The organism is Plantactinospora sp. DSM 117369 (assembly GCF_053764795.1).
In genome coordinates, this window is sequence record NZ_CM132446.1 from 953,989 (window position 1) to 1,011,659 (window position 57,671).

General features: G+C 72.8%; 45 protein-coding genes and 2 pseudogenes (2 of these 47 only partly in view). 27 read left to right on the forward strand and 20 right to left on the reverse strand.

What is annotated here, in order from left to right:
- Positions 1-1,017: the 5' portion of a LacI family DNA-binding transcriptional regulator gene (locus tag ACSMXO_RS04400; protein WP_455416782.1), read on the reverse strand. Its footprint begins 60 nt before the window's first position; only the first 1,017 of its 1,077 coding nucleotides appear in the window; the start codon lies at positions 1,015-1,017; its stop codon lies beyond the left edge, outside the window.
- A gap of 228 nt (positions 1,018-1,245) precedes the next feature.
- Here ACSMXO_RS04400 and ACSMXO_RS04405 point away from each other — a divergent pair, with 228 nt between their 5' ends.
- The 3 genes from ACSMXO_RS04405 (at position 1,246) to ACSMXO_RS04415 (ending at position 4,524) form a co-directional block, all read left to right on the forward strand.
- Positions 1,246-2,550 carry an extracellular solute-binding protein gene (locus ACSMXO_RS04405; RefSeq protein ID WP_455416783.1) on the forward strand — a complete coding sequence of 435 codons (1,305 nt, stop codon included), beginning with the start codon at positions 1,246-1,248 and terminating at the stop codon, positions 2,548-2,550.
- A gap of 106 nt (positions 2,551-2,656) precedes the next feature.
- Complete coding sequence (locus ACSMXO_RS04410) at positions 2,657-3,676, forward strand: carbohydrate ABC transporter permease (RefSeq protein ID WP_455416784.1); 1,020 nt, start codon at positions 2,657-2,659, stop codon at positions 3,674-3,676.
- Between the two features lie 2 nt (positions 3,677-3,678).
- On the forward strand, positions 3,679-4,524 hold the full coding sequence (locus ACSMXO_RS04415; protein WP_455416785.1) for a sugar ABC transporter permease: 846 nt from the start codon (positions 3,679-3,681) through the stop codon (positions 4,522-4,524).
- Positions 4,525-4,602: 78 nt separating this feature from the next.
- Here ACSMXO_RS04415 and ACSMXO_RS04420 read toward each other — a convergent pair whose 3' ends face one another.
- Both ACSMXO_RS04420 and ACSMXO_RS04425 read right to left on the reverse strand, forming a co-directional pair.
- Positions 4,603-5,319 carry a DUF305 domain-containing protein gene (locus ACSMXO_RS04420; RefSeq protein WP_346260310.1) on the reverse strand — a complete coding sequence of 239 codons (717 nt, stop codon included), beginning with the start codon at positions 5,317-5,319 and terminating at the stop codon, positions 4,603-4,605.
- A gap of 212 nt (positions 5,320-5,531) precedes the next feature.
- Positions 5,532-6,137, reverse strand: coding sequence for a TetR/AcrR family transcriptional regulator (locus ACSMXO_RS04425; protein WP_346260311.1), 606 nt, complete (start codon positions 6,135-6,137; stop codon positions 5,532-5,534).
- A 99-nt stretch (positions 6,138-6,236) separates the two neighbouring features.
- On the opposite strand from ACSMXO_RS04425, the gene ACSMXO_RS04430 reads away from it, so the two are divergent.
- The 9 genes from ACSMXO_RS04430 to ACSMXO_RS04470 all read left to right on the forward strand — a co-directional run bounded on the left by ACSMXO_RS04430 (position 6,237) and on the right by ACSMXO_RS04470 (position 16,906).
- Complete coding sequence (locus ACSMXO_RS04430; protein ID WP_455416786.1) at positions 6,237-7,277, forward strand: hypothetical protein; 1,041 nt, start codon at positions 6,237-6,239, stop codon at positions 7,275-7,277.
- Between the two features lie 125 nt (positions 7,278-7,402).
- Positions 7,403-7,744: a hypothetical protein gene (locus tag ACSMXO_RS04435; RefSeq protein ID WP_346260313.1), complete on the forward strand. Its 342-nt coding sequence runs from the start codon at positions 7,403-7,405 to the stop codon at positions 7,742-7,744.
- Between the two features lie 338 nt (positions 7,745-8,082).
- Positions 8,083-9,147 (forward strand): BMP family lipoprotein, encoded by a 1,065-nt coding sequence (locus ACSMXO_RS04440; protein WP_455419165.1) that lies wholly within the window; start codon positions 8,083-8,085, stop codon positions 9,145-9,147.
- Between the two features lie 312 nt (positions 9,148-9,459).
- Positions 9,460-11,028 carry an ABC transporter ATP-binding protein gene (locus tag ACSMXO_RS04445; protein ID WP_455419166.1) on the forward strand — a complete coding sequence of 523 codons (1,569 nt, stop codon included), beginning with the start codon at positions 9,460-9,462 and terminating at the stop codon, positions 11,026-11,028.
- Positions 11,025-12,464 carry an ABC transporter permease gene (locus ACSMXO_RS04450; protein WP_455416787.1) on the forward strand — a complete coding sequence of 480 codons (1,440 nt, stop codon included), beginning with the start codon at positions 11,025-11,027 and terminating at the stop codon, positions 12,462-12,464. The genes ACSMXO_RS04445 and ACSMXO_RS04450 overlap by 4 nt, the downstream gene beginning before the upstream one ends.
- Before the next feature lie 6 nt (positions 12,465-12,470).
- Complete coding sequence (locus tag ACSMXO_RS04455) at positions 12,471-13,748, forward strand: ABC transporter permease (protein ID WP_455416788.1); 1,278 nt, start codon at positions 12,471-12,473, stop codon at positions 13,746-13,748.
- A 30-nt stretch (positions 13,749-13,778) separates the two neighbouring features.
- Positions 13,779-14,483: a cytidine deaminase gene (locus ACSMXO_RS04460; RefSeq protein WP_455419167.1), complete on the forward strand. Its 705-nt coding sequence runs from the start codon at positions 13,779-13,781 to the stop codon at positions 14,481-14,483.
- Between the two features lie 242 nt (positions 14,484-14,725).
- The gene (locus ACSMXO_RS04465; RefSeq protein WP_455416789.1) at positions 14,726-16,006 is read left to right on the forward strand and encodes a thymidine phosphorylase; all 1,281 of its coding nucleotides are present in this window, start codon (positions 14,726-14,728) and stop codon (positions 16,004-16,006) included.
- 219 nt (positions 16,007-16,225) lie between these two features.
- Positions 16,226-16,906 (forward strand): DUF4272 domain-containing protein, encoded by a 681-nt coding sequence (locus tag ACSMXO_RS04470; RefSeq protein ID WP_346260317.1) that lies wholly within the window; start codon positions 16,226-16,228, stop codon positions 16,904-16,906.
- 11 nt (positions 16,907-16,917) lie between these two features.
- Here ACSMXO_RS04470 and ACSMXO_RS04475 read toward each other — a convergent pair whose 3' ends face one another.
- Positions 16,918-17,778, reverse strand: coding sequence for a putative RNA methyltransferase (locus ACSMXO_RS04475; RefSeq protein WP_346260318.1), 861 nt, complete (start codon positions 17,776-17,778; stop codon positions 16,918-16,920).
- Between the two features lie 105 nt (positions 17,779-17,883).
- On the opposite strand from ACSMXO_RS04475, the gene ACSMXO_RS04480 reads away from it, so the two are divergent.
- The 5 genes from ACSMXO_RS04480 (at position 17,884) to ACSMXO_RS04500 (ending at position 24,449) form a co-directional block, all read left to right on the forward strand.
- Positions 17,884-18,963: an adenosine deaminase gene (locus ACSMXO_RS04480; protein WP_346260319.1), complete on the forward strand. Its 1,080-nt coding sequence runs from the start codon at positions 17,884-17,886 to the stop codon at positions 18,961-18,963.
- Between the two features lie 581 nt (positions 18,964-19,544).
- The gene (locus tag ACSMXO_RS04485) at positions 19,545-22,973 is read left to right on the forward strand and encodes a sensor histidine kinase (RefSeq protein WP_455416790.1); all 3,429 of its coding nucleotides are present in this window, start codon (positions 19,545-19,547) and stop codon (positions 22,971-22,973) included.
- Positions 22,970-23,374, forward strand: coding sequence for a roadblock/LC7 domain-containing protein (locus tag ACSMXO_RS04490; RefSeq protein WP_130465005.1), 405 nt, complete (start codon positions 22,970-22,972; stop codon positions 23,372-23,374). Before ACSMXO_RS04485 ends, ACSMXO_RS04490 begins: the two co-directional genes overlap by 4 nt.
- 108 nt (positions 23,375-23,482) lie before the next feature.
- Entirely contained in the window at positions 23,483-23,860 is a 378-nt protein-coding gene (locus ACSMXO_RS04495) for a DUF742 domain-containing protein (RefSeq protein ID WP_101371820.1), read from the forward strand.
- 1 nt (position 23,861) lies between these two features.
- Positions 23,862-24,449, forward strand: coding sequence for a GTP-binding protein (locus ACSMXO_RS04500; protein ID WP_101369592.1), 588 nt, complete (start codon positions 23,862-23,864; stop codon positions 24,447-24,449).
- A gap of 511 nt (positions 24,450-24,960) precedes the next feature.
- Here the strand turns inward: ACSMXO_RS04500 and ACSMXO_RS04505 are convergent.
- The 3 genes from ACSMXO_RS04505 to ACSMXO_RS04515 form a co-directional block, all read right to left on the reverse strand.
- Entirely contained in the window at positions 24,961-26,175 is a 1,215-nt protein-coding gene (locus ACSMXO_RS04505; RefSeq protein ID WP_455416791.1) for an ABC transporter substrate-binding protein, read from the reverse strand.
- Positions 26,176-26,489: 314 nt separating this feature from the next.
- Entirely contained in the window at positions 26,490-28,832 is a 2,343-nt protein-coding gene (locus ACSMXO_RS04510; RefSeq protein WP_455416792.1) for a transposase, read from the reverse strand.
- Positions 28,833-28,870: 38 nt separating this feature from the next.
- On the reverse strand, positions 28,871-29,845 hold the full coding sequence (locus ACSMXO_RS04515) for a DNA primase (RefSeq protein ID WP_455416793.1): 975 nt from the start codon (positions 29,843-29,845) through the stop codon (positions 28,871-28,873).
- Positions 29,846-29,998: 153 nt separating this feature from the next.
- Here ACSMXO_RS04515 and ACSMXO_RS04520 point away from each other — a divergent pair, with 153 nt between their 5' ends.
- Positions 29,999-30,340, forward strand: coding sequence for a PadR family transcriptional regulator (locus ACSMXO_RS04520; RefSeq protein WP_346260324.1), 342 nt, complete (start codon positions 29,999-30,001; stop codon positions 30,338-30,340).
- Positions 30,341-30,376: 36 nt separating this feature from the next.
- Here ACSMXO_RS04520 and cydC read toward each other — a convergent pair.
- The 7 genes and pseudogenes from cydC to deoC form a co-directional block, all read right to left on the reverse strand.
- Positions 30,377-32,266 (reverse strand): annotated as a pseudogene (cydC, locus tag ACSMXO_RS04525) (thiol reductant ABC exporter subunit CydC); the annotation flags it as partial.
- Complete coding sequence (gene cydD, locus ACSMXO_RS04530; RefSeq protein ID WP_455419168.1) at positions 32,167-33,957, reverse strand: thiol reductant ABC exporter subunit CydD; 1,791 nt, start codon at positions 33,955-33,957, stop codon at positions 32,167-32,169. The pseudogene cydC and the gene cydD, both read right to left, overlap by 100 nt.
- A 316-nt stretch (positions 33,958-34,273) precedes the next feature.
- On the reverse strand, positions 34,274-35,197 hold the full coding sequence (locus ACSMXO_RS04535) for a M56 family metallopeptidase (RefSeq protein WP_455416794.1): 924 nt from the start codon (positions 35,195-35,197) through the stop codon (positions 34,274-34,276).
- 4 nt (positions 35,198-35,201) lie between these two features.
- Positions 35,202-35,600, reverse strand: a complete 399-nt coding sequence (locus ACSMXO_RS04540) for a BlaI/MecI/CopY family transcriptional regulator (protein ID WP_455416795.1) — start codon at positions 35,598-35,600, stop codon at positions 35,202-35,204.
- 133 nt (positions 35,601-35,733) lie between these two features.
- The gene (locus tag ACSMXO_RS04545; RefSeq protein WP_455416796.1) at positions 35,734-36,558 is read right to left on the reverse strand and encodes an aldehyde dehydrogenase family protein; all 825 of its coding nucleotides are present in this window, start codon (positions 36,556-36,558) and stop codon (positions 35,734-35,736) included.
- Positions 36,551-37,981, reverse strand: a complete 1,431-nt coding sequence (locus ACSMXO_RS04550) for an aldehyde dehydrogenase family protein (protein WP_455416797.1) — start codon at positions 37,979-37,981, stop codon at positions 36,551-36,553. The genes ACSMXO_RS04545 and ACSMXO_RS04550 overlap by 8 nt, the downstream gene beginning before the upstream one ends.
- Before the next feature lie 3 nt (positions 37,982-37,984).
- Positions 37,985-39,115, reverse strand: coding sequence for a deoxyribose-phosphate aldolase (gene deoC / locus ACSMXO_RS04555; RefSeq protein WP_455416798.1), 1,131 nt, complete (start codon positions 39,113-39,115; stop codon positions 37,985-37,987).
- Positions 39,116-39,249: 134 nt separating this feature from the next.
- On the opposite strand from deoC, the gene upp reads away from it, so the two are divergent.
- Both upp and ACSMXO_RS04565 read left to right on the forward strand, forming a co-directional pair.
- Positions 39,250-39,882 (forward strand): uracil phosphoribosyltransferase, encoded by a 633-nt coding sequence (gene upp, locus ACSMXO_RS04560; protein ID WP_455416799.1) that lies wholly within the window; start codon positions 39,250-39,252, stop codon positions 39,880-39,882.
- Between the two features lie 118 nt (positions 39,883-40,000).
- Positions 40,001-40,678 (forward strand): GOLPH3/VPS74 family protein, encoded by a 678-nt coding sequence (locus tag ACSMXO_RS04565; RefSeq protein WP_346260330.1) that lies wholly within the window; start codon positions 40,001-40,003, stop codon positions 40,676-40,678.
- Positions 40,679-40,721: 43 nt separating this feature from the next.
- Here the strand turns inward: ACSMXO_RS04565 and ACSMXO_RS04570 are convergent, their stop codons facing one another.
- Positions 40,722-42,428, reverse strand: coding sequence for a phospho-sugar mutase (locus ACSMXO_RS04570; RefSeq protein WP_455416800.1), 1,707 nt, complete (start codon positions 42,426-42,428; stop codon positions 40,722-40,724).
- An 89-nt stretch (positions 42,429-42,517) separates the two neighbouring features.
- Positions 42,518-44,443, reverse strand: a complete 1,926-nt coding sequence (locus tag ACSMXO_RS04575) for a protein kinase domain-containing protein (RefSeq protein WP_455416801.1) — start codon at positions 44,441-44,443, stop codon at positions 42,518-42,520.
- Between the two features lie 281 nt (positions 44,444-44,724).
- Here ACSMXO_RS04575 and ACSMXO_RS04580 point away from each other — a divergent pair, with 281 nt between their 5' ends.
- Both ACSMXO_RS04580 and ACSMXO_RS04585 read left to right on the forward strand, forming a co-directional pair.
- The gene (locus ACSMXO_RS04580; RefSeq protein ID WP_455416802.1) at positions 44,725-46,308 is read left to right on the forward strand and encodes an acyl-CoA mutase large subunit family protein; all 1,584 of its coding nucleotides are present in this window, start codon (positions 44,725-44,727) and stop codon (positions 46,306-46,308) included.
- 506 nt (positions 46,309-46,814) lie between these two features.
- On the forward strand, positions 46,815-48,068 hold the full coding sequence (locus ACSMXO_RS04585; RefSeq protein WP_346260334.1) for an amidohydrolase: 1,254 nt from the start codon (positions 46,815-46,817) through the stop codon (positions 48,066-48,068).
- 90 nt (positions 48,069-48,158) lie between these two features.
- Here the strand turns inward: ACSMXO_RS04585 and ACSMXO_RS04590 are convergent, their stop codons facing one another.
- Positions 48,159-49,178 carry a DUF4349 domain-containing protein gene (locus ACSMXO_RS04590; RefSeq protein WP_455416803.1) on the reverse strand — a complete coding sequence of 340 codons (1,020 nt, stop codon included), beginning with the start codon at positions 49,176-49,178 and terminating at the stop codon, positions 48,159-48,161.
- Between the two features lie 115 nt (positions 49,179-49,293).
- On the opposite strand from ACSMXO_RS04590, the gene ACSMXO_RS04595 reads away from it, so the two are divergent.
- From ACSMXO_RS04595 to ACSMXO_RS04605, 3 genes are all read left to right on the forward strand, one after another.
- Complete coding sequence (locus tag ACSMXO_RS04595) at positions 49,294-49,923, forward strand: MBL fold metallo-hydrolase (RefSeq protein ID WP_346260336.1); 630 nt, start codon at positions 49,294-49,296, stop codon at positions 49,921-49,923.
- A gap of 18 nt (positions 49,924-49,941) precedes the next feature.
- The gene (locus tag ACSMXO_RS04600; protein ID WP_455416804.1) at positions 49,942-51,006 is read left to right on the forward strand and encodes a hypothetical protein; all 1,065 of its coding nucleotides are present in this window, start codon (positions 49,942-49,944) and stop codon (positions 51,004-51,006) included.
- Positions 51,007-51,307: 301 nt separating this feature from the next.
- Positions 51,308-52,066: an SCO6745 family protein gene (locus tag ACSMXO_RS04605; RefSeq protein ID WP_346260338.1), complete on the forward strand. Its 759-nt coding sequence runs from the start codon at positions 51,308-51,310 to the stop codon at positions 52,064-52,066.
- A gap of 127 nt (positions 52,067-52,193) precedes the next feature.
- On the opposite strand, the gene ACSMXO_RS04610 is transcribed toward ACSMXO_RS04605, so the two are convergent.
- A complete protein-coding gene (locus ACSMXO_RS04610) occupies positions 52,194-53,009 on the reverse strand; it encodes an ABC transporter permease (protein ID WP_455416805.1) in 816 nt (271 codons plus the stop codon).
- Between the two features lie 128 nt (positions 53,010-53,137).
- Positions 53,138-53,794 (reverse strand): annotated as a pseudogene (locus ACSMXO_RS04615) (ABC transporter ATP-binding protein); the annotation flags it as partial.
- 131 nt (positions 53,795-53,925) lie between these two features.
- Between ACSMXO_RS04615 and ACSMXO_RS04620 the strand changes: the two are divergent.
- Entirely contained in the window at positions 53,926-55,881 is a 1,956-nt protein-coding gene (locus ACSMXO_RS04620) for a sensor histidine kinase (RefSeq protein ID WP_455416806.1), read from the forward strand.
- 36 nt (positions 55,882-55,917) lie between these two features.
- On the opposite strand, the gene ACSMXO_RS04625 is transcribed toward ACSMXO_RS04620, so the two are convergent.
- Positions 55,918-56,373: a gamma-glutamylcyclotransferase gene (locus ACSMXO_RS04625; protein WP_101369614.1), complete on the reverse strand. Its 456-nt coding sequence runs from the start codon at positions 56,371-56,373 to the stop codon at positions 55,918-55,920.
- Between the two features lie 106 nt (positions 56,374-56,479).
- On the opposite strand from ACSMXO_RS04625, the gene ACSMXO_RS04630 reads away from it, so the two are divergent.
- Positions 56,480-57,671: the 5' portion of an NAD(P)H-quinone dehydrogenase gene (locus ACSMXO_RS04630; RefSeq protein WP_346260341.1), read on the forward strand. It continues 212 nt past the right edge of the window; the window shows 1,192 of its 1,404 coding nt (coding positions 1-1,192); its start codon is at positions 56,480-56,482; its stop codon lies off the right edge, out of view.

The window sequence follows — 57,671 nt, forward strand, 5'->3', positions numbered from 1 at the left end:
CACCCCCGGTACGACCGCGGTCGAGCCGCGCACCACCAGCTCGGGCCGGAAGATGTACTCCGAGTGCGGCGCCGCGTGCCCGTGGATCTCGTCGACCAGTGCGCGTACCGCCGCGACCGCCATCGCGGTGACCGGCTGCCGCATCGTGGTCAGCGGCGGGTCGGTGAACGCCATCAGCGGCGAGTCGTCGTAACCGACCACGGAGAGGTCGGCCGGCACCGACAGGCCGCGCTGCCGGGCCGCCCGGATCGCGCCCAGCGCCATCAGGTCGGAGCCGCAGACCAGCCCGGTCACGCCCCGGTCGAGCAGCCGCGCGGCGGCCACCTCGCCACCCTCCACACCGAACAGCGACAGCTCGGCCAACTCGTCCAACTCGGCGTCGGGGAGCCCGACCAGCCGCTTCATCGCGGCCTTGAAGCCGGTCACCCTGCGCTGCACCGGCACGAACCGGCCGGGCCCGGTGATCAGGCCGATCCGGCGGTGCCCGAGCGCGACCAGGTGGGCCACGGCCAACTCGCCGGCCTCCCGGTCGTCGCAGGAGACGAAGGGCGCCGGCAGGCCGGGCTGGTAGCCGTTGACCAGCACGATCGGCAGCGGCCGGGCGATCAGCGTGCGGTAGCGCGCGGTGTCGGCGGCGGTGTCGGCGTGCAGGCCGGAGACGAAGACGATCCCGGAGACCTGCCGGTCCAGCAGCATCTCGACGTACTCGTCCTCGGTGACCCCGCCCGGGGTCTGGGTGCAGAGCACCGAGGTGTAGCCGGCCTGCGCCAGCCCTGACTCGACGACCTGGGCGAAGGCCGGGAAGATGGGGTTCTCCAGCTCCGGCACCACCAGCCCGACCAGCCCGGCGCTGCGTTTGCGCAGCCGGGCGGGGCGTTCGTAGCCGAGTACGTCGAGCGCGGTGAGTACAGCCTGCCGGGTCTCCGGCGCCACCCCGGGGCGGTCGTTGAGCACCCGCGACACCGTGGCCTCGCTCACCTCGGCCTGCTGGGCGATGTCGGCCAGTCGTGCACGCATGGCGGAACTGTAGCCCACGAGTCGTTTCTTGCGTAGGCCACGGCAAGTACTTGCAGAGGGGTCTGGCGTGCGGTTGAGCCGATGATAAGGCAACTTCAAGGGGGCGAGTCGGCCTGTCTGGGCGCCCACTGGCGCCGGTTGTTGCAAGGAGATTTGCAAGGGGTTTCGTAATCGGCAACTCCTTGCTACTGTCCCGCCGATACCCGGCCGGCAGACTAGGAGCGCTAGATGCGTCGCACAGCCAGAGGGATCGTCGTACTCGCCTGCACGACCCTTGCTCTGACGCTCGCCGCCTGCGGCGGCGAGGACGACCCGTCGGGGGAGTCGGGCCAGAAGACCGACCCCGCCGCCCTGAAGGCGGACCTGACCTGGTGGGACACTTCGGACCCGAAGAACGAGGGACCGGCCTTCCAGGAACTCGTCGCGAAGTTCAACCAGACGTACCCGAACGTCAAGATTAATTACCAGTCGGTGCCGTTCGGCGAGGCCCAGAACAAGTTCAAGACCGCGGCCCAGGCCAAGACCGGTGCCCCGGACATCCTGCGCGCCGAGGTGGCCTGGGTGCCGGAGTTCGCCTCGCTCGGCTATCTCTACGCCCTCGACGGTTCGGAGCTGACCAGCGACGAGTCCGACTTCCTCGCCACCCCGCTCTCGGCGGACAAGTACGACGGCAAGACGTACGGTGTGCCGCAGGTGACCGACTCGCTCGCGCTGCTCTACAACAAGGAACTGCTGACCAAGGCCGGCATCGCCACCGCACCGGCGACCTGGGCCGACCTGAAGGCCGCCGCGCTGGCGGTCAAGCAGAAGACCGGTGTGGACGGCGTCTACGTCAACCCGGCCGGCTACTTCATGCTGCCCTTCATGTACGGCGAGGGCGGCGACCTGGTCGACGCCCAGGCGAAGAAGATCGTCGTCAACTCGGCGCAGAACGTCGCCGGACTGAACGTCGCCAAGGACCTCATCGCCAGCGGTGCGGCGCCGAAGCCGGCCGCCAACGACGCGTACGGCACCATGATGACCCTCTTCAAGGAGAAGAAGGTCGCGATGATCGTCAACGGGCCGTGGGAGGTCAACAACATCAAGAACGCGCCGACCTTCGGCGGGCTGGAGAACCTCGGCATCGCCCCGGTCCCGGCCGGCTCGGCCCGGGCCGGTGCGCCGGTCGGCGGGCACAACTACGTGGTCTGGTCCGGCATGCCGCAGGAGAAGGTCGAGGCGGCGATCGCGTTCGTCAAGTTCATGAGTTCGGCGGAGTCGCAGGGCTTCCTCGCCGACCGGCTCGGCCTGCTGCCGACCCGCAAGTCGGCGTACGAGCTCGACACGGTGAAGAACAACCCGGTCATCTCGGCGTTCCGGCCGGTGGTCGAGTCGGCGGTGCCGCGGCCGTGGATCCCCGAGGGTGGCCAGTTCTTCGGCCCGCTCGACCAACTGGCCACCCAGGTACTGGTGCAGAACAAGGACCCGAAGGCGGCACTGGACGAGGTTGCCGGGAAGTACAAGTCCGAGGTCGTACCGTCGTACGGCATGTGATCCGATCATCGGCGCCGGCCCCGGCCGGCGTACCCGTCCGGCACCTGGCGGGGCCGACCGGCGCTGGCCGGCGGCCCTGCCGGGCTCCCTTCCAGGAGCGCTGCTGATGACCACCCTGACCGCCGGCCCGGCGCCGGCGCCCGCGCCGCCCGGACGCCGGCCCGCCGGCCCGTCCCGGCTGCGCCGAAGCTGGGACAAGCACTGGTACGCCTGGGCGATGGTGCTGCCGGTGGTGCTGGTGCTGGCGGTACTGATCTTCTATCCACTGGTCCGCGGCATCTGGCTCTCGCTGACCGACCTGACCGAGGCCAACCAGCTCGCCGAGGTCTGCACCAGGTCGATCACCGGCGGGGAGATCTGCAAGGAGAACCCCAACCGGTGGGAGTTCGTCGGGCTGGACAACTACGCCCGGGTACTCACCGGCGGAGTGGGCGAGTTCTGGCAGTGGACCGGAGTCACGCTGATCTGGACCTCGGTCTGCGTGACCTTCCACTACGGGCTCGGGCTGGGACTGGCCACCATGCTCAACCGGCCGATGCGGCTGCGCGGCCTCTACCGGGTACTGCTGGTGCTGCCGTGGGCGGTGCCGGCCTTCGTCAGTGCCTTCGCCTGGAAGTTCATCTTCAACGAGCGGTTCGGGCTGGCCAACTCGCTGCTCACCGCCGTCGGCGTCGACCCGGTCGACTGGTTCGCCAACCGGTGGACCTCGCTCTCCACCGCGATCGTCACCAACATCTGGCTCGGGGTGCCGTTCATGATGGTGGCGCTGCTCGGCGGCATGCAAACCATCCCCGCCGAGCTGTACGAGGCGGCCGAGATCGACGGCGCCAGCCCGTGGCAGCGGTTCGTCAACATCACCCTGCCCGGCCTGCGCCCGGTCAGCATGACGGTGCTGCTGCTCGGCACCATCTGGACCTTCAACATGTTCCCGATCATCTTCCTGGTCACCGAGGGGCAGCCGGCCGGCCAGACCGACATCCTGGTGACCGGCGCCTACCGGGCCGCCTTCGAGGGGATCCGGAACTACTCGCTCGCCTCGACCTACGGGGTGCTGATCCTGTCGATCCTGCTCGTCTTCTCGATCTTCTACCGGCGGGCACTGCGCAAGCAGGGCGAGGTGTGGTAACGATGAACCGATCCGCGCGTACCGGCCGGAGCCCGCTGCGGTCGGTGGGGCTGCACGCCACGCTGATCGTCGCCTCGCTGATCGCGGTCGGCCCGATCCTCTGGGTGCTGCTCTCCTCCTTCAAACCGGGGTACGCGGTGCAGAGCAGCGAACTCACCCTGGTCAAGGACCCGACGCTGGCCAACTACGCGTACGTGCTGGGCGAGACCAACTTCCTGCGCTGGTTCGGCAACTCGGTGCTGGTCGCCGCGTTCACCATGCTCTTCGGGATCTTCCTGGCCGCCACCACCGGCTACGCGGTCTCCCGGTTCAACTTCCCGGGCCGCCGGCCACTGATGACGGTCTTCCTGGTCACCCAGATGTTCCCGTTCGCCATCCTGATCGTGCCGATCTACATGATCATGGCCCGGCTTGGGCTGATCAACACGCCGGCCTCGCTGGTCATCGCCAACCTGACCATCGCGGTGCCGTTCTGCGCCTGGATGCTCAAGGGCTACTTCGACTCCATCCCCACCGCCCTGGACGAGGCGGCGGCGATCGACGGCTGCGGGCCGTACGGCATCTTCTGGCGGGTGGTGCTGCCGCTGGCCCGCCCGGCGCTGGCGGTCACCGGCTTCTACGCCTTCCTCACCGCCTGGGGCGAGGTGGCGTACGCCTCGGCGTTCATCCAGGAGGACCGGAACTTCACCCTGGCGTACGGGCTCCAGCAGTTCGTACCCCAGTTCAACCCGCAGTGGGAGTACCTCACCTCGGCGGCGGTGCTGGTCACCATCCCGGCCGGCCTGGTCTTCCTCTACGCCCAACGGCACCTGGTCTCCGGGCTGACCGGCGGCGGCACCAAGGGGTGACCCGTTCCGACGGTGCTGACGCCGCCCGAGGACGGCCGGACCTTCCAGGTGTGGCGGCCGTGCTGAGCCGGCGCCGGCTCACCTCGACTGCGGGTCGAGCACCTCGCGCATCCGGTTGACCTCGACGGCCTGCTCGAAGGCGATGTTCCGGGCCAGTTCCCGGATCTGCCGGTCGACGCCGTTCGCGAGTACCTCCTGGGCCATCGCGATGGCGCCCTGGTGGTGCGCGCTCATCATCTCGACGAACATCCGGTCGAAGTCGGTCCCGGTCGTCGCGGTGAGCGTGGCGATCGCCTCCGGGGTCTGCATGCCGTGCATGGTGGGGTGCTCGTGACCGGTCCCGCCGAGCAGCGAGTCGAGGCCGCGGTCCCGGAGCCAGCCCCGCAGCACCTCGACCTCGGGCTGCTGGGCGGCCCGGATCCGGTCGGCGACCGCGATCACGCCGGTGCTGCCGGCCCGGTCCGGGACCAGGGCGGCCAGCTGCAACGCCTGCTCGTGGTGCGGCACCATCATCGCGACGAACCGGATGTCGGCCGCGTTGTGCTGCGCCCCGGGCGGCGGGGTGAGCTGGTCCGGCCGGAGCACTTGGGCCGACTCGCCCGGCCGGCCGGGCTGGATCACCGGCGCCGTGCCGATGGCCGAGGTGGGCAGGGCCGACGGCACCGGAGCCGGGGTCGTGGTGGCCGGAGCGGCGACGGGGGCGGGCTGGCGTCCCTCCCGGGTGGTGGCGATCCCGGCGATGCCGAGGGCGAGCAGTACCGCCGCCGATTCCACCAGCGCGAGAAACACGATCACCGGTCGGCGACTGCCGCCGGTCGCGCTCCTGGCCAACACCACAGCGTGACTCCCGTCCGCCCTGCCGGCCGGTCGAGGCGTAGCCGGGGCTCTGCGCCGGGGCCGGGCCGTCAACCCCGGGTTGGGCCGATGGTAGCCCGACCGCCGGGACCCTGGAAGATCGAGTACGACCTGACCTCGGCCACCGTGCCGACAGTTTCCGTCGGCTCTACCTACTCTTCAACGCCCTTGCTGGCCAGCAGGGCGCGTACACCGTCGAGATAGGTCTTCGGGTCCGGGCCGGCGGCGAGGATCCGTTGCAGGGCGAAGCCGGGGATCAGGCCGAAGAGGGCGGCACCCACCGCCTCGACGTCGGCGTCGGCCGGCAGTTCACCGGCCTGTTGGGCCCGGCGGGCCAGTACGACGAAGTTGGATCGGAAGCCGGCGTACAGCCGCGCGACGAACTCGGCCAGCGCCGGATCGCGGAGCGACTCGGACCAGACCTGGATGGCGAGCGGAAAGACTCCGTCCTGGCGGGTTTGGGACTCGACGAACTGGAGTGCCCGGTCCAGTGCCTCGATCAGCGGCAGTGGCGGCTCGGTCGTGGCCAGGGCCGCGAAGAGTTGGTCCGCGCCGTCGACCACCGACTCGGCGATCGAGGTGACCAGCTCCTGCTTGCTGCCGAAGTAGCGGTAGACGGCGCCCACCGAGAGACCGGCCTCGGCGATCACATCCTGCATCGAGGTGGCGTGGAAGCCGTTGCGCAGGAAGCAGCGCCGGGCGGCGTCGAGGATCTGCTGGCGCCGGGCCGCCAGGTGTTCGTCGGATACGCGTGGCACGGCACACAGTGTAAAACGAACGCTCGTTCCTTGACTGCGGAGTGCGCCGGGAGGACGCTGAATAAAAGAACGAGCATTCGTTTTAGAAGGAGTCCTGAGATGACTCGTCCATCGGCCCCCTCCGGGCCGCCCATCCCCACGCACCCCCGCCGGCCGCTGGCGGTCGCCGTACTGCTGGCCGTGGCGGTGGTGCTGTTGCAGTCGTTGCTCGTACCCCTCTTCGCCGGCCCGGCGGCGCACCTGGAGCCGCGCGACCTGCCGGTGGTGGTCGCGGGCCCGGCGCCGGCCGCCGACCGGCTGGTCGGGCAACTCGACGCCGCCGCACCGGGTGCCTTCGAGGTGATCCGGCTGCCGGACGGTACGGCCGCCGACCGGGCGCTGCGCGACCGCGAGGCGTACGCCGCCTTCGTGCTCGGCCCGGACGGCGCGACCCTGCACACCGCGAGCGCGGCGAGCCCGACCGTGGCGGCCCTGCTCACCCAGGCGGCCGGGCAGTTCTCCGGTGGCCAGCCCGTCCGGGTGGTCGACGTGGTACCGGCCGACCCGGACGATCCCCGGGGTGCCGGCTTCGCGGCCGGGTTCCTGCCGCTCGCGCTGACCGGCATGGTGCTCGGGGCGCTGCTGGTACTGCTGCTCGGCGGCCGGCTCGCCCGGTTGGCCGGGCTGGTCAGCTTCGGGCTGCTGGTCGGCGTCGCCGGACCGCTGGTACTCCAGGGCTGGCTCGGCCTGCTGCCCGGCGACGCTGTGGCGGTCGGTGCCGCTCTCGGGCTCGTCGGGCTGGCGGTCGCGGCCACCGTCGCCGGGCTCGGCGCGGTGCTGGGCCGTCCCGGTCTCGGGCTCGGCGCGGTACTGGTCTTCTTGGTCGGCAACCCGCTCTCGGCGGTCGGCGCGGCGCCGGAACTGCTGCCCCAGCCCTGGGGCGAGGTCGGCCAGTGGCTCCCGGTCGGTGCCGGCGGCACCCTGCTCCGGTCGACCGCCTTCTTCGACGGCGCCGGAGCCGGCACCCCGCTGCTGGTCCTCGTCGGCTACGCCGCCGTCGGGCTGCTCCTGGTCACGCTGGCCCGCCCCCGCCACCCGCGGGCCGCCGCCGAACCCGCCTCCGTCGTCGGCGCGGAGGATCGTGCTGTCTCGGTGATGTAGTGCCCTCGACCTCCCCGGGAAGCCACCACTTCCCGGAAGGGGCGCGGCCTCTCCCGGTGTCGTCCCCGGTCCGTGCGGCGGGCCGGGGACGACGTGCGGGTACCCGATGAGGGAGGATGGCCGCCGTGGAACCTCTCCGGCTGATACTCCTCTACACCCACCTGATCGGTTTCGCCCTGCTGCTGGGTGGTGCCGCCGCCCAGTACGCCACCGGACGGATCCGGATCAACCCGCTGATGCTCTGGGGCGCCGTCATCCAGGTGCTGACCGGGATCGGGCTCTCCGCGCCGCTGCGCGACGGCGACGAGCCGGCCCCGGCGAAGCTCGCCACCAAGCTGGTGATCGGCTTGATGATCTTCGTGATGGTGTTCTTCTCCCGCAAGCGGGAGGAGGTCAACCGTGGTCACTTCCTGGCGATCATCGGGCTGACCCTGGTCAATGCCGCCGTCGCGGTCTTCTGGCGTTAACCCCGCGCCCGAGTTGTTAACCGGGCACCCGGGCCGCCAACTGGCCGGCCGGGGCCGCTCCGGCGGCACCTCCCGGACGGAACAGCCGAAACGGGACGTCCCATAGGTCGAGGTCACGCACCGGGCGGGCCGGGAAGTGATGTCGCGCACCCCGAAGTTACGTAAGGGTAACGGGCGTTCAACAGTCAGGCACGATTGTCGGCCGGTGGACAGGCGCGGGCGTACGCTCCCGTCCGTAACGTGGGACAGCCGGCGGCAACGCGCAGGCCGGCTTTTGGCTGCCACCGCGGTGGGCGGTGTGCAATGGGAAGGAGACCGTCTTGCGCTCTGTGCGTGGGATGCGGATCGTCTCGGTATTCGCGGTGGGCGGGCTCGCGCTGGGCGCCGCCGCGTGTGGTGAGGCACCGAGCGATAGCAACGCGGGCGGCGCCGCGGCCGACAAGTACACCGCGTGCATGGTGACGGACGTCGGAGGCATCGACGACAAGTCGTTCAACACCTCCGCCTGGGCGGGCCTGGAGGCGGCCAAGGCCGCCGACGACAAGATCGACATCAAGTACGTGGCGTCCAAGGCCGAGGCCGACTACGAGCCGAACCTGACCCAGTACGTCAACCAGGACTGCGACTTCATCCTCGCCGTCGGCGGCCTGATGGGCGAGGCGACCTCGAAGATCGCCAAGGCGAACCCGGACCAGCAGTTCGGCATCGTCGACGCGAAGCTGCCGGAGAGCAACGTCTTCCCGATGCAGTTCGACACCGCGCAGGCCGGCTTCCTCGCCGGTTACCTGGCGGCCGGGATGACCAAGACCGGCAAGGTCGGCACCTACGGCGGCATGAAGATCGGCCCGGTGACCATCTTCATGGACGGCTACGCCGACGGGGTGGCTCACTACAACAAGGCCAAGGGCAAGAACGTCCAGGTGCTGGGCTGGAACAAGCAGACCCAGAACGGGTCGTTCACCAACGACTTCGTCAAGCAGGACGAGGGCAAGAAGGTCTCCGACACCCTGGTCGCCCAGGGCGCGGACATCATCATGCCGGTGGCCGGCGGCGCCGGTCTGGGCACCACGGCGGCCGCGCAGGCCTCCGGCGGCAAGTACTCGGTGATCTGGGTCGACGTCGACGGCTGCCAGAGCACCCCGAACTGCCCGGCCCTGATGACCACCGTGGTCAAGAACATCACCGACGCGGTCAAGGACGCCGTGGTGACGGCGGCCAAGGGCGAGAAGCTGGCGCACGACCCCGGCTACCTCGGCACCCTGGCCAACAACGGCGTCTCGCTGGCGCCGTACCACGAGTTCGACAGCAAGGTGCCGGCGGAGCTGAAGGCCGAGGTCGACAAGATCAAGACCGACATCAGCTCCGGTGCGATCAAGGTCACCTCGGCCAGCCAGCCGAAGTGACCCCGGGTCGGCCGTCTGACCAGGTCGGACGGCCGACCGGTACGGCTGCGACGCCGACGATCCGGTCGCTCCGATCGTCGTGGAGACATATCTCCGCGATGATCGGGGCGGCCGGTTTTCACGCCAGCCGGTACGGGCCGACAGACCGGCCCGGGCGGGCCGAACAGCCCGCAGTGATCGACGGACCGACCCTGTCGACCCGGTCCGAACAGCAGCTAGGCTGCACCATCGCCCGCACTCCAGGAGGTTGCGCTGAGACTCGAACTGCGCGGCATCACCAAGCGGTTCGGTGAGCTGGTCGCCAACGACCACATCGACCTGACGGTGGAGCCCGGAGAGATCCACGCGCTGCTCGGTGAGAACGGCGCGGGCAAGTCCACTCTGATGAACGTGCTGTACGGCCTCCTCCAGCCCGACGAGGGCGAGGTACTGGTCGACGGCAGGCAGCTTGCGGCCAAGGGCCCCGGCGACGCCATCGCGGCCGGCATCGGCATGGTGCACCAGCACTTCATGCTGGTCCCGGTCTTCACCGTTGCCGAGAACGTGATGCTCGGCGCCGAGCAGGTCCGGGGCGGCATCGCCGGCTTCCTCGACCGGCGGCGGGCCCGCCGTCAGGTGACCGAGGTCTCCACCCGCTACAACCTGCGGGTCGACCCGGACGCGGTGGTCGAGGACCTGCCGGTCGGCGTGCAACAGCGGGTCGAGATCCTCAAGGCACTGACCCGGGACGTCGACCTGCTCATCCTGGACGAGCCGACCGCCGTGCTGACCCCGCAGGAGACCGAGGAACTGCTCGGGATCATGCGGTCGCTCAAGGAGTCCGGCAAGTCCATCGTCTTCATCACGCACAAGCTCAAAGAGGTCAAGGCGATCGCCGACCGGATCACCGTGATCCGGCGTGGCCGGACCGTCGGCACCGCCAGCCCGAGCGCGAGCGAGGACGAGTTGGCCGCGCTGATGGTCGGGCGGACCGTCAACCTGACCGTGCAGAAGGCCGCCGCCGCGCCGGGTGAGCCGGTGCTGGAGGTGGCGGGACTCGTCGTCGACGACGAGCGGTCGGTCCGGGCCGTCGACGGCGTCGACCTGACCGTACGGGCCGGCGAGGTGCTCGGCATCGCCGGTGTGCAGGGCAACGGCCAGACCGAGCTGATCGAGGCGCTGATGGGGCTGCGCCCGGTGCTGCACGGCACGGTGAGCCTGGCCGGTCAGCGCATCGACGGCTGGCCGACCAAGCGGGTGCTGCGGGCCGGCGTCGGCTACGTCCCCGAGGACCGCAGCGTCGACGGGCTGGTCAAGGAGTTCAGCGTCGCCGAGAACCTGGTGCTGGACATCTACGACCGGCCGCCGTTCGGCTCCGGCCTGGTGCTCCGGCCGGACGCGATCACCGCCTCGGCCCGGGAGCGGATCCCGGAGTTCGACGTACGCACCTCGTCGGCGGAGGCGGCCGTCGGCACGCTCTCCGGCGGCAACCAGCAGAAGGTGATCATCGCTCGGGAGATGTCCCGGCCGCTCAAGCTCTTCGTCGCCGCCCAGCCGACCCGGGGGGTGGACGTCGGCTCGATCGAGTTCATCCACCGCCGGATCATCCACGAGCGGGACATCGGCACCGCCGTACTCCTGGTCTCCAGCGAGCTGGACGAGGTGATCGGGCTGGCCGACCGGATCGCGGTGATGTACCGGGGCCGGATCCTCGGCGTCGTCGGGCCGGAGACCCCGCGCGAGGAGATCGGCCTGCTGATGGCCGGCATCACCGACGCCACACCGGACGGCACCGCAGAGACAGCCGGCACCGCCGACACCGGCGGCACCGCAGAGACCGCAACCCCCGACGGGCCGGTGACCCCGGCTCCCGACGTCGCTGGTAGCGAGGAAACCCGATGACCGACGTGAACGAGCCCGGGTCACCGTCGCCGGAGAAGTCTCCGGCCGGCCAGCGGCCCGGCGCCGAGACGGCGGCCGGGGTCGGCGCGGCCGATCCGTCCGCCGCCGCCGGCACCGCAGCCGGTCCGGCCGATTCCGGTGGTACGGCGCCGGCCGATTCCGGTGGTACGGCACCGGGCGGGCCCGGGAACGGGCTGACCGACCGGGACGGCGGCGGCCGGCAACTGCTCCAGGCGTTCGTGCACAACCTCTGGGCGGCCAACACCGTCACGGTGACCGTACTGGCGATCGTGCTGGCCACGCTGATCGGCGCCGTACTGATCGTCGTCTCCGACCCGGACGTGCTGGCCACCTGGGGCTACTTCACCGCCCAGCCCTCCGACGCGCTCAACGCGAGCTGGACGGTGGTCAGCGAGGCGTACGCGAACCTGTTCAAGGGCGCGGTCTTCGACCCGGCGGCGGTGCAGGCCTGGGCGAACGGCACTGGCGGCTGGCAGCCGGTCTTCGCGCCGATCTCGGAGACGCTGACCTACACCGCCCCGCTGGTCTTCACCGGGCTGGCGGTCTCGCTCGCCTTCCGGGGCGGCCTGTTCAACATCGGCGCCCAGGGGCAGGCGACCATCGGGGTGATCCTGGCCGCGCTGGCCGGCTTCCTGCTCCCGCTCCCCCCGGTGGTGCACCTGATCGTGGCGGTACTCGCCGGAGCGCTCGGCGGGGCGATCTGGGGTTTCGTCCCCGGCTTCCTGAAGGCGCGTACCGGTGCGCACGAGGTGATCACCACGATCATGCTCAACTACGTCGCCATCTCCTTCCTGGCCTGGATCATCGTGCAGGACGGCGTACACGATCCGGACCGGACGGACGCGATCAGCCGGCCGGTGGACGGTTCCGCGCAGCTACCCCGGCTGCTCGGCAGCGACCTGCGGGTGCACCTCGGCATCGTGCTGGCGGTCGCCGCCACCTGGGCGGTCGGCTGGCTGCTCAACCGCTCCACCTTCGGCTTCGAGCTGCGCGCGGTCGGCGCCAACCCGGACGCCGCCCGGACCGCGGGGATCAGCGTCGGCCGGACGTACGTGCTTGTCATGGTGATCGCCGGGGCGCTCTCCGGGCTGGGCGGCGCCAACATGGTGCTCGGCAGCACCGCCACCGCGCTCACCCCGCTGGTGATCGCCCAGATCGGCTTCGACGGCATCCTGGTGGCGCTGCTCGGCCGGGTGAAGCCGTGGGGCGTCGCGCTCGCCGCGCTGCTCTTCGGCGCGCTCCAGGCCGGCGGCAACCGGATGCAGTCGTACGCCAGCATCTCGCTGGAGTTGGTCACCGTGCTCCAGGCACTGATCGTCATCTTCATCGCCGCGCCGGCACTGGTGAAGGCGATCTTCGGGCTCCGGGCCGCCCGGGCCGCCAGGTTGTCCACGAGCATGGCGAAGGGCTGGTAGGCGTACATGTCGACCATGACTGTCGAGGAGCTGGCCGTCACCGTACGGCCGGGCTTCTGGACCCGGGACCGCAAGGTCGGCGCCGGTGCCGTACTGCTCGGCCTGGTCGCGGCGGTGCTCTTCGGTGCGCTGGCCACCGGCGCGGACGCGCGGTTCACGCTCAGCGAGGATGCCGGCGGCGCGGCGCTGTCCGTCGACGGCACCGTCGGGGCGATCCTGTTCGGGCTGGTCGCGGCGGCGGCCGGCGCGGCGCTGCTGGCCGGGCTGCCGAAGCGCTGGTTCGTGCCGCTGCTCGGCGTGGCGGTGGCCGGGGTGGTGCTCTCGTTCCTCTGCTGGCAGGTGTCGGCGGCGCCGGCCGGGCAGAACTTCATGCCGCTGGTCAACATCGTCCGGGGTACCTTCATCCTGGCCCTGCCGTTGATCTTCGGTGCCCTGGCCGGCGTGCTCTGCGAGCGGTCCGGCGTGGTGAACGTGGCGATCGAGGGCCAGTTGCTGATGGGGGCCTTCGCCGGCGCCCTGGTCGGCACCATCGCGGCGAGCGCCTGGGTCGGGCTGATCGCGGCGGCGCTGGGCGGCGCGCTGATCTCGCTGCTGCTGGCGATCTTCACCATCCGCTACCTGGTCGACCAGGTGGTGATGGGGATCGTGCTCAACCTCTTCGCGGTCGGGTTGACCGGCTTCCTCTACGAGCGGTTGATGCAGCCGGAGGCGGCGAAGTACAACCAGCCGCCGAGGTTCGAGGCGTGGCCGATCCCGGTGCTGTCCGACATCCCGGTGCTCGGCCCGGCGCTGTTCCGGGGCAACATCTTCCTCTACCTGGCACTGATCCTGGTGGTGGTGATCCACGTCGCGCTGTTCCGTACCCGGTGGGGGCTGCGGACCCGCTCGGTGGGTGAGCACCCGACCGCCGCCGACACCCTCGGGGTGAAGGTGCTGGCGCTGCGCTACCGGAACGTACTGCTCGCCGGCATGGTCGCCGGGCTGGGCGGCGCCTCCTACACGCTTGCGCTCTACACCTTCAGCAAGAACATGATCGGCGGCAAGGGCTTCATCGCGCTGGCGGCGCTGATCTTCGGCCGGTGGAGCCCGACGGGGGCCCTGCTGGCGGCGCTCTTCTTCGGCTTCGCGGACCAGCTCGGGACGTACCTCGGCGCGATCGACAGCAGCATTCCGAGCGAGTTCCTGGCGATGCTGCCGTACCTCGCCACCCTGCTGGCCGTCGCCGGCCTGGTCGGCAAGGTGCGGGCGCCGGCCGCGGACGGTAAGCCCTACATCAAGGGCTGACCAGCGGCGGGGCAGGATGGGGGCGTGACCATGGAGATTGACTGGGCGAAGCTGCGGGCCGCGGCGACCGACGTGATGCGGCATGCGTACGCGCCGTACTCGAACTTCCCGGTCGGGGCGGCGGCGCTGGTCGACGACGGCCGGGTGGTGGTCGGCTGCAACGTCGAGAACGCCGGGTACGGGGTGACGCTCTGCGCCGAGTGCGGGGTGGTGTCGGCGCTGCACGCCTCGGGCGGCGGGCGGCTCGTCGCGCTCTCCTGTGTCGGGGCGACCGGTGAGCCGTTGATGCCGTGCGGGCGGTGCCGGCAACTGCTCTGGGAGAACGGTGGGCCGGACTGCCTGATCGAGGCGGAGCCGGTGCCGCTGCGGATGGCGGAGCTGCTGCCGCACGCGTTCGGGGTGGAAGATCTGGAGGCGATCGCGGCGTCGGTGAAGGTGCCTCCGGTGCCGGAGGAACTGGCCGCCTGGCGGGGGCGGGGCACCGTCTTCGTGCATCCGGACGTCTCGGGCGGGCGGCAGGTCTGGACCGGGTACTGGGAGCGGGCCGCCGGGGACGCCGAAGGGGCGCAGACCGGGGTACTCGAGGAGGCGCCGACCTGGGACGACCCGGCCGAGGCGGTGAGCTGGGGCCAGGCGCGTACGCCCCGGGTGGTGGTGGTCGACGCGGACGGGGCGATGTTCTGGGCGGGTGAGGCGGAGCCGCCGGTCGAGATCCCTCGGCGTTGGGGCGACTGATCTTTCCGGGGTTCGCGGTGGCCGGGCCGCGTGGGGCTGAGTCGGCCTGGCGCGGGGTGGGCCGGGGCCTGCCGTGCCCGGCTCCGGGCGGTCAGGCTTGATCCCTCCACCGGGCACGGCAGGCCCCGGCTCGGTGGGCACTGGCCGTGGGCCGGTGACGAGTCCGTGGTCGCGATCGACAAGGGACCGTGGTCTCGAGAGGCAGGACCGTGGTCTCGACAAGCAAGTAGGAAGAGGTAGCTGTGGGTGGGTTCGCCGCGGTCGACGTGATCCGGGTCAAGCGGGACGGCGGGACGCTGTCCGACGAGCAGATCGACTGGGTGGTCGACGCGTACACCCGGGGGCGGGTGGCCGACGAGCAGATGTCGGCGCTGGCCATGGCGATCCTGCTCCGCGGCATGACGCCGGGCGAGATCGCCCGCTGGACGGCCGCGATGATCGCCAGCGGGGACCGGCTGGACCTCTCCGGGGTACGCCGGCCGACCGTGGACAAGCACTCCACGGGTGGGGTCGGTGACAAGATCACGCTGCCGCTCACCCCGCTGGTGGCGGCGTGCGGTGCCGCCGTACCGCAGCTCTCCGGGCGGGGGCTGGGGCACACCGGGGGGACCCTGGACAAGCTGGAGTCGATCCCGGGCTGGCGGGCCGCGCTGGGCAACGACGAGTTCATCGCCCAGTTGGGTGAGGTCGGCGCGGTGATCTGTGCGGCGGGCGAGCGGCTCGCGCCGGCCGACCGCAAGCTGTACGCGCTGCGCGACGTCACCGGCACGGTGGAGGCCATCCCGCTGATCGCCAGCTCGATCATGAGCAAGAAGATCGCGGAGGGTACCGGGGCCCTGGTGCTCGATGTGAAGGTCGGCTCCGGCGCGTTCATGAAGTCGGAGGCGGATGCCCGGGAGCTGGCCCGGACCATGGTGGAGCTGGGCGGCGCACACGGGGTCCGGACGGTCGCCCTGCTGACCGACATGTCGACGCCGCTGGGGCTGGCCGTCGGCAACGCGGTCGAGGTGGCCGAGTCGGTCGAGGTGCTGGCCGGCGGCGGGCCGGCAGACGTGCGGGAGCTGACCCTCCGGCTGGCCCGGGAGATGCTGGTGGCGGCCGGGCTGCCGGACGCCGATCCGGAGCGGGCGCTGCGGGACGGCCGGGCCATGGACGTCTGGCGGGCGATGATCCGGGCCCAGGGCGGGGATCCGGAGGCCCCGTTGCCGGTCGCCCCGGAGGTGGAGGTCGTCCGGGCCGACCGGGACGGGTACCTGGCCGCCGTCGATGCGTACCGGATCGGGATCGCCGCGTGGCGGCTCGGCGCGGGACGGGCCCGCAAGGAGGACCCGGTCAGCGCCGGGGCCGGGGTGCTGCTGCACCACAAGCCGGGAGATCCGGTACGGGCCGGCGAGCCGCTCTACGAGCTGCGGGCCGACGACGCGGGCCGGATTCCGGCGGCCCGGGCCGCCGCCGCCGAGGCGGTGTCGATCTCGGCCGAGCCGCCGACCCTGCCGGCCCTGGTCATCGACCGGATCGGTTAGTCGTCGGCCGGATCGGGATCCGCGGGCTGTCCCGCCGGCCTCCAGCCGCGCGGCTGCCACGCCGGGCGCCATGGTGTACGCGCTGCCGACCGGCTATCCTCCGTCGCCGGGGGGTAGCACGGGGTGCTGAGTCGGCTCGACTAGCGGGTCCACACCGCATCCGGTGCCGGGGGTGCCGCGGGCGCCCGAGGCGACTCCGACGTGACGGGAAACCAGGCTGTGACCGTATCCGCTCCCGACCCGCAGGCGGTCCGGGCCGCCAACGTTGTCGAGTTGCAGCGGTTGGGGCTGCCCGTGCCGCCGCCCCAGTTTCCGCTGGTGTGGGAGCCGGGCGACGCGGTCGAGCTGCGGCCCACCGCCGAGATCGAGGCCCGGACGGCCGTACTGCACCTGGTGCTGGCGCGGTGCTTCGGCATGCCGCCGCAGGCCGGGATGAGCTGGCTGCTCGGCTCGCACCTGGTGGAGCAGGTGACACCGCCGGAGTGGCAGTTCGTGATGGGCAGCCGGGGCGACCACCGGTCGTTCGTACTGCACCACGACGCGATCTTCGCGCTGGCCTGGGTACTCGGGCTGAGCCGGCACCTCGACCCGACGGAGCCCAGCGACGAGCGGCTGATGGAGCAGTTGCCCAACCTGGCGGCGGGGGAGACCTTCGGCCAGTGGCGCTCCCGCACCCTGGCGGCGCCCCGGGACGCGGCGGAGGTGGCCGCCGTACTCGACTTCTACTACTGCCTGGACTGGGGCTATCTGGAGGCCGAGCAGGAGGGGTTGGAGCTGCCCGGGCTGATCGACAGCAACGCGATCGGCCAGCGGCGGTGGGCGCTGGAGTGGGCGGTGGTGTTCCGGGGGCCGTTCCACGACCCGCCCGCCGGGTGGGAGGAGGTCGACCTCTCCACCTGACCGGCCGGCGGTCAGCGGGGGTGGTGGGCGGTCACCTGGACCGCGACGGTCACCTGGACGGGTTCCGGGAGGTCGTCGATCCGCGGGTCGAGCCGGTCGGGCTCGGCGTGCCAGGCGCTCGGTCCCATCCCGATCAGGGTGCGCACCCCGGTCCGGTCGAGCCGGAGGGTGGCCCGGTGCACCGCCGTCGGACCCGGCGCGAAGTGCTCGGCCAGGCTGCCGGCGACCCGGGCCTCCTTGGCCGGGTCGACCCGGAGCAGGCCGAGCCGGTCGACCAGTTCGCCGAGATGCTCGGCGGTCGGCGTGACCACCAGCAGCGCGCCGTCGCTCCGGAGTACTCGGCGGAACTCCGGTCCGTTGCGCGGGGCGAAGACGTTCAACAGCAGCCCGGCGGCGCCGTCGGCCAGCGGCAGCCCGCGCCAGGTGTCGCAGAGCGCGGCACCGGCCCGGGGATGGGCCCGGGCGGCCCGGCGCAGCGCCGGCTTGGAGACGTCCAGGGCCAGCCCGACGGCGGCGGGCAGGGCGTCGAGCACCGCGCCGAGGTGCCGGCCGGTGCCGGCTCCGGCGTCCACCACCAGTTCCGGGTACGTCTGGAGTGCCGGCCCGGCGACCGCCCTGGCGAGGTCGGCGAGCGCGGTCGAGATCAGGTCGTAGTGGCCGGCGCCGAGGAACTCCTCCCGGGCGGCCACCATCGCCGGGCTGTCCCCGGAGTGCGTGGCCCGACCGGCGGTCAGGTTGACGTACCCCTGGCGGGCCAGGTCGAAGCTGTGCCCCGCCGGGCAGCGCAGCGCGACCACCGCGGCGGGCGGTACGGCGGCCAGCGGCCGGGCGCAGACCGGGCAGCGGAGCCGGCGCAGAACCTCGGGTGGCACCCCGTCACGATAGTGCCCGACCTGGCCGGGACCGGCGGTGGTCCGCCGCTCCGGCGCCCGGTGTCCCGCCGCTGGCCGGGGCGGCCGGGCTACTAGGGTCGGTGCATGGCGGCAATCGGCTACGAAGACATCGTCCGGGTCCCCAAGGCGCTGCTGCACGACCACCTCGACGGCGGGCTGCGCCCGGCCACGGTGGTCGAACTCGCCGAGGCGGTGGGGCATCCGTTACCCACCACCGACCCGGAGGAGCTCGGCCGGTGGTTCGTGGCGGCGGCCGACTCGGGGTCGCTGGAGCGTTACCTGGAGACCTTCGCGCACACCGTGGCGGTGATGCAGACGGCCGAGGGGCTGCGCCGGGTGGCCGCCGAGTGCGCTCTCGACCTGGCCGCGGACGGCGTGGTCTACGCCGAGGTCCGGTTCGCCCCGGAGCAGCACCTGGAGCGGGGCCTCGGCCTCGACGACGTGGTGGAGGCGGTGCTGGAAGGCTTCGCCGAGGGCGCGGCCGAGGCGGCGGCGAACGGGCACCCGATCCGGGTCGGCACGTTGCTGACCGCGATGCGGCACGCCGCCCGGTCGCAGGAGATCGCCGAACTCGCCGTCCGGCACCGGGACACCGGCGTGGTGGGCTTCGACATCGCCGGTGCGGAGGCGGGCTTTCCGCCCACCCGGCACCTGGACGCCTTCGAATACCTGCAGCGGGAGAACTTCCACTTCACCATCCACGCCGGTGAGGCGTTCGGGCTGCCCTCGATCTGGCAGGCGATCCAGTGGTGCGGTGCCGACCGGCTGGGGCACGGGGTGCGGATCGTCGACGACATCACCCCGGGGGACGCCCGGCCGGTGCTCGGCCGGCTGGCCGCGTACGTCCGGGACAAGCGGATCCCGCTGGAGCTGTGCCCGTCGTCCAACGTGCAGACCGGTGCCGCCCCGTCGATCGCGGAGCATCCGATCGGGCTGCTGCGGGACCTGCGGTTCCGGGTCACCGTCAACACCGACAACCGGCTGATGAGCGGCACCTCGATGTCCCGGGAGATGGCGCTGTTGGTCGAGGCGTTCGGCTACGGCTACTCCGAGTTGCAGTGGTTCACCATCAACGCGATGAAGAGCGCCTTCATCCCGTTCGACGAGCGGCTTGCCATCATCAACGAGGTGATCAAACCGGCGTACGCCAAGCTGCTGTCCTGACCGTCGCACCGATGGGGCCGGTCCGGATCGGCCGCCGAGCGGGGGCGTTGTCGCACGATTTCCGGTCTGCTATCTCTTTTGGCCGGGAAAACTGCCGGGCCGGTCAGTCCGGTCGTCCGGGCGGCCATTCGGTGGTCCGCACGGATCGCGTAATCCGGCACTTCGACCTTGCCGTACCGGAGCGGTCGGGCAAAGGTTCTCTGCGCTGTACGGGTACCAGGCTGGCGGTGACACCGGAGCCGGACGCAGCCACCGTACGCGAGGGCGTAGGGTTTCCCCGTGCCGGTAACGTTCGATACGTTGCGGTACGGGTCCCGGGTGCGGGCCGAGCAGTGACCATCCGGTTGTGGACGGTCGATGGCAGTAGAGCACGGACAGGATGCGTGACTACCCTGGGTGACGCCAGAAAGACAGACTGCTGTCAAATCGCGGGGACATCCCGATGCGCTTCCAGTCGGTGACAACCTGGGCTTTCTTCTTGAGTTGCGGCGTGATGGAATCTCGGAGGTCCGACCCGCCCGGGTCGGTCGATCAGCGGTGCCCTGGGCCATTGGCCGGGTACTGGATGGGAAGGCGGTGACGTGAGCAAGCGGCCGAAGACAGCAAACCCGTTCCTGTCGCGTCTCCGCTGGCCGGTCGCCGGCCGGCTGCGCGACATGCCGATCTGGTCGAAGCTGGGCCTGATCATGATCGCGCCGACCATCGCGGTCGTCGTGGTCGGTACGACCAGCATCGTCGACCACATGGAGACGTTGGACGACGCGAACCGGGCGCACACCCTGGCCACGCTTGCCCAGACCTCCGGCGAACTGGTGCACGACCTGCAGGACGAGCGGGCGGGCGCCGTCCTGCTGCTCGGCTCACGCAACGAGACCGCCCGGAAGGCGGCCCGCGACACCTACAACAAGGTGCACCCCGAGGTCGACAAGGCCAAGGGGCCCTACTCGGAGCGCCGGGCGCAGCTCGACGAGCTGCCGGCCAACTTCGACGCGCTGCTGGCCCAGATCGACCAGGGCCTGGCCGACCTGCCGGGGATCCGCAGCCAGGTCATCAACTCCAAGCTCAAGCTGACCGACGCGGCGCAGTCGTACGAGGGTCTGATCAACGACCTGCTGAACATCCGGGACCTGGCCTCGCAGCTCGCCGGCGACTCCTCGCTGAGCGACCGGATGCGGGCCGCCGCCGCCAACGCGCGCGGCAAGGAGTTCCTGTCGATGCGGCGGGTCGTGGTGCACCGCGCCCTGATCGACGGCCGGCTGACCGCCGCGCTGCAGACCGACTACATCGCCACCGAGACCGGTCAGCAGCAGGCGTTGCAGACGTTCAAGGCGATCGCCACCGGCTCCGAGTCCGCCTTCTACGACGAGACGGTCACCGGCGCCGACGTGCGTGAGGTCGACAGCTACGGCGGCTGGATCCGCGGCCGGACGAACGAGAGCATGGCCGACGCTCCGTTCGACGCCGACGACTGGGACTCCGCGATGGTCGGCAACGCCCAGCTGATCCGTTCGGTCGAGGGCCGCCTCGACTCCGACGTGCTCGCCGAGGCGAGTGCGCTCCGCGACGACGTGCAGCGGCAGGTCTTCCTGGAGACCGGTCTGCTGCTCAGCATGCTGCTGCTGGCGGTGCTCTTCGCCTATCTGGTCGCCCGCTCGATGGCCCGCTCGCTGCGCGAGCTGCGGCACGGCGCGCTCTCCATCGCCCAGTACGGTCTGCCGCACGCGGTGTCCCGACTGCGCGACCCGCAGATGACCGCGCAGATGTCGCCGGTGCAGGTGGCCAACCAGATCGCCGAGCCACTACCGGTACGCAGCAAGGACGAGTTCGGCCAGGTCACCGAGGCGTTCAACGCCGTTCACCTGGAAGCCGTCCGGACCGCCGCCGAGCAGGCCGCACTGCGGGCCTCGGTCGCGACGATGTTCGTCAACCTCGCCCGCCGTTCGCAGATCCTGGTCGACCGGCTCATCGGTCACCTGGACCGGCTGGAGCGGGGCGAGGAGGACCCGGACCGGCTGGCCGAGCTCTTCCAGCTCGACCACCTGGCCACCCGGATGCGCCGCAACGACGAGAACCTGCTGGTGCTCGCGGGTGCCGACTCGACCCGGGTGCAGCGCGAGCCGGCGGCACTGATCGACGTGCTCCGGGCAGCGCAGTCCGAGGTCGAGCACTACACCCGGATCGAGTTCGGGATGGTCGACCGGGACATCGAGGTCCAGGCCGCCGCCGTCAACGACCTGGTGCACCTGGTCGCCGAGCTCTTCGACAACGCCACGGCCTTCTCCCCGCCGGACTCACAGGTGATGGTGGAGGCCCGTCGGGTGGGTGACCGGGCGACGCTCTTCGTCGAGGACCGGGGCATCGGGATCACCGCCGAGCAGCTACAGGACCTCAACGAACGGCTCGCCACGCCGCCCGCCGTCGACGTGACCGTCTCCCGGATGATGGGCCTGGTCGTGGTCGCCCGGCTGGCCTCCCGGCACGGCGTGAAGGTCGAGCTGCGGCCCGGCCCCGACCGGGGGACCGTCGCCGACGTCACACTGCCCACCGCGATGCTGATCCCCCGGGCACTCTCCGGCCGGACGCAGCCGGGCGGTCTCCCGGTCACGCCGGAACCGACCTCCCGCCCTGCCTTCGGCGCCCCGCTCGCCCTGGAGAGCGGTCCGGCCACGCCGCCGGTACCGAGCTTCGGCGGCGACCGTGGTGCGGGCTTCGGCGGTGACCGTGCCCCGAGCTTCGGCGGCGGTCGCAACCGTGACGGCGCGCCCCTCGACCGGCCGTACGAGCCGGCGATGAACGGCGGCGGGCAGACCAGCGCGCCGAGCCAGCCCAGGGACATGCCGGCCTGGTCCGACCTGACCGGCGCCCGGGCGGGCCGCAACGGAAGCGACCCGTTCACGCCGCGGATCCCCAACGGGCACGACATCGAGCCGCTGCCGCAGCGGCGGGCCACCGAGCAGGACCCGGCCGGCCTCTCGGCGAACGAGACGACGACGATGTCCGGGTTCATCCCGCGGCAGCGTCCGGCCGCGCCGGATCCGCAGCCGAACGGGCTGACCGCGCTGCCGCCGGTCTCCGCGCCGCCGATCCCACCGATCTCGGCGCCGCCGGCCGCGCAACCGCCGGTCTCCGCGCCGCCGTTCGGCCAGACCCCGGCGCCGGCCGTGCCGCCGCCCGCGCCGGCCCCGGTGCCGCCGCCGGCCGCGCAGCCGCCGACTCCGGCGGTCAACGCGCCGCCGGCCTGGCCGCCGGTCAACACGCCGGACCGGGAGGCCGCCGCGCCGCCCGTTCCGGAGCGCCTGGCCGCAGCCCTGGACATGACCGCCGAGCTGCCTCGGATGGCTCGGCCGTCGGTGGACGCCGCGGCCAACGTGGAGGCCCGGCCGAAGTTCGCCGACGAGACCATGGAACTGCCGATCTTCCGCGAGCTGGAGTCGGCCTGGTTCCGCACCCGCCGGAAGCCCGAGGAGACCGGTGGACAGCCGCAGGGAGCCGGCCCGGCTTCCCAGGCGCCCAGCCAGGCCGTCGCGGTGGACACCGCCGTTCCCGACGCGGCCCAGACCGGACCCGTACCGACAGGCAACGCGGCAACGGTGGACAGTCCGAGGCCCGGTGGCCAGCAGCCGGGGAGCGGGCCGATCACCAACGGCACCGGTCGGCCGGGTGACGGTGGCTGGCGTACGGCTGCCGACGACGGTTGGCGGGCAGCCATGGCGGCTACGGCAGCCGCCACCACGGGTGGCCAGACCACCCAGACCGGGCTGCCCAAGCGGGTGCCGATGGCCCAGTTGGTGCCCGGAGCCGTGGAGAAGCCAACCACCTCGGTGCAGCGTCGTACGCCGGAGGCGGTACGCGGGCTCTTGTCCGCGTACCACCGTGGGGTGCAGCGTGGCCGCACGCACCCGACGGACGACCAGTCGATCAACCCGGAGGCGACTCCGGGAGGGCAGCAGTCCTCGCAGGCCGAGGTGGGCCCCGCGACCGCAAGCGGCCAGAAGGAGCATGAAGGATGACATCTACGCAGGATCTCGGTTGGCTCTTGGCCAACTTCGCCGATCGTGTGCCCGGCGTCGCCCACGCGATCGCCGTCTCCGCGGACGGTCTGCTCCTGGCGTCGTCACGGGACCTTCCGCGCGACCGGGCAGATCAGCTCGCCGCGATCGCGTCCGGCCTGGTCAGCCTCACCCAGGGGGCGGCGCGCTGCTTCGAGGGTGGGGCGGTGCTGCAGACGGTGGTCGAGATGGACAATGGTTTCCTGTTCCTGATGTCCATCTCGGACGGCTCGTCCTTCGCGGTGCTCGCTGCCCGGAGCTGTGACGTCGGACAGGTGGGATATGAGATGGCGCTGCTCGTCGACCGGGTGGGCGACGCGCTGACGCCACCGACCCGGGCCGCCGCGGGGATGCTGAGCTAGGTGGTATCCGGCCGGTGTGGTTCGCTGGCCGGTGCGACGACAATGCAACAATGACGAACTCCAGGCTTTGAGTTCTCGGGTACGACGAGAAGGGGGTGAACGGCGATGATGGCCGAACGCGACGAGCCGACGGGCGCGCTGGTGAGGCCATATGCCGTTACCCGTGGTCGTACCAGGCCGAGGCTCGACATCGCCTTGGAGGCGCTCGTCGAGACGACGGTGCGCGGTCGGTCCGCCGGTAACGGCAATGGCGGCCAGGGCCGGGAGCATCAATACATCGCCGCGCTGTGTGATGGTCGGCTGCAGTCGCTCGCGGAGATCGCGGCGCGGATGCAGTTACCGCTCGGAGTGGCTCGGGTCCTGATCGCCGACATGGCCGCCGATGGCCTGGTGGCGGTGCACGAACCGACAATTCTGGACGACTCAAACGACGCGGTGGGCACTGAACTGCTGGAGAGGGTGCTGAGTGGACTTCGCAGGCTCTGACATGTCGCACCGCCCAACGGCCGGGCGCGTGACATCGGCGAAGATCGTCATCGCCGGTGGCTTTGGCGTCGGCAAGACAACACTGGTCGGTTCGGTCTCGGAGATCACGCCGCTGACCACCGAGGCGATCATGACGTCGGCTGGTGTGGGTGTCGATGACACCCGCCAGGTGCCGGGCAAGACGACCACCACGGTCGCGATGGACTTCGGTCGGATCTCGATCGACCGGGACCTCATCCTTTACCTGTTCGGCACCCCAGGCCAGACGCGGTTCTGGTTCATGTGGGACGAACTGGTGCGGGGAGCGATCGGTGCGGTTGTCCTGGTGGACACCCGCCGGCTGGCCGACTGCTTCGCGGCCATCGACTTCTTCGAGCACCGGCGACTGCCGTACCTCGTGGCGATCAATTGCTTCGACGGGATGCAGTACCACGACCCGCAGGACGTGCGGGACGCGCTGGCGATCTCGAACGAGGTGCCGGTGGTCGCGTGTGACGCCCGCAACCGGGAGTCGACCAAGCACGTGCTGATCTCGCTGGTCGAGTACGTGCTCACCATGCGGCGCTCGCGCGCCGTCGCCCCGGCCTGACCGGCGAGCACCTCGCCCGTCGGGTGGTCCGGTGATAGGCCGGCACCGCCGACGAGGTCACCTGGCCCGCGCCGGGTGACCTGCTGCCCGCGTGCCGGTGGCGACGGTGCGGATGCGCCCTCCGCCGGGCCGTCCAGCACCCTCCACTGCGGTGGCGGCGTCGTAGCGGCGGACGGCCACCTGTGCCGGGACACGACGCCTGCCAACCACGCCGCGAGCCGATCCCGCCGGAGTTCCCGCACCAGCACCCGGTGCCCGACCCCGGGCGACGGCCGGGCGACGCGAGGCGGGCCGAAGGCCGGGTCCGGCGGGAGCGCCGCCGAAGATCCGGTCGACCGGTATCCGAATCGGATGCTCACCCTCGGGGAGCGGGCCGCGCGAGGTCGCCGTCCCGCCGTTCCGGCTGCCTCCGGCCGCCCGCGGCACGGCGGTGATCGCGCCCGGCGGAGAGGTCGGCCGCGGGAAGGCGCGCTCGTAGACCTGGTTCAGGAACGTTGCGGCCTCGCGTTGGTCAGGAGACCCGGCTCCAGGCGCCGGAGACCACGGTGAAGACGCCGAGCGAGTCCGGCTCCATCCCGCCGTGCCGGATCGGCGCGAACGAGTACGCCCCGGCGATCCCCTCGATGATCTGGTTGCCCAGGTAGGCGCGCAGCCGACCCCGGTCGACGCTCTTGCCGAGCCGTGCGGCGTTGACGATCAGTCGCAGCGAGTCCGACGCGTACGGTGCGAACCCGCTGGACGAGCCGTGCAGGTGGATGTAGCGGTAGACGAAGTCCCGCCGGTCCAGCCCGGCCGTGCTGGTGTTCGTCAGCGACGAGCTGCCCAGCGAGCTGGGGTGCACGGCGTACGCGCCCTCGACCGCCGGTGCGTTCGCCTCCGACAGGGTCTCCTCGGCGACCGCCCCGGCGTCGAAGAAGATCCGGCCCTCGTAGTCGGTCTGCCGTAGCACCCGGGCCGCCTTGCCGGAGAACGGCGCGGTGCCCCAGACGACCACCGCCTCGGGATCGGGGCCGGTCACCTTGCGGACCGCCGGGCGGTAGTCGGCATTCTCGGCCCGAGGCAGCCGGGTCACCTTGACGAGGTCGACGTCCACGGACTTCAGGGCCGCTGTGAGGGCCCGTACGCCCGAATCTCCGTGCCCCCCTGGCGCGGCCAGCAGACCGACCCGTTCGAAGCCCTGCGAGCGAATCAGCCGGGCTAGCACCCGTGCCACGTCGCGGGCGTCCGGGGTGAGTTTGAAGATGTACGTCCGCTGCGCCGTCGGCACGGTGATGTTGTCGGCGGCGGCGAAGGAGATGAACGGCACCTGTTGTTGCTGCGCGATCGGGATGATCGCCAGGGAGGTCTCGGCGAGGCAACCGCCGACCAGCGCGTGCACGTTCTCCCGGGTGGCCAGCTCTGTCGCGTGCTGGGCGGCGAGCCGCGGTTCGCTGGCGTTGTCCCGGATCACCAGCCGGATGTTGCGGCGCAGGTTGCCGACGGGTACGCCCTGCTCGTTGAGCTTGTCGGCCGTGATCTTCAGCGCCCGTTCCTGGAGTACGCCGAGTGCCCGGCCGGGGCCGGTCAGTTCGAGGCTGGCGCCGATGACCAGCTCGGTCGAACCGGGCCCGCGCGGTCCAGCCCGCTCCTCGTCTTCCCGTCCGCAGGCGGCGAGCAGTGTGGTGGCGGCTGCCGCGAGGAGGCCACGCCGGCTCAGCGTCCACGCCTGCGTTGCCGGTCCGGCCATCGTCGCCACCCTCCCTGCGCTGGTCGTAGGTGTCGCCTACGGTCCCGGGGAATGGTGGCGGCCGCTCCCAGGCGTCGTCAACTCCGTGCACTGTGGTGAGAAACACCAGGTAGACATAGGTCTGAAGCTGATTGGTCGGTCAGGCGACGGGTCCTGACCGGACAGTCCGAGCGGCGGTGTCGACCGGGTGGGCAGCGCGAGCGGAGCGTGTCCGAGCAAGTACGCGCAGCCCGGTCGACGCGGAAAACCCACACCGGCTGGAAGTCGATGACGACGCCGGTGTGGGTTTTCGGTGGAGTGGCGTATCCGGTCCGTCAGGACCGGTAGCTGGCGGAGCGGTACTCGTAGTCGTGGTTGTCGGCGCGCTCGTCCGGATCACGGCTGAAGTCCCAGCCTCCGGCGGCCTCCCGACCCGGCCGGCCGCCGACGGCGTAGCCGCCGATCTCCTGGCCACGGCGCCAACCCCGGAAGTACCCGGTGGTGTGCTCGGCGATCCGGGCCGCGTCGCGGACGATGCGCAGCGGCCGCTCGTCGCGCAGCGGCGAGCCGGGCACCAGGTTGGCCTGCGGCACCCGCTTGGGCAGGCCGGCGGTGGTCGAGGCGCCGACCGAGGGCCGTGCCGCCTGCTGGGCGGCCTGCCAGCCGCTGTCGGCCGTCGACGACCACTCCACTTCGGTCTCCTCGGAGTGACCGGTGAACCAGGCGGACCTGGCCGCCGCGAAGATCAGCAGATCACCGTCACCCTCGTCGGAGACCGGCGGCGTACTCGGCTCGGCACTACGGCGGGGCAGGCCCGAACCGGTCTGGGTCGCCGGTTCTCTCCGGTCCACCAAGCGCAGCGGCGGGTTGTCGGCGGGGAGCTCATTGTGCGGGTGGTTCCGGTCGGCCAGCGGTGTCGGCTCGACGAGGCGCAGCGTGGGCGGCTCCGGGGGCAGGTCGTCCGCCTGCCACGGCGGGGTGACCCGCCCGTCGGCGGGCGCCGGGCTGACCGGCGCGTCCCGCTGGCCGGACTGCTCGCCCGAGTATCCCGGGTATCCCGACCCGCTCGCCCGGTCGTCCTGCTCCTCGCCGGAGTTCACCAGCGGCCAGTTGGCCCGGGAACCGGGCGGTGCCGGCGGCTCGGGCCGGGTCGCCGGCACCGAGACGGTCAGGCCGGCGGCGGAGATGGTGCCCGGGCGTGCCGTGCCGTCTCCGTTGGTCTTCGGCCGGGGCGTGATCGGCGTCGGCCGCCGCTCGTTGCGGGCGCTGTTGATGGCGGCGGTGGTCAGGGTGGCCCGGAACGGCTCGCCGGCCTCGGCCGGCGGGATCGAGCCACGCTGTGCCGGTGGCATCGGGGTCATCCCGGGCGGCGGGGGCGGCGGCGCGGAGACCGGCCGGTTCGCCATCGTGTCGGCGTGGTAGGCGGGCGGCGCCGAGGAAGGCGCGGCCGAGCGCGGTTCGCGGGGAGGCCCGGAGACCGGGATGACCGGCATGGAGAGCGTGGCGGCCGGCGACAGCGGCGGCGCCGAGGAGGGGGTGACCGGCGGCGGTGCCATTGGCGGCGGCGCGACCGGTGCCGGCGCCACCGGTGGTGGTCCCATCGGCTGAGGGCTGGCCGGCCCGTTGCCGGCTGCCGCCGGCTGGTGCCGGGTGCGCCGCCCCGAGCTGGGTACCGGCTCCCGGGCCGGACCGGGCAGTCCGGTGCCGGCCGGCGGCGGTGCCTCGCCAGCGCCGCGCCGCCCGGCCCGCCGACTCGGGGCCGGGGCCGTGACGACCCGGGCGGTCAGGGTGGCGACCAGCGCGTCGCAACCGGCGTCGCAGGCACGTACGGCCGCCACGGCCTGTCGTACGGTCTCCGCGGCGGCGGAGGTGAGGGCCTTGTTGGCGGCGCCCCGTCGAGGGGTCTCCGCGATGGCGACCCGGAGCGCGGTGACCGCGTCGGTGATGACGTCGGCCTCGGCGACGCCGTCCGCGGCGAGATGCGCGGCGATGGCGTCGGTGGCGACCGAGGTGTCCCGGCCGCGTGCACTGGTGCCGCCGAGCATGCCCGGCTCGGGCAGTGCGTCCAACACGGCCAGCGAGACCGGCTCGGCCGGATCCGGGTACGCCCGCAGCGCGGCCGGGTACAGCTCGCGCAGCACCTCGCGCAGGGCCACGGCGGCGGCGTGCCGGCCATTGGCGAGCGCGGCGTGCGCGGCGAGTACCGGCTTGAAGCTGGCGAGTTCGCGCGGCGGCGGCAGGGTGGCCGCGGAGAGCGCGCCGGCCTGCAACGCCCGGGCGAGCCCGACGGCGCGTCGCTCGGCCGGGGCGGACTCCCGCTCCTCGGCCGACTCGTCGTCGGCGAACCGTTCGGCGAAGTCGTCGACGGAGTCGTCGTCGGCGATGACCAGTGGACGCCCGGCCGCGCTCAGCAGCGAGGTGACCATGTGGTCGTCGCTGTCCGCCGCGACGGCGGCCCCGCTCGGCCCGCTGCTCCGTTCGACGAGCACCGCGCCGAGCTGGGCGTAGCCAGCCGGGTCATCGGTGATCTCGCAGACATGGAGCAGTCTGCCTGCGTCATCGACCACCGCGGAGGTCAGCGTCGCGCCGGCCGAAGCCGGCCGGCCCGTCGCGTCCGCAGAGGCCAGACCGCAGTACACCCGCACGAGCGCCACGGCGTCGTCCTCCTCCCGAGACACAAGTGGTGTGCCAAAGACTGATGCTCCCTGGTAAGGGGTCAGTCGCGCCAGTCCACGGCGGCAGAGATCTTGCCGATAATCGTGCGCCACCCGAGACTTGCGGTTTGTGCCCCGATTTTCTTGAGTCGCCGCCGACCCCGGAATCCGCCGAGACCGCCGGCCACGGTCGCCCGGAGCGCCTCGTCGAGGTCATCCAGGCTGGAGCCGGGGGAAAGCATATCGAGTACGGCGGGGAGCCGAAGCGCGTAGGCCAGGTCGCGGGCCACCTCACCAGCCTCGATGAGCAGCGTCGAGTCCCAGACGTCGTGCCCGCCACGGAGGTTCTCCACCACGAGGTCGAGCTCGTAGGAGTCCTCGTCGAGCGGGGCGACGTCGGCCGGCGTGATCCGCTCGACGAGCTGGTCCCAGGTGTCCAGGTCGGCCAGATCGTGCGGCGCTCCGGACTTGACGAATGTGACAAGTGCCTCAGGACTCTTGAACAGCAGCAACTTGCCCCGGTGGGTGAGGAAGGCCGGCACCTCCTCGCCCTCGTCCTCCTCGTCCTCCTCCTCGGCGGCCTTGGCGTCGGAGTCGGCGGCCTTGGCCTTGCCGTCCCGCTCCGCCTCCTCCTCGTCGGCCTCGGCGAACTGGTCGGCGAGTTCCTCGTCGAGGATCACGACCGTCTCGTCGTCCTCGTCCTCCTCGACCTCGGCCTGCCGCGACCGGCTGGCGAAGAGGTCGTCCTGCTCCCGGTCCTCGATGTCGGTCGGGGTCAGCTCGCTCGCCGGGCGGTAGGTCCGCAGGGTGAAACCAGCGCCCGAGGGGAGGGCGATCTCGACCGGGTCGATCCGGACCTCTTCCCACAGCGAGCGGTCCGGCGCGCCGGACGCCGCCGGGGCGTCGTCGGTGCCGGCGGCGTCGTCGCTGGTTTCCGAGGAGCCGTCGATCTGCCCGGGGTCGACAGCCCCGTCGCTTCCGGCGGGCTCGTTGCCGGGCTCGTCGGTTTCGGGCCGGTGGGACGACTGGCGGGCCACGCTGACCTCCGTGTGCGCTCGATATGGGCACCCGACCCGGCGAGGGTGCCGGCGGATCGGTGACTCTGCGCACACACCCTAGTAGGCCGGCGGCGGGCGTGGATGCCGGCACCCCGTTGGACTTCGTCGCATATATTAGTAGGCTTACTACTTATGAACGCCCAGGCGCTGCACGGCCATCTCGATGCGCTGCTGCTCGCGGTGCTTGAGCGGGGCGCGCTGCACGGGTACGCCATCATCGAGGCGCTCCGGGCCCGCAGCGGCGGCGTGCTCGATCTGCCCACCGGGACCATCTATCCGGCGCTGCGCCGGTTGGAGCGGGCCGGATACGTCAGCAGCACCTGGAGCACCGTCAACGGCCGCGAGCGCCGGACCTACGAGCTGACCGGTGCCGGGCAGCGCGCCCTGGCGGGCGAGCGGACCAGTTGGCAGGAGTTCAGCTCGACGGTGGGGCAGTTCCTCGGCGGAGCGCCCACCCCCGGCGCACCCGCCTGACCGGCCGCTCGGATCGGCGCGGTGTCGATGCCCGGCTCAGGCGCCGATCGCCAGATAGTCGCGTTCCGCGCCGGTCTGGCGTAGCCACTGGTCCCGGTACCAGCCGGGTCGGCCGACCAGTTCGGCGTGGCTGCCCCGGTCGGTGACCCGCCCCTGGTCGAGGACGACGACCTCGTCGTAGCGGTCCACACCGGAAAGCCGGTGTGTGACGAGTACCACCGTGCGGTCCGGGCCGGCGTGTGCGGTCGCCGAGGCGAGCACCGCGTCGGCGGCGGCGGGGTCGAGACCCTCGGTCGGCTCGTCCAGCACCAGGATCCCGGCCGGGGCCGCGAGCAGGGCCCGGGCCAGCAGCAGGCGTTGCCGTTGTCCGCCGGAGAGTTGACCGCCGTCCTCGCCGACCATCGTGTCCCAGCCGGCGGGCTGCTGCCGTACCCAGTCGAGCAGGCCGGCCGCCTCGGCCGCGCCGGCCAGGTCGTCGTCGGTCGCCCCGGCCCGGCCGAGCAGGAGGTTCTCCCGGACCGTGGCGTGGAAGACGTGTGCCTCGGCGAGCAGTCCGCCGACGATCCGGGGCAGCCGGTCGACGGGCAGGTCGGGCAGGTCGACGCCGTTGCACACGACCCGGCCCCGGTCCGGCCGGACCATCCCGGTCAGCACGGCGAGCAGGCTGCTCTTGCCGGCACCGCTCGGACCGACGACGGCGATCCGGCTTCCCGCCGCCAGGTCGAGGCTGACCCCGTCGAGGGCGGGCGGGCCCGGCCGGCGGTATCGGAGGCTCACCTCCTCGACCCGGCAGTGCCACTGGCGGGCGACCTCCTCCGTCCCGGAGCCGTCCGTCGGCTCGACGCCCGGCGAGGACGCCGGAGCGCCGGCCGGCCTCTCCGGTTCGCTCGCCGGGGCGGCCAGCAGGTCGGCCACCCGGGTCAGGCCGGTGCGCAGCCGGGCCCAGTGCCGGGCCGCGCCGACCAGCGCCAGGGCCGCCTCGACGGCGGCGAGCGTGCCGACCGCGAGGACCCCGACGAGTACGCCGTCGACGCCCGCCCGCAGCGCCACGGTCAGCACGGTGGCGCTGGTCGCACCGGCCACCAGTACCCCGAGACCGTCCACGGCCCAGCCCACCGCCGCCGTCCGGCGTTCCAGCCCGGCGAGTTCGCGGGCACGGGCGTCCGCCCGGTCCAGCGCCGCCCGGGTGGCGCCGAAGGCGGCCAGGTCAGCGGCGCCGGCGGTCAGGTCCACCGCGTCCCCGGCGAGCGCGCCGCGCAACGGCGCCACCCGGGCGGCGGTACGCCGGGTGAGCACCGCCGCCAGCGCCGGAAGCGCGACTCCGGCCAGCAGCAGTCCGCCGGCCACGGCCAGTCCGGCGAGCGGGTCGACGGCGGACGCGCCGGCCACGGCGAGCAGGCCCATGATCGTGGCCGCGGCCCCGGGGACCAGCACCCGGAGCAGCAGGTCCTGCACCGCTTCGACGTCCGAGACGAGCCGGCTGAGCAGGTCTGCGGAGCGCTGCGGAGCGGCGGTGCGCCGGCCCGCCAGCGTGGCGAAGAGCCGGGCCCGGACCTCGGTGACGACCCGCAGCGCGGCGTCGTGCCCGGCCAGCCGCTCGGTGTAGCGCAGCACGCCCCGGCCGATCGCCAGGGCCCGTACCGCGACGATCGCCACGGTGAGGGTGTCCAGTGGCGGCCGGCCGGCGGCGCTGACCAGCAGCCAGGTCGCGGTCGCCAGCAGGGCGAGCCCGGCGAGTTCGGTGCCGGCGGCGAGCAGGCCGGCGCCGAGCAGCCGACCGAGGTACGGGCGGGCCAGCCGCCAGACGGCACGTTCGGGTCGCAGCCTCACGCCACCACCTCCCGGGGCAGCGCCGTGACCGGCTCCTGTTCGGTCACCCGCCCGTCCTCGATCCGGAGCACCCGGTCCGCCTCGGCCAGCAGGGTCGGGCGGTGCGCCACGAGCAGGGCCGTACGCCCGGCCACCAGGTGCCGGGTGGCCGCGAGTACGGCCGCCTCCGAACCGGCGTCGAGCCGGGCGGTGGGCTCGTCGAGCAGCACGATCGGGGCGTCCCGGAGGAAGGCCCGGGCCAGCGCGACCCGCTGCCGCTGCCCGCTGGACAGCCCGTGGCCGCGCTCGCCGAGCCGGGTGTCGAGGCCGTCCGGTAGGTCGGCGACCAGCTCGGCCAGGTCGGCGGCCCGGACCGCGGCCCGGACCGCCGCGACGGGTGCGTCCGGCGCGCCGAGCCGGATGTTCTCGGCGAGGGAGCTGCCGAACAGGTGGGCCCGCTGCGGTACCCAGGCCAGCTGCCGGCGCCACCGCGCCAGGTCCAGCGTCGCGAGGTCGGTACCGTCGACGGTGATCCGCCCGCTGCTGGGGCTGACGAATCCGAGCAGCAGGTGCAGCAGGGTGCTCTTGCCGGCGCCGCTCGGACCGACGACGGCGATCCGCTCACCGGGCCGGATGGTGAGGGTGACGTCGCGCAGCGCGGTAGTGCGCTGGTATTCGACCGTCACGGACTCGAACCTGATCTCGCCGTGCCGACCCGGTTGGTAGTGGCGTTCGTGGTCCGGGTCGTCCGGGTCGTCCGGGCCGCCGGTCAGCCGGGCGGCGGCCGGCGTCCCGGAGTTAGGGGCGAGCGGCTGGCCTGTGGCGTGGGCGGTCGGCTGGCCGGCGGTGCGGGCGGTCGGCTCGGGGTCGAGCAGGGTCAACGCCTCGTCCAGCGCGGTCAGCCCCTCCTGGCTGGCGTGGAACTGGCTGCCGGCGGCGCGCAGCGGCAGGAACGCCTCGGGGGCGAGCAGCAGCACCAGCAACGCCGTCTGCAGGGCGAGCCCGCCGTGGAGCAGCCGGAGACCGATCGGCACCGCGACCAGTGCGACCGAGAGGGTGGCGACGAGTTCGAGCACGAGCGCGGAGAGGAAGGCGATCCGCAGCGTCTTCATGGTCGCCCGGCGGTGCCGGTCCGCCATCGCGCGTACCACGGTCACCTGGGCGGAGGCCCGGCCGAACAGGTGCAGGGTGGGCAGCCCGCGCAGCATGTCCAGGAAGTGGCCGCCGAGCAGTGCCAACCGGCGCCACTGGCGTTCGGTGGCGGCCTGAGCCTGCCAGCCGAGCAGTGCTCCGAAGATCGGGACCAGCGGCAGCGTCACCGCGATGACCAGGGCGGAGCTCCAGTCGGCGAACACCAGCCGGGCCAGTACGGCCAGCGGCACCGTGATGCTCAGCACGAGCTGCGGCAGATAGCCGGTGAAGTACGCGTCGAGCGCGTCCAGCCCGCGCCCGGCCAGGGTGGCGAGCTGACCCGTACGCTGCCCGGACAGCCAGCCCGGGCCGCGCCGGCCGACGGCGTCGAGCAGGTCGGCGCGGAGCGCGGCCTTGACCGTGGCGGCGGCCCGGGCCGCCACCGTGCCCTGTACCCAGAGCAGGGCCCCGCGGCCGGCCACACTGGCCAGGAAGCCGGCCAGCGCGGCCCGGTCGAGGCGGCCGCCGGCCGCCTCGGCCAGCACCGTGGCGAGCGTGGTGGCCTGGGCGATCACCAGCCCGGCGGCGGCGACGCCGAGCGCGCCGAGCAGGCCGAGTTGGCGCCGTGCACCGGGTACCCGGCGCAGCAGGCGGGGGTCGAACGGGCGGCGGCTCACCGGTGCCCCGGGCTGCCGGCGACCGGCGGGCGCTGGTCGGCGTCCGCGTCGGCCGGCGGCGTCGTGCGGGGCGGTGCCGGTGCCGGGATCCGGAGCGGTGCCGGGATCCGGGGCGGTGCCGGGATCCGGGGCGGTGCCGGGATCCGGAGCGGTGCCGGGATCCGGAGCGGTGCCGGGATCCGGAGCGGTGCCGGTGGCGCCGCCCCGTCCGGCCGGCGGGGCCGGCGACCATCGAAGACCCATGTCCCACGCATCTCTTCGGGCAGCTTCCGTGACAGGGCCAGTTTACTACGAGGCGTAGTAGATGCCCGGCGGCTCAGTGCAGGAACAGCGACACCGGCAGGGTGACCAGGGCCGTCGCCAGTGCCAGCGCGGTCGCGCCCGGCAGCCGGCCGGGTCGGCGGGCGGCCAGCAGACGCTGTACCCGGGCGTCGATCTCGCCGTCCGCGGCGCCGAGCGCACCGGCCGGGGTGACCCGGGCACCGGCGCTGGCGAACCGCAGCAGCGCGGCGGCGAGCGGGCCGTCGGCGTGCAGGCGCCGGGCCTTGTCGTCGGCCCGCATCTCCACCAGCAGGGCGACGGCGTCGTGTGCCGCGTGGACCCAGCGGACGCCGGGGAGGGCCCGGCAGAGTGCGGTGAAGGGGAGCAGTACCAGGTCGTGGCGCTCGTCGGCGTGCGCCCGCTCGTGGCTGAGTACCGCCGCGAGCTGCGCCCGGTCGAGCAGGCTCAGGGTGCCGGCGCTGACCACCACCTGCGGGCGTACCCCGGGCAGGCAGTAGGCCGCCGCACTGGGGTGGTCGAGTACCAGCGCGCCGGGCGCGGCCGGGTCATCCCGGGCGACCAGGGTCAGCAGGTCCCGGTGCCGGCGCTGGGCGCGCAGCGCGCCGAACAGGCTCCGCGCCGTCGAGCCGAGCAGCACCACGCCCACGCCCACGCCGATGCCGACCAGACCGAGGTGGGTCACCCCCAGGCCGGGCGGCAGGTCGCCGCCGCCGAAAAGGTCACCGGCGAGCGACCGCAGCGCGGAGCCGGTGCCCTGGCCGTACGGGGCGAGCCCGAGCGAGATCGGCAGACCGATCGCGGAGAGCCCGAGGGCCAGCCCGACGAACTGCCAGCAGACGATCGCGACCCGTGGACTGTGCCACGCCCAGCCGGCGCCCAGCCGGCCGGACCGGGCCAGTACCTGGGCGGCGAGATAACAGGCCAGGACGGCGAGCGCGAAGTGCGCGGCGTAGAGCATCGACTCAGCCCTGCCGTTCGGCGGCTGGCGGCCGGTCGGTCCTGTCGTCGGCCTCCCCGGCGAGCGCCGCGCGCAGCACCTCGGCCTCGGTCCCGGTCACCGACCGGGCGAACCGGACGAGCGCGGCGTCCCGGCTGCCGGCCAGGTCGAGGGCGTCCAGCATCAGCCGGGCGATGTGCGCCTCCCGGCTGGCCGCCGGCCGGTAGCGCCAGGCCCGCCCCTCCCGCTCGCGCTCGACCATGCCCTTGCCGGCCAGCCGGTCGAGCACAGTCATCACCGTGGTGTACGCCAGCTCGCGGTCGCGCAGTGCCTCGGCCACCTCGCGGACGGTCGCCCCGGTACCGGTGCCCCGGTCCCAGAGCACGTCCATCACCGCACGTTCGAGATCACCGAGTCGCGTCACGCGGCAATTCTACTACTCAGTGTCGTACACTCCGGCCCGCCGTCCCGGGCGGGACGGTGGGCCGGGTCACGATCACGAATCACCGCAGGGGTGTCAGGTCCGAGGTCGCCGCGCGGTGCGGCCCGGCCCCGGCTCAGACGCCCTTCGGGTGCCAGACCGTCTTGGTCTCCAGGAAGGCGGTCATCCGGCCGATGCCGGGATCGGCGGTCCAGTCGACCGGTCCGTCGGCCGGCCGGAGCACCCGCTTGAGGTTGCCGGCGGCGGCCCGCTCCAGCTCGGCGGCGAGCGCCGGGTCGGCGACCCCGGTCAGGTCGAGCGCGTTCACGTCCATGTGCCCGGCCAGCCAGGGCGCGGTCTCGGCCGGCCGGCCGGTGAGCAGGTTGACCACCCCACCGGGCAGGTCGGAGGTGGCCAGCACCTCGGAGAGGGTGATCGCGGGCAGCGGGCTCGCCTCGGCCACCAGCACCACCACCGTGTTGCCGGTGACGATCGCCGGAGCCACCACGCTGACCAGCCCGAGCAGGGCCGGCTCGGCCGGGGCGAGCACCCCGACCACCCCGGTCGGCTCCGGTGCCGAGAGGTTGAAGTACGGCCCGGCGACCGGGTTCGCGCCGCCGTACACCTGGGTCAGCTTGTCGGCCCAGCCGGCGTACCAGACCCAGCGGTCGATCGCCTCGTCCACCTCGGCGGCCGGCACACCGAGACCGACGAACTGGTCCCGCCGGCCCTCCAGCATCTCGGCGACCCGGTAGAGGATCTGCCCCCGGTTGTACGCGGTCGCGCCCGACCAGCCCTTGACCGCCGCCCGCGCCGCCAGTACGGCGTCCCGGACGTCCTTGCGGGAGGCGAGTGCCACGTTGGAGTTCTGCACCGGATACGACCGCCCCGACTCGCTGCGCGGGAACTTCCCGCCGATGAAGAGCTTGTACGTCTTGCGTACCGCCACCCGTTCAGACATCGAGGTACGCCTCCAGCCCCTGCCGGCCGCCCTCCCGGCCGTAGCCCGACTCCTTGTAGCCGCCGAACGGCGAGGTGGGGTCGAACTTGTTGAACGTGTTGGCCCAGACCACCCCGGCACGCAGCCGGTCGGCCATCCAGAGGATCCGGGAGCCCTTGTCGGTCCAGATCCCGGCCGACAGGCCATATGGCGTGTTGTTCGCCTTCTCCACCGCCTCGGCCGGGGTACGGAAGGTCAGCACCGACAGTACCGGCCCGAAGATCTCCTCCCGGGCGATCCGGTGCGCCTGGCTGACCCCGGTGAAGATGGTCGGAGCGAACCAGAAACCCCGGTCCGGCAGCTCGCACGGCGGGGACCAGCGCTCGGCCCCCTCGGACGACCCGATCTCGGACAGCGTCCGGATCCGGTCGAGCTGCGCCGCCGAGTTGATCGCGCCGATGTCGGTGTTCTTGTCCAGCGGGTCACCGACCCGCAGCCGGGCCATCCGGCGCTTGAGCGAGGCGAGCACCTCGTCGTACACCGATTCCTGGACCAGCAGCCGGGAGCCGGCGCAGCAGACGTGGCCCTGGTTGAAGAAGATGCCGTTGACGATGCCCTCGACGGCCTGGTCGACCGGGGCGTCGTCGAAGACGATGTTCGCCGCCTTGCCACCCAGCTCCAGGGTGAGCTTCCTGCGGGTGCCGGCCACCGAGCGGGCGATCTGCCGGCCGACCTCGGTGGAGCCGGTGAAGGCGACCTTGTCGATCCCGTCGTGCTCGACCAGCGCCCGACCGGTCTCGCCGGCCCCGGTGACGATGTTGACGACCCCGGGCGGCAGGTCGGCCTGCTGGCAGATCTCCGCGAAGAGCAGCGCGCTCAGCGGGGTGGTCTCGGCCGGCTTGAGTACCACGGCGTTGCCGGCGGCCAGCGCCGGGGCGATCTTCCAGGCCAGCATCAGCAGCGGGAAGTTCCACGGGATGACCTGACCGGCCACGCCCAGCGGGCGCGGGTCGGGGCCGAAGCCGGCGTGGCCGAGCTTGTCGGCCCAGCCGGCGTAGTAGAAGAAGTGCGCGGCGACCAGCGGGATGTCGACGTCCCGGGACTCCCGGATCGGCTTGCCGTTGTCCAGCGACTCCAGCACCGCCAGCTCGCGGGCCCGCTCCTGGACGATCCGGGCGATCCGGAACAGGTACTTGGCCCGGTCCCGGCCCGGCATCGGCCCCCAGACCTCGTCGTACGCCCGGCGGGCCGCCCGGACCGCCCGGTCCACGTCGCCGGGGCCGGCCTCGGCGACCTCGGCCAGCACCTCCTCCGAGGCCGGGTTGATCGACTTGATCTGGCCGCCGTCGCCCGGCTCGACGAACTCGCCACCGATGAAGAGCCCGTACGACGGCTTGAGGTCCGCTACGGCGCGCGACTCCGGCGCCGGGGCGTATTCGAACATGGGTCAGTCCAGGGTGAAGTAGTCGGGGCCGGAGTAGACGCCGGTGCTCAGTTTGGTGCGCTGCATCAGCAGGTCGTTGAGCAGGCTGGAGGCGCCGAACCGGAACCAGTCCGGGTGCAGCCAGTCCGGGCCGGCGGTCTCGTTCACCAGCACCAGGTATTTGATCGCGTCCTTGGTGGTCCGGATCCCGCCCGCCGGCTTGACCCCGACCTGCCGGCCGGTCACGTCCCGGAAGTCCCGGACCGCCTCCAGCATCACCAGGGTGACCGGCAGGGTCGCGGCCACCGGCACCTTGCCGGTCGAGGTCTTGATGAAGTCGGCGCCGGCCAGCATCGCCAGCCAGGAGGCCCGCCGGACGTTGTCGTAGGTGGCCAGCTCGCCGGTCTCCAGGATGACCTTGAGGTGGGCGTCCCCGCAGGCCGCCTTCACCGCGACGATCTCGTCGTAGACCTCCTGGTAGCGGCCGGAGAGGAAGGCGCCCCGGTTGATCACCATGTCGATCTCGTCCGCCCCGCCGGCCACCGCCGAGCGGGTGTCCGCGAGCCGGACCTCCAGCGGCGCCTGCCCGGACGGGAACGCCGTGGCCACGCTGGCCAGGTGCACCCGGCCCGGTGCACCGGGCAGCCCCGCGCCGTTGCCGGCCGGGCTGGCCTCGTCGCCGGCCGGGCTCGCACCCTCCCGGGGGCCCCGGCCGTCGGACGGCTCGCCGAGCAGTCCCAGCCGGGGAACGCTTTCGCCTGCGCCGCTCCCACCGCCCGGCCAGCCCGGACCGGATTCGGTGCCCCAGAGCGCGGCGGCGGCCACCGGGACCATCGTCGGATAGACGCAGACGGCGGCGACCGGCGGGCACGACGGGTCGGCCGGGTCCGGGCGGAGCGCCTTCGCGGCCAGCGCGCGTACCTTGCCGGGGGTGTCGGCGCCCTCCAGCGTGGTCAGGTCGACCATCCGGATCGCCAGGTCGATCGCCCACGCCTTGGCGGTGGTCTTGATCGAGCGGGTGCCGAGCATCGCCGTGCGCTGCTCCGCGCCCACCTGGTCCACGCCGGGCAGGCCGTGCAGGAAGGTCCGCAGAGTCGCCTCGGAACGCCCCACCTCGGTCAGGTCGGACCGCGCCGACGCCGTTGTCGCCGTCATGCGGGCAAGTCTACGCACCGGCCGGGAGGTGTGATCTTGGCCATAGCCGTCCGGCGGCCGCCGGCACCTGGTGCTCCGGGGACCCGGTGACCAGGAGAAGGTCCGGCCCGGGGTTACCGGTAGGTTGAGCGACCGTGGACGTACTCGTGGTTGACCATCCCGTGGCCCAGACCCGGCTGACCGTGATGCGCGACGCCCGGACCGACTCGGCGTCGTTCCGGGCCGCGCTGCACGAACTCACCACCATGCTGGTGTACGAGGCCGCGCGCTCGCTGCCGGTCGAACAGTTCCCGATCGACACGCCGGTGGCACCCACCCAGGGCATCCGGCTGGCCAACCCGCCACTGCTGGTACCGGTGCTCCGCGCCGGGCTGGGCATGGCCGACTCGGCGCTCGGCCTGCTGCCCGAGTCGTCGATGGGTTTCGTCGGGCTGGCCCGGGACGAGCACACCTACGAGCCGCGTGCCTACATGGAGTCGCTGCCGACCGACCTGACCGACCGGCCGGTGCTGGTACTCGACCCGATGCTCGCCACCGGCGGCTCGCTGGAGCACTGCTGCCGGCTGCTCGCCGACCGGGGCTGCACCGACATCACCGTGCTCTGCGTACTCGCCGCGCCGGCCGGCATCGAGCGGCTGGACCGCTCCGGGCTGCCGCTGCGGCTGGTCACCGCCGCGATCGACGAGCGGCTCAACGACCGGATGTTCATCGTGCCGGGGCTCGGCGACGCCGGCGACCGGCAGTTCGGCGGCATGCCACGGTTCTGATCCGCACCGGACCGGACCTGACTGCACCGAAGCGGTCAGCCGGGATTCCACGGAACCGGGCGGCGGGTCCGGCCGGGACGCATGCGCGGCTGGCGCGGAACGGCTACCGTTCCGGGCCATGACTGGTGTTGGGCTGGCCGAGGAGTTGCTGCTACTCGGCTACGACGATAAATCCGGCAAGGCGACCGGTTCCCGGATCGGACTCGACCTCGGCATGGCCGCCGCCGTGCTGGTCGACCTCGCGCTCGCCGGCCGGGTCGCCTTCTCCGACGGTTCGATCGTGGCCACCGACGCCACGCCGACCGGCGACCCGATCGCCGACGACGTGCTCGCCCGGATCGCGGCGGACACCCCGCACACGCCGGCCTCCTGGGTGCAGCGGCTCCGGCACGGGCTGCGCGACCGGATCCTGAACGACCTCTGCACCCGCGGCGTGATCAGCGACGTCGACGAGACCGAACTCGGCTACATCCACATCCACCGGTATCCGGTGCTCGACCCGTCGGTCGAGGCGGAGATCCGGGCCCGGCTGGTGAACGCGTTGACCGCGGAGGCCGTACCGGACGAGCGGACCGCCGCGCTCGCCGCGGTGATGGCGGCGATCCGGGTACAGCCCAGTCTCGGGCTGACCGGGCCGGCCGCCGAGGACGCCCGGAAGCGGCTGGCCGAGATCGCCCGGGGTGCCGGGTTCACCGACGACGTCAGCCTGGAGGAGTCCACCATCCGCCCCTCGGTGGCGCTGGTGATCGCCGCGCTCTCCCGGGCCATCGACGCCGCGTTGGGCAGCCGGACCTGACCGCCGGCCGGCGCGGACCGGCCCGGGGCCGGCGGGTGCCGGCCTACCAGATGCCGAGGGCCGCGGCGGTCTCGGTGCGCAGCGCGCGTACCGAGGCGGCGGCCCGCTCCCGGGCCGCCGGTACGTCGCCGTCGACCACCGGCTCCACCACCTCCAGGTACGCCTTCAGCTTCGGCTCGGTGCCGGACGGCCGGACCACCACCCGGGCGGCGTCGGTACGCAGGATCAGCACGTCCGCCTCCGGAGCCAGGTCCTGCACCGAGATCACCGGCTCGTCGAGCAGCGTCTTCGGGGTCTTGGTCCGGATGTAGGTCATCGTGTTCCCGATCTCGGTCAGGTCGTCGACCCGGACCGAGAGCTGGTCGGTCAGGTGCACCCCGAACTCGCGCGCCAGTTCGTCCAGCCGGTCGGCCACGGTCCGGCCCTGTCCCTTCAGCGTCGCCGCCAGTTCGGCGAAGGTGAGCGCGGCGCTGATCCCGTCCTTGTCCCGTACCTGGTCCGGGGCGACGCAGTAGCCGAGGGCCTCTTCGTAGCCGTAGGTCAGCTCGGCGTCGCCGGACTCCGCCCGGACGATCCACTTGAACCCGGTCAGCGTCTCGCCGTACGGCAGGCCACGCGCCGTGCACAACGCCCTGAGCAGGGACGACGAGACGATCGTCGTGGCGTACAGGCCGGCGCGGCCCTGCCGGATCAGGTGGTCGGCGAGGAGTACGCCGACCTCGTCGCCGTGCAGCATCCGCCAGCCGCGCACCCGGTCGGGGATCGCCACCGCGCACCGGTCGGCGTCCGGGTCGTTCGCCAGCGCGATGTCCGCGCCGATCTCCCGGGCCAGCGCGAGCAGCTTGTCGGTCGCGCCCGGCTCCTCGGGGTTGGGGAACGAGACGGTGGGGAAGTTCGGGTCCGGCTCGGCCTGCTCGGCCACGATGCCCGGCACGGCGAACCCGGCCCGGGCGAAGACCGAGGTGAGCACGGCGGCACCCACCCCGTGCAGCGGGGTGTACGCCACGGTCAGCCCGCGCGGCCCGGCCGGGTCGATCAGCCCGGCGGTGGCCCGGACGTACCCGGCGACGGTGTCGTCACCGAGCACCTTCCCGGGCTCGCCCAGCGGTACCGACGCCAGCCGCCCGACCGCCCGGATCGCCGCCTCGATCTCGGCGTCCACCGGGGGCACGATCTGCGCGCCCGCGCCCCGGGGGCCGCCGGTCGAGGCGCCCAGGTAGACCTTGTAGCCGTTGTCCTGCGGCGGGTTGTGGCTGGCGGTGACCATCACCCCGGCGACCGCGCCGAGGGCCCGGACCGCGTACGCCAGCACCGGGGTGGGCAGCGGCCGGGGCAGCAGCAGGGCGGGCCGCCCCGCGCCGGTGGCCACCCGGGCGGTCCGCTCGGCGAACTCCTTCGAGCCGTGCCGGGCGTCGTACCCGATCACCAGCGGGCCGGACGCGTCGCGGGCGGCGAGCCAGCCGACCAGCCCGGCCGCGGCTGCGGTGACCACGGCCAGGTTCATCCCGTTCGGGCCGGCGCGCAGCGGGCCCCGCAGCCCGGCGGTGCCGAAGGTGAGCGGTCCGGCGAACCGGTCGGCCAGCTCGGCCGTGCTCGCCGGCAACCGGTCGAGTACGCCCCGCAGCTCGTCCCGGGTCACCGGGTCGGGGTCGTCGTCGAGCCACGCCTGGGCCCGGGCGCGTAGCCCGGCCAGCTCGTCGGTGGACTCGTCCGGGGATACGCCGTCCCGCTGGTTCGGTTTTGCCGCCATCGGACTGTGATAGCACGCCAGGCGCCCCCGGACGCAGCCCGGCCCCGCCCGGCGTGGTGTACGTCGGGGCGGGGCCGGGTGGGAACGTGTCAGCCGGCGCTGGTGAGCCGGAACGACTTGACCATCTCGTCGAAGATCGGCTTGCTCTCCTCGAACCGCTCGTCCGGGGTGGTCAGATAGAACGAGTACGCCTTGCCGTCCTCCGTGATCGCCCGCCACACCCCGTGCCGCTTGCTGGAGCCCTCGCCGCAGGTGTACTCCAGCTCGGCGGCGGGCTGGCCGGCGACCTCGACCTCCTGGAGCGCCACCTGGGCGTACGGCTTCTTGCAGCTACTGCCGTTCTTCTTCAGGCCGCCCTCGGCGACCTTCATGAAGCCCATCGGGGTCTTGCCGCCGGGCTCCACCAGGATCCGGACCCGCCGGCCGCTGTCCTCCGGATCGGTGTAGTCGGTGAAGACCCCGCCGACGTTCTTCTTCCAGTTCTTGGGGACGTTGACCGAGACACCCTTCGAGCTGTGCGACTGGGTGGCGAAGCCCGCCTGGACCGGCGCCTGGCTCGTCGGCCCGGCCTGCGGTGCAGGAGTGTCGGCCGGGTCCTCGCCGCCGCCGAGGGAGAGCGCGACGATGCCGATCAGCAGCGCCGCGGCCACCCCGCCGGCCACGGCGAGCTGCATCTTCCGGGGCCAGCCCTGGACCGTGCGCAGCACCGAGTCGCCGGCCTGCCGGGCGCCGGCCAGGCCACGACCGAGTCCGCCACCCCTGGCCGTGTGCACCGTGCCGCCCCGACCGCCGTGCCCGGACATCGCCCCGGTCGGCGTGTCGAGCGGCCCGCCGCGCCGGCCGGCCGAGCCCGGCATCGCCCCGGTCGGGGTGTCCAGCGGGTTGGCGCCGGCCGCCGGTGGCCGGTTGGAGGTGGCCGCGTCGTGGGAGTTCCGGGCGATCCGGTCGGCCAGGGACTCGTTGGGGGCGAGCATTGCCCGGCCGCCGATCTCACCGTTGGCCGCCGCCCGGGTGGACTGGCCCTGGGCTCCGGCCGGTGCCGGTGACTGGGGCACGCCGGGTGCCGACTGCTGCCACGGCGAGCGCTGGGACGGCACCACCGCGTACGGGTCGGTGACCATGTGCCCGGCGGCGTTGCTGGCCAGCGGGCCGGCCAGCAGTTCGCGGAGCATGGTGCGGGAGGCGGTCACGTCGAGCCGGCGGGCCGGGTCCTTCTCCAGCAGGCCGAGCAGCACCCGGGTCAGCGCCCCGGACCGGACCGGCGGCGCGGGCGGGTCCTCCACCACGGCGTGCATGGTCTCGATCGGGTCGCCCTTGTCGAACGGCGGCCGCCCCTCCACCGCGGTGTAGAGGGTGACGCCGAGCGAGAAGAGATCACTGGGTGGGCCGAAGTCCTGGCCCATGGCCCGCTCCGGCGAGATGAAGTGCGGCGAGCCGAGCACCATGCCGGGGGTGGTGAGCTGGACGTCGGTCGGCATCCGGGCCACCCCGAAGTCGGTGAGCACGCACCGACCGTCGGAGCAGATCAGCACGTTGGCCGGCTTGACGTCCCGGTGCAGCACCCCGATCGCGTGTGCCACCTCCAGCGCCCCGAGCAGGGCGATGCCGATCTTGGCGACCGCGCGGGGCGCGAGGGGGCCGTCCTCGATCACCATGTCGGCGAGGCTGCGCGCGTCGAGCAGCTCCATCACGATCCACGGCCGCCCGCCCTCGGTGACCACGTCGTAGACCTGCACCACCGCCGGGTGCTGGAGGGCCGCCGCGGCCCGCGCCTCGCGGAGGGTGCGTTCGTACATCGCGTCGCGGTCGCTGGGGGCCAGCCCCGGTGGGAGCACGACCTCCTTCACCGCCACGTCGCGGCGCAGCAGGGTGTCGGCCGCGCGCCACACCGTACCCATGCCGCCGTGGCCGACCGCCGCCCGCAACGAGTACCGACCGCCGATGGTGATGCCGGGTGCCGCACGTCCGTTGGTGGGATTGGCCGGTCCGCCACTCCACGTCGGGATCTGAGTCACAGAAAAGCCACCGAAGAGAATCGAGGGGGCACAGGACAGAACCCCCCTATATTGCGGGTTCCGACCGCAGAAGGGAAAGACAACCGCCGGAGTTACCGATAACTCGACCGTACGTGTTGATTCCCTCACTCAACGTTCGGGTTTGTCGACGGCGAGTGCCGGTCCGCTCACCCGGGCCGGGCGTTACGCCGGGCATCCCCGGACGCTCTCGGTGCGCTTCCGGCGGGGCCGATTCGGCCCGGGAGAGTCCGGTGCGCGGGAGCCGGCCTACCATGCCGGTCATGAGTGAAGGTCGGTCGAGCGAGTCGGGTTTCCCGATCAAGGCGGTCTACGACGCCGCCGACGTGCCGGCAGGTCTGGACGCCCGGCTCGGTGCGCCCGGCGAGTTCCCGTACGCCCGGGGCGTCTACCCGACGATGTACACCTCTCGGCCGTGGACCATGCGCCAGTACGCCGGCTTCGGCACCGCCACCGAGTCCAACGCGCGCTACCACCAGCTCCTCGCCGCCGGCACCATGGGGCTCTCGGTCGCCTTCGACCTGCCCACCCAGATGGGCTACGACTCCGACCACCCGATCGCGCACGGGGAGGTCGGCAAGGTCGGCGTGGCGATCGACTCGGTCGACGACATGAGTGCCCTCTTCGCCGGCATCCCGCTGGACAAGGTCTCCACCTCGATGACCATCAACGCCCCCGGCTCGGTGCTGCTGCTGCTCTATCAACTGGTGGCGGAACAGTCCGGGGTGGCCGGCTCGGCGCTGAACGGGACGATCCAGAACGACATCCTGAAGGAGTACATCGCCCGGGGCACCTACATCTTCCCGCCCAAGCCCTCGCTGCGGCTGGTCGCCGACACCTTCGGCTACTGCCGCAAGGAGGTGCCGAGGTGGAACACCATCTCGATCTCCGGCTACCACATGGCCGAGGCCGGGGCGACCCCGGTGCAGGAGATCGCCTTCACCCTGGCCAACGGCATCTCCTACGTCCGCGCCGCGCTCGCCGCCGGCCTCGCCGTGGACGACTTCGCGCCCCGGCTCTCCTTCTTCTTCGTGGCCCGGACCACCCTGCTGGAGGAGGTGGCGAAGTTCCGGGCCGCCCGGCGGATCTGGGCCAACCTGATGCGGGACGAGTTCGGCGCGCAGAACCCGAAGTCGCTGATGCTGCGCTTCCACACCCAGACCGCCGGGGTGCAGCTCACCGCCCAGCAGCCGGAGGTGAACATGGTGCGGGTCGCCGTGCAGGGCCTGGCGGCGGTGCTCGGCGGCACCCAGTCGCTGCACACCAACAGCTTCGACGAGGCGATCGCGCTGCCCACCGAGAAGGCGGCCCGGCTGGCGCTGCGTACCCAGCAGGTGCTGGCGTACGAGACCGACCTGACCGCCACGGTGGACCCGTTCGCCGGCTCGTACGTCGTCGAGGCGATGACGGACGAGATCGAGGCGGGGGTGCGGGAGCTGATGGCCCGGGTCGCCGAGTACGGCTCGGCGGTGGAGGCGATCGAGGCGGGCTTCCAGAAGCGCGAGATCGAGTCCTCGGCCTACCGGGTGGCCCAGGAGATCGAGTCCGGCGACCGGGTGGTGGTCGGGGTCAACCGGTTCACCGTCGACGAGGAGGAGCCGTACCAGCCGCTCCGGGTCGACCCGGCGATCGAGGCGGCCCAGCGCGAGCGGCTGGCCCGGCTGCGGGCCGACCGGGACTCAGCCGCCGTCGAGCGCGCCCTCGCCGACCTGCGCACGGTCGCCTCGGGTACGGAGAACGTGCTCTATCCGATGAAGGAGGCGCTGCGGGCCCGGGCCACCGTGGGCGAGGTCTGTGGCGTGCTGCGCGAGGTGTGGGGGACGTACCGGCCCAGCGACCGGTTCTGACCGCCCGCGACCGCACCGGCGTACCGGGCGGGCCGCGCCACGCCGCCCGCTGGCGGGTACTCCGGTCGGGTGATCGGCGGTCGGTGGAGTGCCGGCCCGGTTTTTCGGGTATCGGGAGGTGGCCGGGCCCCATCGGTGGATGACGGACAGCCTGTGCGCGGCCCGTTTGACACCAACTGTCACCCTGGGGACCCCCGCCACCCCACCCGGTGGTGCTCCACCGTCGCCTGCCCGAGGGCGGTCGGAACCTCGACAAATCGGACGTGCGGCGCTGCTGCCGAGCTAGATCGTGACCGGTGAAACCGTCACGCGTTGTAGGAGGTGTGGCACAGATGGCGGGGTCTGATGGCGGGGTAGGCAGCCCTCCGTACGTTGCCGAGCGCTCCTACCAGGGCTTTCGTGACGCTGTGCTGTCTGATCACTACCAGAACGAGGTTGCGCAGCGTCACCGTCGGCGGTCTAGGCTGTCCGAGTCCCATCCCATCCACAGTGATCGAGAATTCGACGTGACGAGTGCGTTGCAACTGCCGACCGGCAGCCAGCCGGCGTCGTCGGAATCCGAGACGCCGCCCGGGTCCGAGCCCCTGCCCTTCGGGCTCGACCGGATGCTCGACGTCCGGCTGCCCGATCTGATCGCTACCCGCCGGTTCCTGCACGCCCATCCGGAACTCTCCGGCCAGGAGTTCGATACCGCCGCACTGATCGCCCGGGAGCTGGCGCTGGCCGGTCTGGAGCCGCGCCTGCTGCCGAAGGGCAACGGGGTGATCTGCGACATCGACGGGCGGCCGTCCGGGCCCGTGGTCGCGCTCCGGGCCGACCTCGACGCACTGCCGCTGACCGACGTCAAAGACGTCCCGTACCGGTCCACCGTGGACGGTGCCTGCCACGCCTGCGGGCACGACGTGCACACCACCGTCGTGCTCGGGGTCGGCCTGCTGCTGGCCCAGCTCGCCCGGCGGGGCGAACTGGACGGGCGGGTCCGGCTGATCTTCCAGCCGGCCGAGGAGATCCTGCCCTGCGGCTCACTGGAGGTCATCGAGGCCGGTGGGCTGACCGACGTGACCCAGATCTTCGCCCTGCACTGCGACCCCAACCTGCCGGTCGGCCGGGTCGGCCTGCGGGTCGGCCCGATCACGGCGGCGGCGGACAACATCACCGTCCGGCTGACCGGACCGGGCGGGCACACCGCCCGGCCGCACCTGACCGTCGACCTGGTCGACGCGCTGGGCCGGCTGGTCACCGAGGTACCGGCGCTGGTCAACCGCCGGGTGCCGGCGAACAGCGGACTGCTGCTGGTCTTCGGGCAGGCCTCGGCCGGTACCCAGTACAACGTCATCCCGAACGAGGCGATGGCCGCCGGCACGCTCCGGGTGCTGGACCGGGACACCTGGGACCAGGCACCGAAGATCGTCGCCCAGGTGGTCCGGGACGTGATCGCCCCGACCGGCGCCACCGTGGACGTCGAATACCTGCGCGGGCGCCCGCCGGTGGTCAACGACGCCGGGGCGATCCAGGTGCTGACCGCCGCGACCGTGGCCTCGGCCGGCCCGGCCGGGATCGCCGAGACCCCGCAGAGCATGGGTGGCGAGGACTTCTCCTGGTATCTGGAGCACGTACCGGGTGCGCTGGCCCGGCTCGGCGTCGGGCGGGCGGCGGCCAACGTCGACCTGCACCGGGCGACGTTCGACGTGGACGAGCGGGCGATCGGGGTGGGCGTACGGCTGCTGGTGCAGACCGCGCTCAAGGCCCTGGCCGGCTGACCGCCGTACCCGACCGGGGTTGCGGCGACGGTCCGGGCCGGGGCCGCCGGGTGCCCTGGACGCGGCACCCGGCGTACCCGGGAAAACGGCTCAGCCGGGCGGGGCCGGCGCTTGGGCCGGGACCACGGGCGTGCTCCGGGGCGGAGCCGGCGGGGTCGGCCGGGAGCGCCGGCCGCGGAGCCGGCGGACCAGCCAGACCAGCCCGAACGCCGGCAGGCCCAGCGCGACGGCCCACGGCAGCAGTGCGCCCAGCACGGTCAACAGGACCTGCAGCGACACGACGAACGCCTTCCAGCCGCCCTCCAGCCCGGCCAGGAAACCGACCGCAGGCTCGTCGTCCTCCGGCACCTGGGCGTTCGGCCCGAGCAGCACGGCGGTGACCGTGGAGAGCGCGGTCAGGTCGGCCAGCCGGCGTTTCTTCGCCTCCAGCGAGGCGAGGTCCGCCTCCCGCTTGGCCAGCTCGCTCTCCAGCATCACCAGGTCCGACAGGGACTTCGCCTGGGCCAGCAGCCGCCGACCGCTGGCCACCCTCGCCTGCTGGGTGGCGATCCGGGCGTCCAGGTCGAGAGTCTCCTCGGTGACGTCGTCGGTCTTCACCTCCCGGCGCAACTGTTCGCCCAGCCGGGCGACCTCGTCCACCACGGCGGCGAACCGGTCGGCCGGGACCCGCAGTTGCAGGGTCGCCTCGGAACGTGACGCGTCGCTGCTCCGGTTGTCGCCACCGAGGAAGCCGCCGGCCCCGGTCACGATGCCCACTGCCCGGGCAGCCGCCGCCTCCACGTCGTCCACCCGTACCGTCACGGAGCCGGTGTAGACGATCGCGCGCTGGCCGACCCCCAGCTCGGTCGTCGGTTCCTTCGCCGGCTGGCCGGCCTGTGGTGCCCCGCCCCCGCCCAGCGGCCCCTCGGCCGCGCCCGGCTGTGCCTGCTCGGCACCGCCGGCCGGGGCGTCCGCCGAGGTGCCGGAGGCACTGTCCCCACCGTCGGCTCCGCAGCCGGTCAGCGCCAGGGCGGCGGTCAGCGCCACCGCACCCAGCAGCCCGGCCCGGCGGCGGCCCGGCCCGACCGAGATCCTGCCCCGTCCGACCACGGTCCTGCTTCGTCCGCTCATGTCCGCTCCGTTCGTCCGTCCCCCGTAGAGGCGTTCCGTCAGACGTGCCGCGAAGTCACCCCGGTTCCGGCAGACTGCGCTGGAGACATCACGATTCGGTGACCGAGGAGTCTCGATGCGACTGACCAAGTACGGCCACGCCTGCGTACGGGTGGAGGAGGACGGGGCGGTGCTGGTCATCGACCCCGGCAACCTCACCGAGCCGGCCGCGCTGGACGGGGTGGACGCGGTGCTGATCACCCACGAGCACGCCGACCACCTCGACGTGGACGCCCTGGCCGACGCGCTCGACCGGCGCCCGTCGGTGACCGTCCACACCCATCCCGAGGTGGCGTCCAAACTGGACGCGCTGGCCGGCGTGGTGCGTACGGTCTCCTCCGGGGAGTCGTTCGAGGCGGCCGGGTTCGCCGTGCGGGCGTACGGCGGCTGGCACGCCGAGATCCATCCGGAGATTCCCCGGGTGGTGAACCTCGGCTTCCTGGTGAACGACTCGGTGTACCACCCGGGCGACTCGTTCGACGTACCGGAGGCGGTGCAGGTGGACACCCTGTTCGTGCCGATCTCGGGTCCCTGGCTCAAGCTCGCCGACTCGGTGAGCTTCGTCCGGGCGGTCAACCCGCGCCGGGCGTACGCGTTGCACGACGGGCTGCTCGGCGACGCCGGGCTCACGGTCTACGACAAGAACATGGCGCTGCTGGCCAACTGTGACTACGCCCGCCTGGTGCCCGGGACCGCGGTCGACTGAGCCCGGAGAATCGGAAGAATGCCCGGCCTGCCCCGTGACCTCGTCGAACGGCTCTACACCGCGCCGCCGGACGGCTTCGTCGCCGCCCGCTCCGAGGCGGTCGCCGCGGCCCGGGCCGCCGGTGACCCGAGCACCGCCCGGGAGATAGCCAAGCTGCGCAAGCCGACCGTGGCGGCCTGGCTGGTGAACCTGCTGGCGCTGCGCCGCCCGGAGCTGATGGCCGACCTGGTCGAGCTCTCCGCCGCGCTCCGGGGCGCACAGCGGGAACTGCGCGGTGACCGCCTGCGGGAACTCTCCGCCCAGCGGCGGGGCGTGGTGGGCGCGCTGGTCGGCCAGGCCCGGGCGCTCGCCGAGGAGGAGGATCCCCGACTGGCTGCCGGAAAGCTGCCGCTGGCCGAGGTGGAGGCGACGTTGAACGCGGCGCTGGCCGATGTCGAGGTCGCCGAGCAGGCCCGGTCCGGCCGGCTGGTCCGGGCGGCGAGCTACGCCGGCTTCGGCGAGGTACCCCGGCCGCAGTTGCGACTGATCGTCGGCGGCCTGGACGCCGACGAGCTGACCGAAGGCGCCGTCGATGAACTGGTCGAGGATGCCACCGAGGCCGCCGTCGCCGAGGCCACGGAGGCGGGCCGGGAGACCCGGACCGGTGCGGCGGGTCGGGCGGCGGCGCGCGGCCGACGTACCGGAGGCGGGGCGGGGGGACCGGGTGGTGCCGGTGGGCAGCGGAGCACCTCGACCGCCGAGCGGGCAGCCGCCCGGGCTGCCCGGGCCGAGGAGTCTGCCCGGGCAGCCCGCCGTCGTACCCTCGATCGGGCGCTGGCCGAGGCGCGTACCCGGCAGGAGCGGGCCGAGGCGGAGCTGGCGGCGGCGGTGGCGGCCGAGCGGGACGCCGCCGCCGCGCTGACCGCGATCGAGTCCGAACTTGCCGAACTGGAGCGGCGGCGGGCCGCCGCCGAACAGGAGTCCGGGCGGCGCAAACTGGCGAGGCGGGCCGCCGAGCGGGGAGCGGTCGCCGCCCGGCGCCGGGCCGGCGAGGTGCAGGCGGCGGTCGAGGCGATGGCGGAGGACGGCGACGACACGCCCTGAGGCGCGCGCCGCCGTCACCGATTTCCGGCCGGCCGATGCACGCCCGGGCGCCCGGCTCTTCCTCGGCGTCGAGCCGGACACCGGTGGCAGCGCGACCGTGCTGGCCGGAGAGCCGTGCGCGGGGCGCGACCCGAAGGTCGTGCCTGGCCGGTAGGGCGTGCCGGCTCGGTCGGGCCGGGAGGCGCCCGGCGAGTCGTTCCGGCGCGGCTGGCGGTCGGGGCTGCCGAAATCCCGGTCCGCGAGGCAGACTCAACCGGGTGACGCGGGCACAACCCGGAACTCAGACCGGAAGGCAGTGTCGTTGACCCCCGAGCAGGCCGCCGGCGCGGCCAGGCCGACCGTGCTGAAGTTGGGCAGCGCCTTCATCGAGTGTCCCCGCACGCTGCGCCGGGCGCGCCAGATGGGCATCTCCGGCTGGGCATTCCTGGTGACCGGTCGCGGTGCGGTCCTCGGTGACGTACGGACCGAGACCGTGGCCGCCGCGATCGGCATCCTCTCGCCGGACGCGGTCGCCGACGGCTGGGAGACCGCCGTCCGGGTGGCCACCCCGAGCGCGGTGGCCGAGGTCAGCCGGGCCGAGTGCTGCCGCTGGGGGATCGACTACCTGGCCGGCTTCCCGCCGCTGGCCCGGCTGATCGAGTTGGTCGAGCCGGTCGTGGTGGCGGCCGACGCCACCGGGATGCCGCTCTTCGCGGCCTGGCGGGGCATGCCGGTGCCGGCGGACGCCGCCCCGGCCGCCCGGGCGGCGGTGCTGCTGCACCTGCTCTTCGAGTACTACTCCGGCGCCAGCCTGATGGCGGTACGCGCGGCTGGTATGACGGCGATGGAGGTCATCCTCGCCGGTCCGGAGGGCGAGTCCGGCGCGGTGACGTACGGCTGGTCGCCGCCGTACCCGCCGGTCGGGCCGCTGGTCCGGCGGCGGCTCTGGGCCGAGTCGGTGACCGACCGGATCGTGGCCCAGGCGTACGGGGTGCTCGACCCGGCGGAGCGGGTGGAGTTGGTCAGCCTGCTCGGCGCCGCGCTGACCGGGGTGCGGATGTCGCCGCCCAACCTGGACTGACCACACCCTCCCCGGCCAACTGGTCCCGTCGGGCCGAGTGCACGCGATCGCCGTGGTTCCGCCCACCCTCGACGGAACCACGGCGCCGGTCCGCACCCCCGTCCGCGGGCGGTGGTGGCCCGTGGGGTCAGGACCAGCGGAACAGCTTCGCGGCCAGCGCGCCGAAGAGCGCGGTGGAGCCGACCAGCACCGCCAGGTGCAGTGGCTGCGGCGAGTCGCCGGTCCAGGTGTCCTGGAGTGCCTGGGAGGCGGCGCCCAGCGGGGTCACGTCGGCGACCCGGCGTACCGCCTCCGGCATCAGCGGGCCCGGGGTCCAGACTCCGGCCGCGAAGAGCATCGGGTAGTAGATCAGGCTGCCGATGCCCGTCGCGGCCCGGCTCGTCGGAGTGAAGGCGGCGACCAGCAGGGCCAGCGTCACCATCGAGGCCGAGCCGAGCACGAAGGCGGTGAGCAGTCCGGGTACGTTCGGCCGGGCCTCGATCCCGAAGACCAGCCGACCGGCGAGCAGCGCCAGCACGGAGCCGGCGAGCAGCGCGGCCACGTTGACCGCCAACTGTGCCACCAGCAGCCGGATCGGCGAGACCGGCGTGGTGGAGAGCCGGCGCAGTACACCCTTCTCCCGGTCGGCGGCGAGCGTGTTCAGCAGGTTGACCAGGGCGACGGTGCCGATCGCCAGGGCCAGGGTGATCGGCAGGTAGAACTCGATCGGCTTCCGTCCGCCGATGTCCGCGTTCGGCTCGTTGAATCCCGGCATGGCGCTGCCGAGGATCAGGACCAGGGCGGCGGGGAAGATCACCGCGAAGAAGGAGCCCAGCGGGTCCCGGACGAAGAGCTTCGCCTCGGTGACGACCAGCTTGCCGGTGCTCCGGCCGGCGGTACGGCCTCGGCGCCCCCGGCCGGTGGCGCCGGACGGGACGGGTTCGGGACGGGCGGAGGCATTCATCAGGGTTCCTCGATCCTTCGGTTCGGGCGGGTAGGAGGGCCGGGTCAGTTCGGGCTGCTGGCGGTCGAACCGGTCAGGGCGAGGACGGCGTCCTCCAGGGTGGGGCGCTCGACGCCGGGCACGTCGGCCCGGGCCACCAGCTCAGCCGGGGTGTCGATCGCGACCACCTCACCGGCCCGGATCACGGCCAGCCGGTCGCAGAGCCGCTCGGCCTCGTCCATGAAGTGGGTGACCAGGACGACGGTCACACCCCGGTCCCGGACCTCCCGGACGAGCTGCCAGGTGTCCCGGCGGGCCTGCGGGTCCAGCCCGGTGGTCAGCTCGTCGAGTACCGCGATCCGGGGGTTGCCGACCAGGGCGAGCGCGACGGAGAGCCGCTGCTTCTGCCCGCCGGAGAGCTTGCCGAACACCGTGTTCCGCTTCGCCGCCAGCCCCAGCTCGTCCATCAGCGCCCGCCAGTCGGCCGGCTCGGCGTAGAACGAGCTGTACAGGTCAAGCGCCTCCCAGACCTTCAGCCGGTCCGGCAGGTGGCTCTCCTGGAGCTGGATGCCGACCTGGCGGCGCAGCGCGGCGCGGTCCCGGGCCGGATCCAGCCCGAGTACCCGGATCGTTCCGCCGTCGGCCCGGCGCAGCCCGGTCAGGCACTCGACGGTGGTGGTCTTGCCGGAGCCGTTGGGGCCGACGATCCCGAAGATCTCTCCGGCCGATACCTCGAAGGAGACGTCGCGGACCGCGACCTGGTCGCCGTACCGCTTGTGCAGGTTGCCGATCTCGATGACTGTCATGCCAAAAACGCTAGGAATCCCGGCCGTTACCCGGAATGCGTCCACCCGCCCGGCCGGGGTGCAGGTAACTACACCCCGGCCGGGCGCCTGGCAGCAGTCCGCCCGAGGCGCCGGGCGGCCAGACTTGACGCATGTCGCGCCGGTACGGTCTCGCGTTCGTCCGTAACCTCGCCCAGGCCGGGCTGGGTCTGCTCGGCCTGGGGATGTCCGTACTGCTGGTGGCGGCGGCCACCCTGGTCGTGCCGTACCTGCCGGCGGCCCGGGCCGGCAAGCGGCTGGCCGATCTGGGCCGGCGGCTGGCCGGGCGCTGGGGCGGCGTGCCGATTCCGGTCGAGCAGCGTCCGGGACCGCCGGTGCCGCGGCGCAGGGCAGACGGCTGGTACGTCTACGAGAACGAGCTCTACCGCTCGCCCCGGCTGCCGGCGTACCTGATGGAGATCACCTGGCGCGGCGAGGACCCGGCGCTGCTCCGCGAGTGGGTCTGGCTGCACCTCACGCCCTTCGCCGGCGGTCTCGGCACGCTGGTCCCGCCGGTGCTGGCCGGTGCCGGGGTCGGGCTCGGCGCGCTCGGGCTGACCGGCGGCACGGCCCCGGTCGTCGGCTCGCCGCCGCTGGCGCTGGCGCTGCCGGTCGGGCTGGCGCTGGTCGCGCTCGGTTTCGCCGTCGCGCCGCTGACGCTGCGGCTGCACGCCCTGTGGAGCCGGTTGCTGCTCCAGCCGGCGGAGCGGTCCTGGTGGCACCGGTCGAGGCTGGCCGGCTGGACGACGCGGCGGTCGTCCGCTGCCTGGCACGGTGCCGGGCTGGTCGGTCTCGGGGCCGCGGCGTTCGGCGGCTTCCTGCTGAACCTGGTGACCTTGCTGGGCGCCTGGACCGCCCTGTCGCCGCAGGTGTCCAAGCTGACCCGAACGCTGGTGACCCGCTACCGCCGGTACGTCCACACCTGGGCCGGGGTCACGATTCCGGAGCCGTACCGGCCCTTTCCCACGCTGCCCCGGCCCGAGGAGGACGGCCGCTACCGGGTCGGCCGTACCCTGCACGCCGACCGGTCGTCGGCGATCCGCGCCCAGGCGTGGGAGTGGACCTTCACCGATCCGGCGTTCTGGCGGGACCAGCTCTGGATGGCCACCAACCCGCTGCTCGGGGCGCTCGGACTGGTCCCCGCCGCGCTGATCTCGCTGGGGTTGTTCGGGCTGGTCGGGCAGCCGATCTGGTGGGCGCCCTGGGCCGTGCCGCTGGGACTGTTCAGCGGGGAGTGGGTCACGCCGTGGTACCTCTGGTACGGCGTGACGTACCTCTCGCCGGACCTCGGCGGAATTCCCGGCTGGACCAGCGTGCTGCTCGGCCTGGCGATGGCCGGCCTTGGTGTGCTGCTCGCCCCGGCCCTGCTCCGGCTGCGCCTGCGGTACGACCGGCTGCTGCTCGCCCCGACCCGGTCGGCCGAGCTGGCGCTGCGGGTACGGCGACTGACCGAGACCCGGGCCGACGCCGTCGACACGCAGGCGGCCGAACTGCGCCGGATCGAACGGGACCTGCACGACGGGGCGCAGGCCCGGCTGATCGCGGTCGGGCTCAGCCTGGCCGGGGTGGAGCGGCTGATCGAGGAGGATCCGTCCGCCGCGCAGGCGATGGTGGCCCAGGCCCGGTACGCCTCGGCGACCGCGCTGACCGAACTGCGGGACCTGGTCCGGGGCATCCATCCGCCGGTACTCGCCGAGCGGGGTCTGCCGGACGCGCTCCGGGCCGTGGCGCTGGACAGCCCGGTCCCGGTACGGGTGACCGGGGAACTGCCGGGCCGGCTCGACGCGCCGGTGGAGTCGGCGGCGTACTTCTGCGTGCTGGAGGCGCTGGCCAACGCCAGCCGGCATGGCGGTGCGAGCATGGTGGAGATCGACATCGCGCACACCGGTACGGTGCTGCGGATCACGGTCGTCGACGACGGTCGGGGCGGCGCCGATCCGGCCCGGGGCACCGGGCTGCGCGGCGTGCGGCGTCGGCTGGGCGCGTTCGACGGGATACTCACCGTGCGCAGCCCGGTCGGCGGCCCGACGCTGGTGACGGTGGAGATCCCCTGCCCACGCCCCGGGTAGCGCAGACGGCTTCGCCGGGTAGCGGAGGCGACCGGGTCAGGCCGAGGCGGTGCCGGTCGGCCGGGAGCGCAGCTCGGCCACGTAGTCGTCGGGCGCACCGGCCTTCTCCGCCGCGTTGGCGATCTCCGACAGGTACCACGCGGTGGGCAGCCCGCCCTCGTAGCCGGCGAAGACGTAGACCCAGGCGGTGATCTCGCCGTCCAGGGTGACCACCCGGACGTGCAGCTTCCGGTACGTGCCGGAGGCCACCCCCTCGACCTCGTCGAGTTGGGCGGCGTCCCAGGAGTGCACGTCGTAGAGTGCGACGAAGACCCGATCGCCGGGCGACTCGACGATGGTGGTGACGGCGCCCTCCCAGCCGATCACCCCCTCACCGGCGAAGGTGAGCCGCCAGCCTTCCAGCCAGCCGGTGCCCACCATCGGTGAGTGCGGGCAGTAGGCACGCATCCGGGCGGGATCGAGGTTTGAGCCGTACGCGGCGTAATGACGCACGGCGATGACGATAGCCCGGTGGAGGGGTGGGGGAGAATACGACCGTGCGTGTCGGACGGGTTCTGCACAAGATTGTCACTGGAAGCATCGACGGAGGGCGAGCACTGTGAGCCGGATTGTGATCATCGGCGGGGGGCCGGCCGGCTACGAGGCGGCGCTGGTCGCCGCCCAGTTGGACGCCGACGTGACGGTGGTCGAGGCCGACGGGGCGGGCGGGGCGTGCGTGCTGCACGACTGCGTACCGTCGAAGACCTTCATCGCCAGTTCCGAAGTGGTGACCGGATATCGGGACACCGAGGAGTTCGGGGTGCACTCGGACGGGCTGGACGCGATCACCGTCGACGCGTCGACCGTCCACGGCCGGGTCAAGCGGCTCGCACTCGCCCAGTCCGCCGACATCCAGGCAAAGCTGATCAAGGCCGGCGTGACCTTCGTCTCCGGTCGGGCCCGGCTCGGCGAGGACACGCTCGGTCACACCCACCGGGTGCTGGTGACCCCGTCGGACGGTGACTCCACGTACTCGATGGACGCCTCGACCGTGCTGATCGCCACCGGCGCCACCCCGAGGGTGCTGCCCACCGCGGTCCCGGACGGCGAGCGGATCCTGGATTGGCGCCAGGTCTACGACCTGACCGAGCTGCCGGAGCGGCTGATCGTGATCGGCTCCGGCGTCACCGGCGCCGAGTTCGCCAGTGCCTACCTGGCGATGGGGGTGCAGGTGACCCTGGTCTCCAGCCGCGACCGGGTGATGCCGCACGAGGACCCCGATGCCGCGATGGCGATCGAGCAGGTCTTCCGGGCCCGGGGGATGGAGATCCTCAACAACAGCCGGGCGAACGCGGTCCGCCGCTCCGGCGACGGGGTGGAGGTCGAACTCGCCGACGGCAGGGTGGTGTCCGGCTCGCACGCGCTGATGGCGGTCGGCTCGATCCCCAACACCGCCGACCTCGGCCTGACCGAGTACGGCGTGACGGTGGCACCGGGCGGCTACGTCAGCACCGACCGGGTCTCCCGGACCAACGTGCCCGGCATCTACGCCGCCGGTGACTGCACCGGGGTACTCCCGCTGGCCAGCGTCGCCGCCATGCAGGGCCGGATCGCAATGTGGCACGCGCTGGGCGAGGCGGTCTCGCCGCTGCGGCTGCGTACCGTCGCCGCCAACGTCTTCACCGATCCCGAGCTGGCCACGGTCGGGGTGTCGCAGAACGAGGTGGACTCCGGGCGGGTACCGGCCCGCCAGGTGATGCTGCCGCTGGCCGGCAACGCCCGGGCCAAGATGGCCGACGTGCGGGACGGGT

What these genes read in the sequence shown, in the direction of transcription:
- ACSMXO_RS04590 (WP_455416803.1), bottom strand. Translation starts at nt 49,178, where the DNA reads ATGAGCGGACGAAGCAGGACCGTGGTCGGACGGGGCAGGATCTCGGTC.
- ACSMXO_RS04520 (WP_346260324.1), top strand. Translation starts at nt 29,999, where the DNA reads ATGAACGCCCAGGCGCTGCACGGCCATCTCGATGCGCTGCTGCTCGCG.
- ACSMXO_RS04450 (WP_455416787.1), top strand. Translation starts at nt 11,025, where the DNA reads ATGACCGACGTGAACGAGCCCGGGTCACCGTCGCCGGAGAAGTCTCCG.
- ACSMXO_RS04405 (WP_455416783.1), top strand. Translation starts at nt 1,246, where the DNA reads ATGCGTCGCACAGCCAGAGGGATCGTCGTACTCGCCTGCACGACCCTT.
- ACSMXO_RS04535 (WP_455416794.1), bottom strand. Translation starts at nt 35,197, where the DNA reads ATGCTCTACGCCGCGCACTTCGCGCTCGCCGTCCTGGCCTGTTATCTC.
- ACSMXO_RS04500 (WP_101369592.1), top strand. Translation starts at nt 23,862, where the DNA reads ATGTCGCACCGCCCAACGGCCGGGCGCGTGACATCGGCGAAGATCGTC.
- ACSMXO_RS04430 (WP_455416786.1), top strand. Translation starts at nt 6,237, where the DNA reads ATGACTCGTCCATCGGCCCCCTCCGGGCCGCCCATCCCCACGCACCCC.
- ACSMXO_RS04505 (WP_455416791.1), bottom strand. Translation starts at nt 26,175, where the DNA reads ATGGCCGGACCGGCAACGCAGGCGTGGACGCTGAGCCGGCGTGGCCTC.
- ACSMXO_RS04440 (WP_455419165.1), top strand. Translation starts at nt 8,083, where the DNA reads ATGCGGATCGTCTCGGTATTCGCGGTGGGCGGGCTCGCGCTGGGCGCC.
- ACSMXO_RS04415 (WP_455416785.1), top strand. Translation starts at nt 3,679, where the DNA reads ATGAACCGATCCGCGCGTACCGGCCGGAGCCCGCTGCGGTCGGTGGGG.
- ACSMXO_RS04495 (WP_101371820.1), top strand. Translation starts at nt 23,483, where the DNA reads ATGGCCGAACGCGACGAGCCGACGGGCGCGCTGGTGAGGCCATATGCC.
- ACSMXO_RS04565 (WP_346260330.1), top strand. Translation starts at nt 40,001, where the DNA reads ATGACTGGTGTTGGGCTGGCCGAGGAGTTGCTGCTACTCGGCTACGAC.
- ACSMXO_RS04550 (WP_455416797.1), bottom strand. Translation starts at nt 37,981, where the DNA reads ATGTTCGAATACGCCCCGGCGCCGGAGTCGCGCGCCGTAGCGGACCTC.
- ACSMXO_RS04620 (WP_455416806.1), top strand. Translation starts at nt 53,926, where the DNA reads ATGTCGCGCCGGTACGGTCTCGCGTTCGTCCGTAACCTCGCCCAGGCC.
- ACSMXO_RS04610 (WP_455416805.1), bottom strand. Translation starts at nt 53,009, where the DNA reads ATGAATGCCTCCGCCCGTCCCGAACCCGTCCCGTCCGGCGCCACCGGC.
- ACSMXO_RS04580 (WP_455416802.1), top strand. Translation starts at nt 44,725, where the DNA reads ATGAGTGAAGGTCGGTCGAGCGAGTCGGGTTTCCCGATCAAGGCGGTC.
- ACSMXO_RS04460 (WP_455419167.1), top strand. Translation starts at nt 13,779, where the DNA reads ATGGAGATTGACTGGGCGAAGCTGCGGGCCGCGGCGACCGACGTGATG.
- ACSMXO_RS04570 (WP_455416800.1), bottom strand. Translation starts at nt 42,428, where the DNA reads ATGGCGGCAAAACCGAACCAGCGGGACGGCGTATCCCCGGACGAGTCC.
- ACSMXO_RS04545 (WP_455416796.1), bottom strand. Translation starts at nt 36,558, where the DNA reads ATGTCTGAACGGGTGGCGGTACGCAAGACGTACAAGCTCTTCATCGGC.
- ACSMXO_RS04410 (WP_455416784.1), top strand. Translation starts at nt 2,657, where the DNA reads ATGACCACCCTGACCGCCGGCCCGGCGCCGGCGCCCGCGCCGCCCGGA.
- ACSMXO_RS04455 (WP_455416788.1), top strand. Translation starts at nt 12,471, where the DNA reads ATGTCGACCATGACTGTCGAGGAGCTGGCCGTCACCGTACGGCCGGGC.
- deoC (WP_455416798.1), bottom strand. Translation starts at nt 39,115, where the DNA reads ATGACGGCGACAACGGCGTCGGCGCGGTCCGACCTGACCGAGGTGGGG.
- ACSMXO_RS04600 (WP_455416804.1), top strand. Translation starts at nt 49,942, where the DNA reads ATGCCCGGCCTGCCCCGTGACCTCGTCGAACGGCTCTACACCGCGCCG.
- ACSMXO_RS04595 (WP_346260336.1), top strand. Translation starts at nt 49,294, where the DNA reads ATGCGACTGACCAAGTACGGCCACGCCTGCGTACGGGTGGAGGAGGAC.
- ACSMXO_RS04480 (WP_346260319.1), top strand. Translation starts at nt 17,884, where the DNA reads ATGGCGGCAATCGGCTACGAAGACATCGTCCGGGTCCCCAAGGCGCTG.
- ACSMXO_RS04490 (WP_130465005.1), top strand. Translation starts at nt 22,970, where the DNA reads ATGACATCTACGCAGGATCTCGGTTGGCTCTTGGCCAACTTCGCCGAT.